This is a genomic window from Streptomyces sp. NPDC096046, from assembly GCF_040303285.1.
Taxonomy (GTDB): domain Bacteria; phylum Actinomycetota; class Actinomycetes; order Streptomycetales; family Streptomycetaceae; genus Streptomyces.
The window spans coordinates 1-54,749 of sequence record NZ_JBEOSZ010000013.1 but is presented as its reverse complement, the minus strand read 5'-3'; the positions used below and the strand labels follow the sequence as shown (position 1 = coordinate 54,749).

57 protein-coding genes, 1 tRNA gene, 3 pseudogenes and 1 riboswitch (1 of these 62 running past the window's edge) are annotated in these 54,749 nt (G+C 70.0%); of the genes and pseudogenes, 33 read left to right on the top strand and 28 right to left on the bottom strand.

Features of this window, described 5'->3' with window-relative positions:
- Positions 1-640 carry the 5' portion of a helix-turn-helix transcriptional regulator gene (locus ABTX62_RS14255; RefSeq protein WP_352116432.1) on the bottom strand. It extends 329 nt beyond the left edge of the window, so 640 of the gene's 969 nt are visible here — the first part of the coding sequence; it begins with the start codon at positions 638-640; its stop codon lies off the left edge, out of view.
- 100 nt (positions 641-740) lie between these two features.
- Here ABTX62_RS14255 and ABTX62_RS14250 point away from each other — a divergent pair, with 100 nt between their 5' ends.
- Positions 741-1,157 (top strand): DUF3224 domain-containing protein, encoded by a 417-nt coding sequence (locus ABTX62_RS14250; protein WP_352116431.1) that lies wholly within the window; start codon positions 741-743, stop codon positions 1,155-1,157.
- 94 nt (positions 1,158-1,251) lie between these two features.
- Positions 1,252-1,325, top strand: a tRNA-Thr gene (locus ABTX62_RS14245).
- A 129-nt stretch (positions 1,326-1,454) separates the two neighbouring features.
- Here ABTX62_RS14245 and ABTX62_RS14240 read toward each other — a convergent pair.
- Positions 1,455-1,781, bottom strand: a complete 327-nt coding sequence (locus ABTX62_RS14240) for a hypothetical protein (protein WP_352116430.1) — start codon at positions 1,779-1,781, stop codon at positions 1,455-1,457.
- Positions 1,782-1,844: 63 nt separating this feature from the next.
- On the opposite strand from ABTX62_RS14240, the gene ABTX62_RS14235 reads away from it, so the two are divergent.
- Entirely contained in the window at positions 1,845-2,234 is a 390-nt protein-coding gene (locus tag ABTX62_RS14235; protein WP_352116429.1) for a VOC family protein, read from the top strand.
- Positions 2,235-2,428: 194 nt separating this feature from the next.
- Here the strand turns inward: ABTX62_RS14235 and ABTX62_RS14230 are convergent, their stop codons facing one another.
- The 4 genes and pseudogenes from ABTX62_RS14230 to ABTX62_RS14215 form a co-directional block, all read right to left on the bottom strand.
- Complete coding sequence (locus ABTX62_RS14230; protein ID WP_352116428.1) at positions 2,429-3,490, bottom strand: site-specific integrase; 1,062 nt, start codon at positions 3,488-3,490, stop codon at positions 2,429-2,431.
- A gap of 1,044 nt (positions 3,491-4,534) precedes the next feature.
- On the bottom strand, positions 4,535-4,876 hold the full coding sequence (locus tag ABTX62_RS14225) for a helix-turn-helix domain-containing protein (protein WP_352116427.1): 342 nt from the start codon (positions 4,874-4,876) through the stop codon (positions 4,535-4,537).
- Entirely contained in the window at positions 4,876-5,997 is a 1,122-nt protein-coding gene (locus tag ABTX62_RS14220) for a tyrosine-type recombinase/integrase (protein WP_352116426.1), read from the bottom strand. The genes ABTX62_RS14225 and ABTX62_RS14220 overlap by 1 nt, the downstream gene beginning before the upstream one ends.
- Positions 5,998-6,163: 166 nt before the next feature.
- Positions 6,164-6,658: pseudogene (locus tag ABTX62_RS14215) on the bottom strand (site-specific integrase); the annotation flags it as partial.
- A 16-nt stretch (positions 6,659-6,674) separates the two neighbouring features.
- On the opposite strand from ABTX62_RS14215, the gene ABTX62_RS14210 reads away from it, so the two are divergent.
- From ABTX62_RS14210 to ABTX62_RS14150, 14 genes are all read left to right on the top strand, one after another.
- Positions 6,675-6,863: a DUF4265 domain-containing protein gene (locus tag ABTX62_RS14210; RefSeq protein WP_502997948.1), complete on the top strand. Its 189-nt coding sequence runs from the start codon at positions 6,675-6,677 to the stop codon at positions 6,861-6,863.
- Positions 6,864-7,051: 188 nt separating this feature from the next.
- Positions 7,052-7,720 (top strand): HAD-IA family hydrolase, encoded by a 669-nt coding sequence (locus tag ABTX62_RS14205; RefSeq protein WP_330320461.1) that lies wholly within the window; start codon positions 7,052-7,054, stop codon positions 7,718-7,720.
- Positions 7,721-7,823: 103 nt separating this feature from the next.
- On the top strand, positions 7,824-9,026 hold the full coding sequence (locus tag ABTX62_RS14200) for a helix-turn-helix domain-containing protein (RefSeq protein WP_161196578.1): 1,203 nt from the start codon (positions 7,824-7,826) through the stop codon (positions 9,024-9,026).
- A gap of 181 nt (positions 9,027-9,207) precedes the next feature.
- Positions 9,208-9,651 (top strand): hypothetical protein, encoded by a 444-nt coding sequence (locus ABTX62_RS14195; RefSeq protein WP_352116424.1) that lies wholly within the window; start codon positions 9,208-9,210, stop codon positions 9,649-9,651.
- On the top strand, positions 9,648-9,857 hold the full coding sequence (locus ABTX62_RS14190) for a hypothetical protein (RefSeq protein WP_352116423.1): 210 nt from the start codon (positions 9,648-9,650) through the stop codon (positions 9,855-9,857). Before ABTX62_RS14195 ends, ABTX62_RS14190 begins: the two co-directional genes overlap by 4 nt.
- 72 nt (positions 9,858-9,929) lie before the next feature.
- Positions 9,930-10,145, top strand: a complete 216-nt coding sequence (locus ABTX62_RS14185) for a hypothetical protein (protein WP_352116422.1) — start codon at positions 9,930-9,932, stop codon at positions 10,143-10,145.
- Positions 10,142-10,378: a DUF7848 domain-containing protein gene (locus ABTX62_RS37895; RefSeq protein ID WP_502997947.1), complete on the top strand. Its 237-nt coding sequence runs from the start codon at positions 10,142-10,144 to the stop codon at positions 10,376-10,378. Before ABTX62_RS14185 ends, ABTX62_RS37895 begins: the two co-directional genes overlap by 4 nt.
- Positions 10,366-10,518: a hypothetical protein gene (locus ABTX62_RS14180; protein WP_352116421.1), complete on the top strand. Its 153-nt coding sequence runs from the start codon at positions 10,366-10,368 to the stop codon at positions 10,516-10,518. The genes ABTX62_RS37895 and ABTX62_RS14180 overlap by 13 nt, the downstream gene beginning before the upstream one ends.
- Before the next feature lie 74 nt (positions 10,519-10,592).
- A complete protein-coding gene (locus ABTX62_RS14175) occupies positions 10,593-11,753 on the top strand; it encodes a radical SAM protein (RefSeq protein ID WP_352116420.1) in 1,161 nt (386 codons plus the stop codon).
- Positions 11,750-11,962, top strand: a complete 213-nt coding sequence (locus ABTX62_RS14170; protein ID WP_352116419.1) for a hypothetical protein — start codon at positions 11,750-11,752, stop codon at positions 11,960-11,962. The genes ABTX62_RS14175 and ABTX62_RS14170 overlap by 4 nt, the downstream gene beginning before the upstream one ends.
- A gap of 120 nt (positions 11,963-12,082) precedes the next feature.
- A complete protein-coding gene (locus ABTX62_RS14165) occupies positions 12,083-12,877 on the top strand; it encodes a phosphotransferase family protein (RefSeq protein ID WP_352116418.1) in 795 nt (264 codons plus the stop codon).
- 671 nt (positions 12,878-13,548) lie between these two features.
- On the top strand, positions 13,549-16,563 hold the full coding sequence (locus ABTX62_RS14160) for a hypothetical protein (RefSeq protein WP_352116417.1): 3,015 nt from the start codon (positions 13,549-13,551) through the stop codon (positions 16,561-16,563).
- 357 nt (positions 16,564-16,920) lie between these two features.
- Positions 16,921-17,127: a GntR family transcriptional regulator gene (locus ABTX62_RS14155; RefSeq protein ID WP_352116416.1), complete on the top strand. Its 207-nt coding sequence runs from the start codon at positions 16,921-16,923 to the stop codon at positions 17,125-17,127.
- Entirely contained in the window at positions 17,124-17,681 is a 558-nt protein-coding gene (locus tag ABTX62_RS14150) for a DUF1648 domain-containing protein (RefSeq protein WP_352116415.1), read from the top strand. Before ABTX62_RS14155 ends, ABTX62_RS14150 begins: the two co-directional genes overlap by 4 nt.
- Before the next feature lie 96 nt (positions 17,682-17,777).
- Here the strand turns inward: ABTX62_RS14150 and ABTX62_RS14145 are convergent, their stop codons facing one another.
- The 3 genes from ABTX62_RS14145 to ABTX62_RS14135 form a co-directional block, all read right to left on the bottom strand.
- The gene (locus ABTX62_RS14145) at positions 17,778-18,701 is read right to left on the bottom strand and encodes an aminoglycoside phosphotransferase family protein (protein ID WP_502997946.1); all 924 of its coding nucleotides are present in this window, start codon (positions 18,699-18,701) and stop codon (positions 17,778-17,780) included.
- A gap of 283 nt (positions 18,702-18,984) precedes the next feature.
- The gene (locus tag ABTX62_RS14140) at positions 18,985-19,968 is read right to left on the bottom strand and encodes a zinc-binding dehydrogenase (protein WP_352116413.1); all 984 of its coding nucleotides are present in this window, start codon (positions 19,966-19,968) and stop codon (positions 18,985-18,987) included.
- Between the two features lie 48 nt (positions 19,969-20,016).
- Positions 20,017-21,177 (bottom strand): NAD(P)-binding protein, encoded by a 1,161-nt coding sequence (locus ABTX62_RS14135; protein WP_352116412.1) that lies wholly within the window; start codon positions 21,175-21,177, stop codon positions 20,017-20,019.
- A 128-nt stretch (positions 21,178-21,305) separates the two neighbouring features.
- Between ABTX62_RS14135 and ABTX62_RS14130 the strand changes: the two are divergent.
- Positions 21,306-21,979 (top strand): annotated as a pseudogene (locus ABTX62_RS14130) (pentapeptide repeat-containing protein).
- A gap of 447 nt (positions 21,980-22,426) precedes the next feature.
- On the opposite strand, the gene ABTX62_RS14125 reads toward ABTX62_RS14130, so the two are convergent.
- Positions 22,427-22,927, bottom strand: coding sequence for a hypothetical protein (locus tag ABTX62_RS14125; RefSeq protein WP_352116411.1), 501 nt, complete (start codon positions 22,925-22,927; stop codon positions 22,427-22,429).
- 7 nt (positions 22,928-22,934) lie between these two features.
- On the opposite strand from ABTX62_RS14125, the gene ABTX62_RS14120 reads away from it, so the two are divergent.
- Positions 22,935-24,380, top strand: a complete 1,446-nt coding sequence (locus ABTX62_RS14120) for a M1 family metallopeptidase (RefSeq protein ID WP_352116520.1) — start codon at positions 22,935-22,937, stop codon at positions 24,378-24,380.
- A gap of 113 nt (positions 24,381-24,493) precedes the next feature.
- On the opposite strand, the gene ABTX62_RS14115 is transcribed toward ABTX62_RS14120, so the two are convergent.
- Entirely contained in the window at positions 24,494-25,069 is a 576-nt protein-coding gene (locus tag ABTX62_RS14115) for a TerD family protein (protein WP_283973494.1), read from the bottom strand.
- 160 nt (positions 25,070-25,229) lie between these two features.
- Here ABTX62_RS14115 and arfB point away from each other — a divergent pair, with 160 nt between their 5' ends.
- Positions 25,230-25,667, top strand: a complete 438-nt coding sequence (gene arfB, locus ABTX62_RS14110; RefSeq protein WP_352116410.1) for an alternative ribosome rescue aminoacyl-tRNA hydrolase ArfB — start codon at positions 25,230-25,232, stop codon at positions 25,665-25,667.
- Positions 25,668-25,695: 28 nt separating this feature from the next.
- Here arfB and ABTX62_RS14105 read toward each other — a convergent pair whose 3' ends face one another.
- Entirely contained in the window at positions 25,696-26,163 is a 468-nt protein-coding gene (locus tag ABTX62_RS14105) for a GNAT family N-acetyltransferase (protein ID WP_352116409.1), read from the bottom strand.
- Positions 26,164-26,265: 102 nt separating this feature from the next.
- On the bottom strand, positions 26,266-26,850 hold the full coding sequence (locus ABTX62_RS14100) for a flavin reductase family protein (RefSeq protein ID WP_352116408.1): 585 nt from the start codon (positions 26,848-26,850) through the stop codon (positions 26,266-26,268).
- Positions 26,851-27,204: 354 nt separating this feature from the next.
- On the opposite strand from ABTX62_RS14100, the gene cdgB reads away from it, so the two are divergent.
- Together cdgB and ABTX62_RS14090 are read left to right on the top strand one after the other, a co-directional pair.
- The gene (cdgB, locus tag ABTX62_RS14095) at positions 27,205-28,863 is read left to right on the top strand and encodes a diguanylate cyclase CdgB (RefSeq protein WP_352116407.1); all 1,659 of its coding nucleotides are present in this window, start codon (positions 27,205-27,207) and stop codon (positions 28,861-28,863) included.
- Between the two features lie 117 nt (positions 28,864-28,980).
- On the top strand, positions 28,981-29,916 hold the full coding sequence (locus ABTX62_RS14090) for a carbohydrate-binding protein (RefSeq protein WP_352116406.1): 936 nt from the start codon (positions 28,981-28,983) through the stop codon (positions 29,914-29,916).
- A gap of 232 nt (positions 29,917-30,148) precedes the next feature.
- Here the strand turns inward: ABTX62_RS14090 and ABTX62_RS14085 are convergent, their stop codons facing one another.
- The 3 genes from ABTX62_RS14085 to ABTX62_RS14075 form a co-directional block, all read right to left on the bottom strand.
- Complete coding sequence (locus ABTX62_RS14085; RefSeq protein WP_352116405.1) at positions 30,149-31,078, bottom strand: 1-phosphofructokinase family hexose kinase; 930 nt, start codon at positions 31,076-31,078, stop codon at positions 30,149-30,151.
- 120 nt (positions 31,079-31,198) lie between these two features.
- On the bottom strand, positions 31,199-32,329 hold the full coding sequence (nagA, locus tag ABTX62_RS14080) for an N-acetylglucosamine-6-phosphate deacetylase (RefSeq protein WP_352116404.1): 1,131 nt from the start codon (positions 32,327-32,329) through the stop codon (positions 31,199-31,201).
- A gap of 80 nt (positions 32,330-32,409) precedes the next feature.
- Positions 32,410-33,351: an ROK family protein gene (locus tag ABTX62_RS14075; RefSeq protein ID WP_352116403.1), complete on the bottom strand. Its 942-nt coding sequence runs from the start codon at positions 33,349-33,351 to the stop codon at positions 32,410-32,412.
- Between the two features lie 156 nt (positions 33,352-33,507).
- Between ABTX62_RS14075 and ABTX62_RS14070 the strand changes: the two genes are divergently transcribed.
- Together ABTX62_RS14070 and ABTX62_RS14065 are read left to right on the top strand one after the other, a co-directional pair.
- Complete coding sequence (locus ABTX62_RS14070; protein WP_352116402.1) at positions 33,508-34,761, top strand: ABC transporter substrate-binding protein; 1,254 nt, start codon at positions 33,508-33,510, stop codon at positions 34,759-34,761.
- A gap of 33 nt (positions 34,762-34,794) precedes the next feature.
- A complete protein-coding gene (locus ABTX62_RS14065; protein WP_352116401.1) occupies positions 34,795-35,040 on the top strand; it encodes a DUF3263 domain-containing protein in 246 nt (81 codons plus the stop codon).
- Between the two features lie 102 nt (positions 35,041-35,142).
- On the opposite strand, the gene otsB is transcribed toward ABTX62_RS14065, so the two are convergent.
- From otsB to ABTX62_RS14050, 3 genes are all read right to left on the bottom strand, one after another.
- Entirely contained in the window at positions 35,143-35,994 is an 852-nt protein-coding gene (gene otsB, locus ABTX62_RS14060; protein WP_352116519.1) for a trehalose-phosphatase, read from the bottom strand.
- Positions 35,995-36,301: 307 nt separating this feature from the next.
- Positions 36,302-37,690 (bottom strand): alpha,alpha-trehalose-phosphate synthase (UDP-forming), encoded by a 1,389-nt coding sequence (locus ABTX62_RS14055; RefSeq protein ID WP_352116400.1) that lies wholly within the window; start codon positions 37,688-37,690, stop codon positions 36,302-36,304.
- Between the two features lie 73 nt (positions 37,691-37,763).
- On the bottom strand, positions 37,764-38,708 hold the full coding sequence (locus tag ABTX62_RS14050; protein ID WP_352116399.1) for a glucosyl-3-phosphoglycerate synthase: 945 nt from the start codon (positions 38,706-38,708) through the stop codon (positions 37,764-37,766).
- A 180-nt stretch (positions 38,709-38,888) separates the two neighbouring features.
- A riboswitch (SAM riboswitch) is annotated at positions 38,889-39,044 on the top strand.
- A 15-nt stretch (positions 39,045-39,059) separates the two neighbouring features.
- Here ABTX62_RS14050 and thrC point away from each other — a divergent pair.
- From thrC to ABTX62_RS14020, 6 genes are all read left to right on the top strand, one after another.
- Positions 39,060-40,346, top strand: a complete 1,287-nt coding sequence (gene thrC, locus ABTX62_RS14045; RefSeq protein WP_352116398.1) for a threonine synthase — start codon at positions 39,060-39,062, stop codon at positions 40,344-40,346.
- A gap of 119 nt (positions 40,347-40,465) precedes the next feature.
- Positions 40,466-40,741 (top strand): MoaD/ThiS family protein, encoded by a 276-nt coding sequence (locus ABTX62_RS14040; RefSeq protein ID WP_003991133.1) that lies wholly within the window; start codon positions 40,466-40,468, stop codon positions 40,739-40,741.
- 447 nt (positions 40,742-41,188) lie between these two features.
- On the top strand, positions 41,189-41,392 hold the full coding sequence (locus ABTX62_RS14035; RefSeq protein ID WP_010035953.1) for a cold-shock protein: 204 nt from the start codon (positions 41,189-41,191) through the stop codon (positions 41,390-41,392).
- 391 nt (positions 41,393-41,783) lie between these two features.
- On the top strand, positions 41,784-43,406 hold the full coding sequence (groL, locus tag ABTX62_RS14030; protein WP_352116397.1) for a chaperonin GroEL: 1,623 nt from the start codon (positions 41,784-41,786) through the stop codon (positions 43,404-43,406).
- A gap of 211 nt (positions 43,407-43,617) precedes the next feature.
- Positions 43,618-44,742, top strand: a complete 1,125-nt coding sequence (locus ABTX62_RS14025) for an NADH:flavin oxidoreductase (protein WP_352116396.1) — start codon at positions 43,618-43,620, stop codon at positions 44,740-44,742.
- Positions 44,743-44,832: 90 nt separating this feature from the next.
- Complete coding sequence (locus ABTX62_RS14020; RefSeq protein WP_352116395.1) at positions 44,833-46,389, top strand: carboxylesterase/lipase family protein; 1,557 nt, start codon at positions 44,833-44,835, stop codon at positions 46,387-46,389.
- Between the two features lie 10 nt (positions 46,390-46,399).
- Here the strand turns inward: ABTX62_RS14020 and ABTX62_RS14015 are convergent, their stop codons facing one another.
- From ABTX62_RS14015 to ABTX62_RS13995, 5 genes are all read right to left on the bottom strand, one after another.
- Positions 46,400-46,969 (bottom strand): hypothetical protein, encoded by a 570-nt coding sequence (locus ABTX62_RS14015; protein WP_352116394.1) that lies wholly within the window; start codon positions 46,967-46,969, stop codon positions 46,400-46,402.
- Between the two features lie 14 nt (positions 46,970-46,983).
- The gene (locus ABTX62_RS14010) at positions 46,984-47,658 is read right to left on the bottom strand and encodes a Uma2 family endonuclease (RefSeq protein WP_352116393.1); all 675 of its coding nucleotides are present in this window, start codon (positions 47,656-47,658) and stop codon (positions 46,984-46,986) included.
- 59 nt (positions 47,659-47,717) lie between these two features.
- Positions 47,718-48,524, bottom strand: coding sequence for a hypothetical protein (locus ABTX62_RS14005; protein WP_352116518.1), 807 nt, complete (start codon positions 48,522-48,524; stop codon positions 47,718-47,720).
- A gap of 250 nt (positions 48,525-48,774) precedes the next feature.
- Positions 48,775-48,987, bottom strand: coding sequence for a DUF397 domain-containing protein (locus ABTX62_RS14000; RefSeq protein ID WP_352116392.1), 213 nt, complete (start codon positions 48,985-48,987; stop codon positions 48,775-48,777).
- Positions 48,971-49,810, bottom strand: a complete 840-nt coding sequence (locus ABTX62_RS13995; protein ID WP_352116391.1) for a helix-turn-helix domain-containing protein — start codon at positions 49,808-49,810, stop codon at positions 48,971-48,973. The genes ABTX62_RS14000 and ABTX62_RS13995 overlap by 17 nt, the downstream gene beginning before the upstream one ends.
- A 114-nt stretch (positions 49,811-49,924) precedes the next feature.
- Here ABTX62_RS13995 and ABTX62_RS13990 point away from each other — a divergent pair.
- Positions 49,925-50,116, top strand: a pseudogene (locus ABTX62_RS13990) (hypothetical protein); the annotation flags it as partial.
- A gap of 105 nt (positions 50,117-50,221) precedes the next feature.
- On the opposite strand, the gene murQ reads toward ABTX62_RS13990, so the two are convergent.
- Both murQ and ABTX62_RS13980 read right to left on the bottom strand, forming a co-directional pair.
- Positions 50,222-51,154, bottom strand: coding sequence for an N-acetylmuramic acid 6-phosphate etherase (gene murQ / locus ABTX62_RS13985; RefSeq protein WP_352116390.1), 933 nt, complete (start codon positions 51,152-51,154; stop codon positions 50,222-50,224).
- A 70-nt stretch (positions 51,155-51,224) separates the two neighbouring features.
- Positions 51,225-52,160, bottom strand: a complete 936-nt coding sequence (locus tag ABTX62_RS13980) for a MurR/RpiR family transcriptional regulator (protein ID WP_352116389.1) — start codon at positions 52,158-52,160, stop codon at positions 51,225-51,227.
- A 55-nt stretch (positions 52,161-52,215) separates the two neighbouring features.
- Between ABTX62_RS13980 and ABTX62_RS13975 the strand changes: the two genes are divergently transcribed.
- Together ABTX62_RS13975 and ABTX62_RS13970 are read left to right on the top strand one after the other, a co-directional pair.
- Positions 52,216-52,599: a DUF8819 family protein gene (locus ABTX62_RS13975; protein WP_352116388.1), complete on the top strand. Its 384-nt coding sequence runs from the start codon at positions 52,216-52,218 to the stop codon at positions 52,597-52,599.
- Positions 52,600-52,606: 7 nt separating this feature from the next.
- The gene (locus tag ABTX62_RS13970) at positions 52,607-52,894 is read left to right on the top strand and encodes a DUF4031 domain-containing protein (protein WP_352116387.1); all 288 of its coding nucleotides are present in this window, start codon (positions 52,607-52,609) and stop codon (positions 52,892-52,894) included.
- Here the strand turns inward: ABTX62_RS13970 and ABTX62_RS13965 are convergent.
- Both ABTX62_RS13965 and ABTX62_RS13960 read right to left on the bottom strand, forming a co-directional pair.
- Positions 52,864-53,946 (bottom strand): GNAT family N-acetyltransferase, encoded by a 1,083-nt coding sequence (locus ABTX62_RS13965; protein ID WP_502997945.1) that lies wholly within the window; start codon positions 53,944-53,946, stop codon positions 52,864-52,866. The two genes, ABTX62_RS13970 and ABTX62_RS13965, sit on opposite strands and share 31 nt — an antisense overlap.
- 13 nt (positions 53,947-53,959) lie before the next feature.
- The gene (locus ABTX62_RS13960) at positions 53,960-54,622 is read right to left on the bottom strand and encodes an HD domain-containing protein (protein WP_352116386.1); all 663 of its coding nucleotides are present in this window, start codon (positions 54,620-54,622) and stop codon (positions 53,960-53,962) included.
- Between the last annotated feature and the right edge of the window lie 127 nt (positions 54,623-54,749).

Sequence of the window (54,749 nt, the reverse complement as noted above, 5' to 3'; positions counted from 1 at the left end):
CCGCGGGCCGCTCGAAGATCTCCCCCGTCTCCTCCACGGCCAGCACACGCGACACCCGGTAGGTCCGTACGGCCTCCTCCGCCAGCGCCACCAGGTACCAGATGCCGCCCTTCAGGACGAGCCCCAGCGGACGCACCTCCCGGCGCACCTCGCCGCGCCGGCGCCGGTAGTGCAGCCGCAGCACCCGCCGCTCCCACACGGCCCCCGCCACGGCCTCCAGGCACGGCACCGGGTCGGCCTCCCGGAACCAGGCGGGCGCGTCCAGGTGGAACCGCTCCTGGACCCGCCGCGCCTGCCCGGACAGCTCGGCCGGCAGGGCCGCCTGCACCTTCAGCTGGGCACTGGCCAGCACCGCTCCCAGTCCCAGCTCCCGCGCGGGCCCGGGCATCCCGGCGAGGAACAGCGAACCGGCCTCGGCGTCGGTCAGCCCGGTCAGCCGCGTCCGGTACCCGTCCATCAGCCGGTAGCCGCCCTCCGGCCCCCGGTCCGCGCGCACCGGCACACCCGCCGCCCCCAGCGCCTCGACGTCCCGGTAGACCGTCCGCACCGACACCTCCAGCTCCGCGGCGAGCTCGGGCGCGGTCATCCGCCCGCGGTTCTGGAGCAGCAGGAGCAGCGAGAGGAGCCGGTCGGCACGCATGGGGGCCATTGTCGCGGCGCCCGCCGCCGTACCTGACAGGAGATGTCAGGTACGGCGTCCAGGCTGGTCACACACGTCCACCCGACCGAAAGGACCACCCATGCCCGGCCTCCGCACCACCACCGGTCACTTCACCTTCGCCGACTGGCAGGAACGCGTGATCGGCCCCGGCGAGGACGCGAACCCCCGACTCGCCCACGCCTCCGTCCGGAACTCCTTCACCGGCGGCATCGAGGCGACCGCGACCCACTGCGAGTACTCGATCGTCTACGTCACCGCGAAGACCGGCTCCTTCGCCGGCATGGAACTCCTCACCGGCCGCGTCGACGGACGCGAGGGGAGCTTCGCGGTCGAGGAACGCGGGTCCTTCGGCGAGGACGGCACCGTGCACTGCGCCTTCGAGGTGGTGCCGGGGTCGGGGAGCGGAGAGCTGACCGGCCTGGAAGGGAAGGGCGCCTTCACCGCACGGCACGGTGAGACGGCGGTGGAGTATCGGTTCGCCTACGAGGTGCGGTAGCCGGCCGGCCGCAACGGAACGCCGTGGCTCGGCGCAACGGGCTCTGTGTACAGTGGAGCCGCCTTCACGCGCGGCAACGCGACGCACGGCGCCCGCCTCCTTAGCTCAGCTGGCCAGAGCAACGCACTTGTAATGCGTAGGTCGTCGGTTCGAATCCGACAGGGGGCTCGGAGAAACCCCAGGTCACATAGCCCGTGACCTGGGGTTTCTGTCGTTCCGGGGATGGTGTGCCGGATGGCCGGGGCGCGGCGGGAGGGGCTGCGTGAGCGGTGCGTGAGCGGAGCCGCTCAGTGACCCCTACTTCTTGGGCTTCCGGCGCTTGGCCTTCACGGCCTCCTCGGGATGGGCTTTCGCCTTCGTCCTCGGCTTGCCGCCCTTGGCCCTGCCGGCGTTCTTGGCCGCAGCCTTCCTGGCCCTCTCCTTCTTCGCGGCCTTGAGCGCCGCCTTCTCGACCTCGGCCTTGCGCTGGAGGGGGACGAGCTTCGCGGTGGCCTCGGCGGCGCTCCTGCCGACGTGGGGCAGGACGCTTAATGGTGACGTCGGGTATTGAAACTGTCTGAATGCCCCAGCAGTCCTGATCGCGTACCGCTGCGCTGGAACGACGGCTAAGATCCACAGCGACATCGCGTGTCGGTCGCCGGCTGGGTGAGGCATGGAGGTGTCGGGAGGTGCCCTCGGAGGCATTCCTTGTCAGTTGAGTTGAACCACACGATCGTCCATGCCCGGGACAACCGGGAGTCTGCCGAGTTTTTCGCGGACCTGCTGGACCTTGAGATCACCGCAGAGTGGGGTCCGTTCATCGCGGTCGACCTGAGTAATGGCGTCACGCTGGACTTCGCCGCGATCCCCGCAGACAAGATCACCCCGCAGCACTACGCCTTCCTGGTCTCCGAGGCGGAGTTTGATGCGGCATACGCGCGGATCACACAGCGCGGCATCGAGCACTACGCCGACCCGCACCGGCAACACCCCGGCGCGATCAACCACAACGACGGCGGACGCGGCGTGTACTTCATGGATCCGGTCGGTCACGCCATGGAGCTCATTACCGTGCCGTATGGCGGCTGGCCGTCGTAAGCACATGCGCCGAGGGCTGCACCCTGCGTCGGGGTGCAGCCCTCGACTTCTGCTTGGCCGAGGATCGCAGTCAGCGTCTTTGCGTTCACCTTCCCGACGCCGGTCGTGATGATGAAGGCCATGGGGGCGGAGAAACACTTGCGCGTGGGCCGAGGTCGGCATCGTCGCCCTGGCTTGTGGGAGTGAAGAACGAACTATTGCCTCCCGGGCACGTAGCGGTGGCTGACTTCGGCGGCGTAGGTGGCCCAGTCGCCAGCGGAGAGGCGTTGCCAGGCGACGGCGACATCGGTGTGAATGCCCAGGGTGCGGGCGAGGATCGCGGCGGGGATCTCGGTGGCGAGCTGGAAGAGCGCTGTGCTGCGGGCCTGATTGGGACGGATCCCGAGCCGCTTCAGCCGCTGTGTCAGCTGTGTGGTGCTGATCGGCCGTCCGGGCTGTCCGCCGGGGAAGAGCCATCGAGACGGTGTCAGGGCGCCGATGGTCGCATGGCCCTTGCGGTTCGCCACGACGGTGCGGGCGAGGTGGGCGACGGGCTCGGGCAACTGGACGGGGGCGTCGCCGAGGTGGAGACGTACTTCCTGGACGCCGATCTCGACGTCCTCGGTGGTCAACCGGTGGATCGCCGACGGCCCTTGGGCGTAAAGGAGGAGAAGCAGTCCGGCGAGGCGGTCTTCGGGATTGAGGGTGTCGTCGTGCAGGAGCCGACGTGCGACGTTCCAGCGGTGTTCGTCGTCGAGTGGCTGGGTGGGGCCGTTCCAGCGGACGGCGGGGACGTGGACAGTGGTGAGCTTGTTGGTGCGGGCCCAGCGGATGAAGTGCCCGGCTGTGTGGCGGTAGGTGGCGGAGTCGTCGGTGAGCCACCGGTCGAGGTCAGCCTGTCGGCAGGTTTCCAGGGTGAGGCCGTGGGCCGTCAGCCAGTTCAGGAAGGCGACGGCCGCGTGGGTGCGTTGACGTGCGGAGGTGAACTGCTGCGGGGTAAGGGGGCGGCCGCTGTTGCGTCGGCGAAGTCGCCGGGTCAGGTGCCAGATCGCGTACCGGTGCAGGACTTTGCGTTGCTCGGGGTCCTGCTGGGATGCGAGGAGGCTGGTGAGGAAGCGTTCGAGGCGGACCATGTATTCGTCCCGCTCGGGCAGGGCACCGACGCCGACGAGGACTTGGCGGAGGTGGGCGAGGGGCGGGCTGTCGGGCAGCTCGTCGAGGGCCTCGTGAGTCAGGGCTCTTCTGCCGGCCGCGAGGTCGGCCAGGACCGGAGACACGGACGGCTTGTTCAGCCACCGCTTGGCGGGAGATCCCGCAGGGCTCCTCCTCGCCGCAGATACTGCAAGTCGCGGTGGGCAAGGAGGGGCAGCTTTGGCAGAGCGGGCCGTCCGACGTGCGGGTGTTCACAACCTTTCGTCGGCCGCAGTTGATGCAGGTCTCCAGGTTCGCCGGGTCGCTGACCAGGCAGTTCGGACACAGTGGCCGACCTTGGTCGTCGCGGGTGGCGGGCTCTCGGCGGGCTCCGCATCCCGAGCACTCCTCGATGCGGGAGTGGGAGATGCACATGCGGCAGACCCGCTGTCCATTCAGAGGCTTGTCGATGCGTACGGCTCTGTGGCAGCCGGGGCAGGACGGCCGGACGATCCCGGCGACGCCGGCGACGTGCAGCAGGTCGATCAGCCGGAGGATCGCGCGGTGGGGTGCGAGGTGGCCGTCCCCGGTCAGCAGGGTGGGGTTGGCTTCCAGGGCCCAGGCGAGTTTCTGCTGGTAGGAGGGACGGGGCGCCGACCGGCGGACCGCGTCGGCGATCACTTCCCGCCCTGCGTGCGGATCCAGTTCGGCGATCAGGGCGCTGATCACCGTGATGGGGTCGCGTCCGTCGGAGTCCGGGCACTTGGCGCATCGGGGTCGCCCGGCCCGGTCCCGCGTAGCGACCCGGCGGGTGTTTCCGCAGGCAGCACACGGCTCGGGCTGTGGTCCGCAGTTTCCGCAGTACCAGTCCTGGCCGCGGCGCTGGAGGGTTCGCAGTTGTCTGCCGCATTCGGCGCAGCACGGCGGCGAGACCGTCTGGGCTCCGGCCTCACGCAGGGCGATGAGCAGGTCACCGGCGGCTCTGGGCGCCGGCGAGCGGCCGTCGGCAAGCACGCTGGGATGCTCGGCCAGATGCGATGCGAGGCGGCGTAACTTCGCGCGGCCGCCCGCGACGCCGGTGACCACGGCGCGGATCCGGTCGGGCTCCAGGCGGTGTTCGACGGCTGCAACCAGGTCCACGATCAGACCGATCGGATCGCAGACGGCCCGCTCGAGGTGTCCGGGTGCCGTCACGGCCGCTCGACACCGCGGATGCGGGCCCGCTTGGGCCGCAGGTCACCGACACCGCTTTCGGCGCCAACAGCCTTCTTCGTCCGGGTGGTTGATCCGGCACCGGCTGCGGCGACGGGTTCGATGAGGTCGTCCATGGTGCAGTCGAGGATGTCGAGCAGGGCCATGAGGATCTTCAGGCTGAGCCGTTCGGGGCGCTCGACGACGAGCCGGTAGACCTGGCTGGACGACAGGGTGATGCCACGTTCGTCCAGCAGCGGGATGAGGTCGGTGGTGGAGAAGAGCCCGCGGTCGGCCATGACCTTGCGCAGGTGCCATTGGTAGTCGAGCTTGGCGGCCATCAGCGGTCCTTGTCTGCGGAGGTCGGGGCGAGCGCGGGAGCAAGTGCCTTGTGGAGCATGGTGTTCATGAAGTCGTCACTGACGTGGGTGTAGATGGCGGTGGAGCTGTCGTTCTTGTGACCGACTTGCTGCTGCAGAAATCTCCGGTCGACCCCGTCCTCCGTGAGGTGGGTGACGTAGGCGTGGCGAGCGGAGTGGACGGTCAGCTCCTTCGGGAGCTTCAGGGCGTCGCGGTAGGCGACGAACCGGGCGTTGATCTCCGTCGGCTTGACCCGGCCGCCCCGCTCGGTCACCCACAACGCGGGGTGGTCCTCGCAGCCGAACCGGGGACGGACGTTCTCCACATAGTCGGCGACCGCCTCCACTGCCCAGTCCATCACCGACAGCACGTTGCGACGCCGGGGCGGCTGGCCCTTCTTCGCCTTGCCGTAGCGGACGTTGAGCGTGCCGTACCGGCCGAACTGCGGAGCCTTCGCATTCCGCCCGAAGTCGACCACATCCAGCTTCGATGTCTCCGTCCGGCGAAGCCCCCACCCGTAGATGACCTTGAAGAGGGTGGCATCGCGGTAGGCGGCGAGGGCTCCCTTGCGCTTGGCCCGGACTGCTCGATCGACCTGGTCGTCGGCGTAGTCGAGGAAGCGTTGGATCTCCTCGCGGGTCAACGGCCTCGCCTCGGGGCGCCCCTCGTAGTCGTTGAGGTGGGCGATGGTGTTCCACTCATGGCAGATGGCCACCGGGTGAGTGCCGAAGGCATCCTCGCAGGCCACCGACCACCCGTAGCGGCCGTCGATCAGGAACTCGCTGAACAGGCGCAGACTGCCCTGATAGCTGCGGATCGTGGACGGTGCAAGGTGCTTCTCGCTGGTCAGCCACAGTGACCACTCGTCCACGTGGCCCGGCGTCCAGCCCCACGGGTATTCGTTGGTGTGCTCCAGAAACCGGCGTACGAGCCGTTCCCGGGCCGTGACCGTGTCCTCACGGAGCCCACGAGCGGCCTGTTGGGCCCGCCAGCCCCGCACCATCGCTTCGACCATCGCGTCCTGCGGACGCAGCTGGGCCACCCCGGAGACCAGTTCCAGGTGAGCTGCCCCCGCCAGGTCGGCGCGTCGCTGTAGACCCACTTTCACCCTCCCCTCCAGAGGGCAAATCCTGCATCAGATGGGATCTGATCGCCAAACTCCCAGCTCAAGCCGCCAAGTTGCAGGAGGATAGAGTCCTCGTCGGCCCCTGCCCTGACCTCGCGACCTGCAATTTCTCGCCCGTCTGATGCAATTCCCAAGGGTTCAGGTAGATGTCCCGTGTGATCCGGGTGTCGCTGTGGCCGAGGGTGTCCGACACGATCTTGATGTCGATGCCGGCAGCGAGCATGAGTGTCGCCGCGCCGTGGCGCAGATCGTGCAGCCGGATCGGCGGGAGGCCGGAAGCGGCGACGAGGCGCTCGAAGAGGTCGGTGACCTTGCCCGGATGGAGCCAGGAGCCGTCTTCCTGGGTGAAGACGTGGCCGGTCTCGATCCAGGCCGTACCCCACTTCTCGCGGTCGCGGCTCTGCCGTTTGCGGTAGCGCTTCAGGACGTCGACGGTGTCGTCGTCGAGGGCGACCACGCGGTAGCCGCTGTCTGTCTTGGGATCAGACGCCTCGATATCCCAGCCGTCCTGCACGAGCTGCGAGGAGACCGTGAGGGAGTGGGTGTCGAGGTTCGTCTCCGACCAGGGCTGCCCGCACGCCTCGCCCCGCCGCAGGCCGCGGAAGGCGATGAGGTGCCACATCGCGTACGGCTCAGCTGCTGCCCGGCAGACGGTGCTGGAGACCTTCCATCGCCTTGGCACGACCGGCGAGGGCATCGAACGCTTCCGCATGGTGGCCCTGGATGTTCCCCCGGAGGCGGACCTGCCGAAGATCCGAAAGCTTCTGGAGCACGGTGCGGCAAAGGAGTGGTGGCACTGGGAGGAAGGGTGTGTCACCTCCGCTTGGGAAAATGCCGTCTGAATCAGCAAGAGTTGGGCCCTCGGTATGGGCAAGCCGATTGTGTCCTCTGGCAGGTTCTGACGGTCCCTCGTGGCTCATGTCGATCGGTTCGCGGTGTCCTTCGTGATCTGCGATCGTCGGGAGAATCCCTTCCGGCCTCAGCGCGGGGTAGCGTTTCCATGAGGTCGACGGAGAGGACGCTCGCAACCATGCCGATGCCCGCCGGTACCCCCGAGCCCACAGCCCCGCGCGGGCTCATCCTGGACTTCGCCGGAGTGCTGACCGCCGATCCCCGGCCGACCCACCGCCTCTGGGCCGAGGAGGAGGGCCTGCACGCGGAGGCGTGGCGCGCCACCCTCAACGACACCGCCGAAGGACGACGCCTGTATGCGGCGCTGGAGATCGGACAGCTCGGCCAGGTCGAGTGGAACGCGCAGACTGCTGCTCTGCTCGGTACGAACGTCGACCCGGTGAACCTGATGGGCCGTGCCTGGTCCAAAGTGCCGGCGGCACCTCGGATGGCAGCCCTTGCCCGCGCGGCCAAGGAAGCGGGCTACCGGCTCGCCCTCCTGTCCAACAGCTTCGGCCTGGACCCCTTCAACCCGTACGAGCACGTCGGCATCTGGGACCTCTTCGACGTACACGTCATCTCCGAAGTGGTCGGCATGGCCAAGCCGGACCCTGCGATCTACCAACTCACCTTGGACCGCCTCAGTCTCCCCGGAACGGCGTGCGTGTTCGTCGACGACCATCCGGTGAACCTTCCGCCCGCCGAAGCCCTCGGGATCACCACCGTCCTCGCGACTGACGAGGACTCCGCAGTCGCCGAGCTGGAGCACTTGCTCGGTGTGACGGCGACCCTCGCCGTGCAGAGCTGATTCCAGCCACACCAACGGGTCCCCTTTCGGAGAAGGGGTGTTGGCCCTCCCTTCGCCATGGGTACGGTCAACTCCTGGCGGACCAGAAGGGGAAGTGGCTCTCATGCAATGGTCGGAGTACACCACCGCCGAGAGACTCAAGGCGCTCCGCAACGGCATGACGCAGGAGCAGTTGGCCGAGGCCGCCGAGGTGTCGGTCGGCGTCGTAAGGAAGCTGGAACGCGGCGGCACCGCCTCTCTTCCTTCACTGCTCTCCATCGCTTCCGCCCTCGGCACCGACATCGCTGTGCTCTTCGGACAGCAGGCGCCTCGTCGCTCCATGGATCGCGACGAGCGAGCGGCCCTGCGGTCCCTGTCCGGAGCCACCCACGACGCCGCCCTCGGTATCCCGGCCGAGGTCGAACCGGGGACGGTCGACGAGCTCCGGGCCGTTGTACAGGACGCCGACGCCGCCTACTGGGCGGGTCGGTACGCCGAACTGGGGGTTCTGCTCGGCGCGCTGCTGCCCGAGGCCCGCGCACGGTACGACGCATCGAACACCGACGAGAAGACGGCAGCCGCCGGCGTTCTGGCCGACGTCTTCCAGACCGCCGCGATGGCCGCGAACGTCTGGGGCTCACGGGACCTTGCATACGCGGCGCTCACCTACGGCCGACAGATCGCCGTACAGGCGGGCGACGACCTTCGTGACGCGCACCTCGCCGCCACCACCGCATGGGTCAACCTCCGCGACGGTCGGACCGCGCAGGGGTTCTCGCTCGCCGCCACCCAGGCGGACCGGATCGAGCCGAAGATGTCGGAACACGACCCGGATCGGCTGGCGGTCTACGGCCAGCTCGTCACCAATGCAGCCGTGGCGGCTTCCCGAGGCGGCTCCTCCGCCGAGACCGCCCGCGAGTACCTTTCTCAGGCTCACGCCGTCGGTGCACGGCTCGGTTCCGAACACGCCCGTGGAGGGCACGCGCAGCCCTACGGTCCCCTCTACGCCGCCACCCAGGCCATGAGCATCGCCGTTGCTCTCGGCGACATCCCTGGAGCGCTGCGCCTCATGGATACCGTCAAGCTCGACGACACCGTCCCTCTCGCCACCCGGGCCCGGTACGGCCTCGATGTGGCCCTGACTCATGTGGAATGCCGCCGCTGGGACCAGGCCGCCGACACCCTCGAAGCCGTGTGCGGCATGGCGCCCGGCTGGGTGCAGCACCAGATGCTGCCCGGCGTGATCATCTCCCGCCTGGCCGGCGTGTCCGTGGGTCGCCTGCGTGGACTGGCCCATGCAGCGGGAGTACCCCTGGGCGTCCGCTGACTGCCACGACCCGTAGCAGCGGGGCGACAGGAGGCGTGACTACCGCCACGTTTCGTGGCACTGGACCGCCCCACCGGGAGTCACGGCCGTTACGTGACGTGGCGGCACCCGTACATACGGTCCGCTCCACAGCCACGGGGCGTGCCTGTTCCGTACGGAGCCCCAGCAGCACGCTTGGGGCGTGCCGAACACTCCGCTCGGCGGCGTCGGACATGTACCGGTAGCCGTCTACTCCTGCGCCACCTCCACTCATGCCGTACGCGAGGTCGAGCGCCGTGCCCGCCACTACGCCGATGCCCGCCATTGGCACGTGGCCGGCGCGTGGACAGACCGCGACCCGAGTGCGCCCCTGGGGTCTCGCCTGGGCTGGCAGGCCATGACGGGCGCTCTGTCGTCCGGCCTCGTGCGCGGTGTCGTCGTGGCGACCATCTCCCACGTGGCGCTCGACGCCGCGCAGTTCGCCGCCCTCGGCGTTCTCGTCAGGGATCGGGGTGGCTTTCTCGTGGAAGCGACTGCCGGGCCACAGCAGCGCACCCCGGGCCAGCCCGAACACCGCCCCACCCTCTTCGAGGGAGCCGCCCGACGGTTCTCGTACGGACACCTCGCGCCAGAGGCGTCGTGGTGAACACGACGCGGGCCGAGGTCGGCGACATCGTCGAGGATGCCGAAGGCCAGCAGGCGATCGTGACCGACATCAGGCAGAACGTGACCTGGGTCCTGCGCCCGAGGCAGGGACCGACGACGGCCCAGTGGGACACAGCCGAACCTGACTCCCTCCGAGTCGTAATGAGCCGCGCCTCCCGCCTTGACGAAGAACACGGCCTCTGGTGACCGAGCGCGCTCTGCTCGTCGAACCGAGTGATCAGTTGGCATGCCCACCCCCTCAACGGAAGGAGGACCCCTGTGTGCACGTCCGGCCTGCGTACTGACCAGAACCCCCTCTTGCTCGGCCTGGCGATGATCGCCGCCCGGGCACTGTGCGCCCTCACGACCGATCTCGCCCTCGCCCACAACGTGCTGCTGGCCCACTTCGCCAAGCCTGCTGGCTTCGGATCCATCGGCGTTGCGCGCCGTACACCGCTCCGCGCGTCGCGCATGACAGAGAAGGCCGGCCGATGAGTCCGCGCGCGGTCGTCCGGCACCAGCAGTGGACGCTGCAGGCCGACCGGGAGCCGGACGCCGAGCCGACCAGTTACGCAATGCAGTGCGCAGTGTGCGGAGATATCTCGCCCACGGGCACCGAATTCACGGCCTCGCAGAACTGGGTGTTTGCGCACGGCGGGCGCAATCCGACGCACCACACGTACCGGGAGGTCATCACTCGCCCGTGGAGGGCGTGGTGGAAACCGTGACCGGCCGCGTCGCCGCCCAGATCGCCAGGCTCGCCCACTACACCGGACCGCTGCTCGTCGTGCTCGTGTCCGCCTCCTGCGGCTTCGTGATCGGCGTGACTGCTTCGACCGTACGGATCGCGCTGACCTGCGATGGATGAAGAGACCGACCAGCCGGGGGAGCACTGGAGTGTCCACCGCGCCCGACCCTGCACACCTAACCCGTGGAGGTCCCATGACTGCAGTGAGCACCCGCCCCCAGGAACCGAGGAGCGGATCGGTTCCGCGGCTCGTGGCCAGCCCGTTCCTCGCCCAGTACCTGCTCGTCCAGCCCGGCCGGGCGGCTGGTGTCCGCATTCCGGAAGTCCGTTACGAGGAGCTACGGGCCGCCAGCACGGAAGGCCGCCCCGCCCCGGCCTGGCTGACCGACGCGGCGAAGGAGGCATGGGGCGCCGAACTGCCCGAGGCGCCGCTCGGTGACGTCGTCCTGGTGCGCGAGCGGTCCCAGTACGGGTATGGCAAGGCGTCGTGGGAGATCAACCTCGGCTGCGACTACGACTGCGAGTTCTGCTACCTCGGCGAGAAGCGGTTCGAGGGCCTGGACTGGGCGGGAAAGCAGACCTTGCTCCGGACGCTGAGGGACGCCGGGGTCCTGTGGTTACAGATCACCGGCGGCGAGGCCCTGATCGACAGGGAGTTCGGCGCGGCCTACGAGTACGCCCACCAGCTCGGGATGATGGTGCAGGTCTCCTCGAACGGCTCCTCGCTGCGCAAGCGACCGATCCGGGACCTCTTCGCCCGCCACCGGCCCTACCGGCTGACCCTGAGCGTCTACGGCGCGACTGCCGAGACGTACGACAAGGTCACGCGGAATCGCGGGGCGTTCGGCCGGTTCATCCAGGGCCTGGACGCCGCCCGCGAGGACCGGCTACCGGTCCGCCTGAACGTGATCGTCTCGGACGACAACGCGCACGAGGCCGACGCGATGGTGCGCCTTGCGGAGTCGTACGGCTTTCCCAACCAGGTCTTCACGAACATGTCTCCGACGATCGACGGCGAGGCGAACCCGCTGGCCACGCAGGCGGAGAGCCACCTCACGGCCCGCAGTGTCTTCACTGGCTGCAACGCGGGCCACACGTTCTTCCACGTCAATCCACACGGCATCGCGTCGATCTGCAAGGTCGGCCGCGACCCGAGCGTGAACCTCATCACCGAGGGCGTCGAAGCCCTCCCCCGACTCGGCGCGATCGCCGAGTCCCTACAGCTCCGCACCGGTGGATGCTCCGGCTGCACGAAGGTCGGCACGTGTCGAACGTGCCGACCGCTGGCCAAGCTCTACCAGGACGCGGGGGACCGACGAGATCTCTACTGCCAGCATGGAGGCTACGGAACATGACCCTTTCCACCGCAACCCTCGCCCCGCCGCGCGAACCGGTGCTGCTCACCATCGGACAGATGCTGGCCACCGGCCCCACCGGAGTCCTGCCGGTGCCACTAACCGCCGCGCCGATCAAGGACGACGAGATCCAGATCATCGCTGACCTGGACGAGGCCGCCGAAGGCGCCGAGTGCAGCTGCTCGGCTGGTGACGACCAGCCCTACTAGATATCCCCCACAGAGGGTGTTCCCAGCGCTGCCCATCGCGCCCTCTGAGTGCCGCCTCGGCCGTATCCTGGCCGAGGCGGCACTCTCTATACCCCAGCACCTGAGGAACCGCGCGTGTCCATGTCCCGCATCCCCTTCGAGCAGCTACCCGCCGACGTCCGGCAGGCCATCGTCGACAAGACAGGCCGCGTGCACGCGGCGCGGACCGTGCGGGGCGGCATGAACTCTGGCATCGCCTCCGTCCTGGAGACCGAGAGCGGCAGTGTCTTCGTGAAGGGCATCCCGGCCGACCACCCGCAGGTCGGCGCGCAACGCCGCGAGGCGGCCATCGCCCCGCACCTGCCGGCATCCTGCCCTCGCCTGCACTGGCACTTGGAACTCGACGGCTGGAGCCTCCTCGGCTACGAGGTCATCGACGGCCGCCACGCCGACTACGCGCCCGGCTCACCCGACCTTCTGCTCGTGGAAGCCGCTCTCACCGACCTGCAGCAGGCCACGGCCCCGACCGACATCGAGATCAAGGATGCCGTGGATCGGTGGGCTGAATACGCCCCACCAGGGACTTTGCATTATTTCGGTGGCGATGCGCTGCTCCACACCGACTTCGCCCCGGACAATGTTCTGATCGCGGGCGGGCGTGCCCGCCTCGTTGACTGGGCGTGGCCGACGCGGGGCGCTGCCTGGATCGACCCGGGGGCGCTGGCCCTGCGGCTCATGGAGGCTGGGCACACGGTGGATGAGGCGGCGGCCTTCGCGGGGCGGTTCCCCTCGTGGCGGGAGGCCGAGCCGGAAGCCCTCGCGGCATTCGGCACAGCCACGGCGGCACTGTGGAATGAAATCGCTGACGAGGCCGAGGCACCGTGGAAGCGGGACATGGCACTGCACGCAAAGGCTCTCGCGCATGCCCTTGGTTGAGGCTTGCTGTGCACCTGCCCGGACGAAAGCTAGAGAGGAGAAACCAGCGTGCCAGAGGTAGGCAAGCGCTAGGGTTCCGGCCATGGACTGGGGAAGTGCACCTGCCTGGGCTGCGCTGGTAGTAGCAACAGCAGCCTTCATCGTGAGCTTCAAAGCGATGCGGAATGGAGCTCGAAGCGCGAAGGCTGCGGAGAATTCCGCTGCAGCCTCACTGAGATCTGCTGCCGCGTCTGAGGCAACGCTCGCTGATCGGCGGGCGGAGGCTGACCGCGAGAACCGCGAGCGGGAGGAAGCAGCGAAACCTCGGTCGGATGTGCATATCGAATATGTCAGCGGCGACACCTGGGCCCTCCGGAATACCGGCACCACCGTTGCTGACGGTGTGACGGTGACAGAGCGAGGTTGGCCGCAGGCAACGACTCGTCCCGAGAGCTGGAGCCTGGCGGCCGGGGAAGCGAAGACGTTCCTCATGGCGGGGGACATGTCTACACCGGTACCGCCTCAGCTCTGGCTCACGTGGGCGGGCCAGGATGAACCGGTAGCGAGGGCGGTACAACCTCGAACACCACGGGTACGGAAATCAAAGTAAGGGAAAATTTTAGGAGAGTTGCATGACGGATTGGCACCCTCTACCGCTTGGGTCATCGCTTAACGATGCACCGTCGGCTCCTATGCCCGCGCCAGTAATCGGAAAGCTTGAGCTACTCCCCTTTAACGATCTTTCGTGGGAAGACTTCGAGCGTATTCAATGGCGAGTGATGCGCGACGTGGAGGGCCTCCGCCACGCGCAGTTGTACGGAGAGCGTGGCCAGGCACAGTATGGGCTCGATGTCGTGGCTCTGGCACCAGATGGTAGCGGAACCGCGCTCCAAAGCAAGAAGTATAAGCAGTTTGGCCCTGCACAGATAAAGGCAGCCGTCAAAAAGTTCCGCACGACAAGGCGCCCCTTCTCTGTCGACCGTCTCATCATCGGTGTAGCCCGCCCAGTTCGAACTACCAAAGCGATCGAAGAGTTTGCGGCTCAGCGTAAACTTATCCAGCCTATCGAGTTGGATTTGTGGGATTCGCAGGAGCTATCGTACCTCCTCAGAGGGCGTCCGGAAATCGTTATTGAATTTTTCGGTATGCCCACCGCCGAAGCATTCTGTCTTCCCTTTAAGGTGGACGTAACCGTTGTTCCTCGTGCAGAGGTAGTGGCCGTCCGAGAAGCAATCGCTCGGACGCCCGAAGTTACCACTGGTGCTCAAAGGGACTTCGATGATGCAGCAGAATCATCCGATTCTGCGCGAGCGCTCTCGCTGGTCGAGGCGGGGCAAGCGAAACTACATGACGCCGGATTTTGGCCACATGCACGGCAATACAACAAAGAGCGCGTTCGATTGTTGGCGAAGGTAGGGCGCACTAACGAAGCCGCGCGGCATGTACTGGATGAGTTTTGGGCCGCTCTAGACCAGGGATTGTCGGGAACCGCGCAGATCGCCAGATCTCAACTCGATGAGCTGTCACGACTTGATAAGGAAAACGATCATGTCAATCTCTATCGACGCGTCATCGACAAAGCGCTAGATCTCTACAATAATCCCACCGCACATGTTCCGGACATCAAGTCTATTCTAATTGGAGATCCTCTCGACCGGATTCGCCTCGCGCTACTCGCTGGCGAGACAGCTTTGGCAAACGACTACCAGGATTGGCTTACGCAAGCCGCTCCGGAATTTGTCGCACTCTCAGGAAACGATGCAATTGATCGAGTTTTTCGTACACGACTCAGACTGCTCCTGGCGGACGCTACTGGAGTCTGGGCAGAGCTACTTTCCGACGCCCGCAGGCTAAATCTCGGCCATGGTCTTTTGGGGCTGGTAACGGCACGTTACGCTCGACATCTCGCCTTGCAACAGAAATTTGAGGAGGCTGACCTGGCGTGGGATGAGGCTTCGGGCTCCGCGTCGCTGGCACAGCAATGGAGCGAAGCATCGACTTGGATCTTCAGCCGTCGAGCCTTTCGAGGCCGCTGGAACCCATTCACTGGTGACGGCTTGCTTCCGCTGCAGACGGCAATCCGCGGGATGGGAACTTCTTCACCCTTTCTTCCTGTGGCCGCTGGAGCACATGAGGACGCGCTGACTGCGTTGAGTGAGCAGAAACTGCGGGCTGGAGCAATTTCGGCCCAGCGTGCGCTTCGTGATGCTGTGTCAATCAGTGACTGGGTCGGAGAGGAGCGCGCCCGCCGGGTTCTCGCCGCAATTCTCGTGAAATCCGATGAGCCTGTGCTCGCTGCTCGTCACCTAATTCGAGCTGGTGCTGCGAAAGCTATCGAGGAGCTTGGTAAGTCTCTTCCTCGCGATTTTATCGACATTATCGCTGAACTGGACGCACCCAACTACTGGTCTGTCGGAACAAGCTATCGCCTGCTCGCTACCCAGTCAGACATTATTCCAGACAGCCTTATCGATATGGTGTCACAGCACCTCGTCGGAGAGCTAGTAGCGGACCGCAAGCCGGACCTTCCAGCATTTACTGCGTCGAGATATAATAATGCAGTGAAAGCTCTGGCCGGCATTTCCGAGCGTCTCGATGCGAGTCGCGCCAGTGCTATGTTGAGTCATTTTGAGAAGCAGTCGCCCGTGGAAAAAAATCATTATCGATATCATGACGAGGATGAAGCTGTCGCGGTCGCCAAGGTTGCGCTCACCCACATTCCTCTCTCGGCGCGTGCCATCTCGCACCTGGTAGCCTTGCTCGGCCGCTCTCAAGCTGCGCGTAACAGCATCACTCTTGGTGCGATCGACAAGAATCAACCCCTCGCTCACGACGCACTCACTAGCCTCGCGGCAGCAGGTAATCAATGGGCGAGCGAGATGCTGTCATTTGAGGGGTCTAAGTATTTGGATGCAAATGTCACTCAGCAAGCTCTGACCAGACTCACAACCCCACTCAAACACGCGACTGGCGTTTACTCTACTGGGACGAATGCCATTGGCGACTCGCTTCTAATTCGCCATCACGCTCCCGATTCCATCAATGCAGCCGTCGGCGAGCTCCTGTCACGGGCTGACGACCCTCATATCGGATCGGCGGACAGAGGTGACTACCTTATTGCCGCGTCTAATCTGATCCCTCACCTGGAGGATTCTAGGCGGGAAGAATATTTCGAGGTTGCGGTGCGAATGGCCACCTCGCCCAAATCCTCGGATCACGATAAAATCGACGATCAATTTAGACATAAACTTGGCGGTTTTCGGATTGATGGAACGCCGCGTGACAGTCGTGGTCAGGCGGTTGTGCTGGCCGCCACTCTGGCGAGAGATGCGGAGCAGCGTGACCGCGTGAGAAACCTGGTGTATTCGCGGTTGGGTGAGGAGTCCGACTTCTGGCCGACCCGAGCTCTGCAGCAGCTCGGTGACACCGTAAAAGGTGATCTTGCCTTTCTCGCCAGTCAAGGCTGGGCGATCCGTAGCCTTGTGGCAATCTTGTGGGTTGAGCATGGGGAACCACCACATTTGGGCCTGCGGCTGGCAGCAGATCCCGACGTGCGCGTCCGTCGTGCGTTTGCCGGCGCTCTGAGTCGAAAGGGCGACTCGTCTCACGCCGCCGTTTTTGAGGAATTGGCAGCGGACCCGGCCTACAGCGTGAGGTCGGCTCTCGGTATTTCGTTCAGCGAGTCGCGTTCCGCAGAGGCCAAGTAAGCGAAGCGGTCGCAGGGCCCGCGAAGCTCTGAGTAGTCGACGAGGCGCTGGTGATGGCAACTCGGTATCGACCCCAGCGCGTGGGGGCGTGAGCGATGCGTGAGCGGACGGTCCGGCAGAGGGAGGCTCGATCTGGATCGGTTGTCAGGGTGAGTTTCCCTGACCAGGCAAGTCAGGACGGCGTAGCAGCGTCCGGACTCGCACGGCAGAAGATCGCCAGCCCTAGTAATGCGTAGGTCGTCGGTTCGAATCCGACAGGGGGCTCCGAGAAACCCCAGGTCAGATACCAGCTGACCTGGGGTTTTCTGTTACTCGAGGGCTCGCCCCGGCACGGGAACCTCTCCCAGGCGCGTGGGAGTGAACGTCAACACGGTGGTACGCGGTCTACGAGCGCTGCGCGACGAGGGAGTGCTGGAGTTCCGACGGGGCCGAGGCCTGAACGTGGCCCACGGGGTGGAGCAGCGCTCAGCACTACTGGATCGGGTACGCGATGTCGTGGCCGACGCGGCGGGCCTCGGATGCGGCGAGGACGACCTCGTCGACATGGTCAGGGGGATTTCGTGACCGACCGAGCAGGGCTGAGGAGCAGTGCGGCGTGGAGTGCCGCCGGGTGGGCCGTAGGAGTCCTGGTGCTGCTGGTGGCGCTGCCCCTGGCTGCCGGCAGCCGGCTGTCGGACCGGCTGGCGACGCACTGGGATGCCGGCTCCGGCAAGCCCGACAGTTCCATGCCGCTCTGGGCCGCGACCTTCTTCCCGGCGCTGATCTGGGGGGTGATGACGGCGCTCGTGGCGTTGGCTCTGTGGCGGGCACGCGGCAGTGCGAAGGGTGCGACGCCCGGTTTGGGTCGGCGCGGCCCTGGGGTACGGAGGTGTGACACTCCTCGGCGGGCAGGCGTCTGTCGTGCGGGCGAACCTGGACCACGCGGACTGGCACGAGGCGGACTCGGTGAGGTCGCGGCGAACCAGAACCTCAGCGCCGAATGCCGGCTCGTGGGCGGTCCCGTCACCGCCAACGGCATCAGCCACGACAAGTGGGTGCTGCCGTCGGACGGCAACTACATCTGGGGCGGCCTGCTCAAGGGCAACGAGGTGGGCAACGTGTCCAGGCCCTGCTTCTGACAGACCGGCAGCGTGCCGCGGTACCCGGCGAAGGGGTACCGCGGCGCAGCTGTTCCCGTCCTCACCTCCTGCTCGTTTTCCGCCTCTCCGCGCGTGTCAGAGGCCGCGAGCGCGCAGCCGCCGGGCGATCTCCAGCTGGGCGTCGTCGACGGGGCGGCCGTCCTCGATGTCCCACAGGGTGTTCTGGAGGAGGCGGCCGAGGGTCCAGGCGTGGGCCCGGGGGCGGTCCAGGGCGAGGATGCCGGTCATGGCGTCGAAGCGCCAGACGATGTCGTCGGGGTCGAAGTGGTTGTCGAGGGCGGGCCACAGTTCGAAGCCCGGGTCGCCCGCGAGGGGCTTGGGGTCGATCGCGAGCCAGGGGGCGCGGCCCGAGGCGAGGACGTTCTCGTCGTGGAGATCCCAGTGCAGGAGCCGGTCGCCCGGCTCGTCGGCGACCTCGCGCACGGCGGCCGCGCAGTCGGCGACGAGCCGGCGGGCCTCCGGGTCGGGGATGCGGGTGAGGGCCGAGGGGGTCCGGTCGAGCATGGCCCCGGCGATGTCGCCGAGGCGGCGCACGTCGGGCGGGGCCGGGAAGGACGTGAGGTGGGCCAGGAGCTCGGCGATGGCGACCACGGCCTGATGGGCGTCCGGCACGTGGGACAGCATGCGGGTCTCGTCGAGGCGCTCCAGGAGCAGGGTGCCGGTGGGCTCGTCGTGGTCGAGGAGGCGGACGGCACCATCGCCGTTCCAGGCGCGCAGTGCGACCGGTTCGCCCTTGGTCTCCTCGTCGGGGATCTGGAGTTTGAGCACCGCCGCGGTGCCGTCGGCGCGGACGACCGGCAGGACCAGGGCGGAGACGCCGTGCATGGGCGGTCCGTCGGGTCTCAGGTCCCAGTGGTCGAGGAAGCGCTCCGTCCGCTCGGGGAGTCCGGCGATGAAGGCGCGGCCCGCCTCGCCGTTGAACTTCTCCTGTGACGCCGCCAGTTCCCGGGGAATGTCGATCACTCCCGGCACGGTAGTGGGGCTTGCCGGGTGGGGCATGTGGAGAGTGCGCTGAGGCGTGGGTGGGCTTGCGCCGGTCGTCCTCGGGCATGTCGAGGTCGCGCTGGGGGGCGGGGAGGGCGATGGCCGCGAGGGGCGCTGTCCCCGGTGGTGGCCAGGGCGAAGCGGACGCGCTGGGCCTGGCCGCCGGAGGGTTCGGGTGAAGCGGCGGCCGGGCCCGGGGAGATGACCGCCCGGCCCCGGCAGCGGCGCGGACCGGTGTCCACGGGAGGGCCGGGGCGGTCCGCTGCCGCGGGTTCGTTGCCGTCGGCTGGGCATCAGGTCATGGCTCCAGAACCACCTTGCCGGTCGTGCCGCGGGTCTCCAGCGCCCGGTGCGCGGCCGCTGCCTCACTCAGCGGGTAGCGCTGTACGGCCGGGGTGAGCCGGCTGGCCGCGGCTTCGGCGAGGGCGCGCAGTTCGAGGGTGCGGACGGGGTCGGGCCCGCCGGCCTTGCCGAGCATCACCGGGCCGAGGACTTCCTCGGAGACGCCGTCGACCAGGTAGGGGCCGCCGTCCCGGATGCCCTCGCCGGACCAGCCGAAGACGATGTGCCGGCCGCCGGGTCCGAGGAGTTCGACGGCTGCGCGGGCGACGTCGCCGCCGACGCCGTCGAAGACGATGCTCGCGCTCCGGCCGCCGAGATGGGCGCGGACCTTCGCGGGCCAGTCGGGGTCCGTGTAGTCGACGGCGAGGTCGGCGCCGCCGCCCCGCACACGGGCGGTCTTCTCCGGTCCGCCCGCGAGGCCCACGACGGTCGCGCCGGCGTTCTTGGCGTACTGCACGAGGAGGGTGCCGATGCCCCCGGCGGCGGCCGGGACGACGACCACCGAGTCGGGGCCGAGGTCGGCGAACTGGAGGATCCCCATCGCCGTGCGGCCGGTGCCGATCATGGCGACCGCCCCGGCGAAGTCCAGGCTGCCGGGGATCTCGTGCAGGCGCTCGACCTCGGTGACGGCCAGTTCGGCGTAGCCGCCGGGGACGAAGCCGAGGTGGGCGACGACCTTCTTGCCCAGCCACAGTCCGTCCACGCCCTCGCCCAGGGACTCCACGACACCGGCGACCTCGCGGCCCGGGACGGTGGGCAGCGGGGTCCGCTCATCCGCCGGGCCGCCCCGCATGCCCTCGCGCAGGGCCGCGTCCAGGAGGTGGACGCCCGCCGCGCGCACGGCGACACGGACCTGGCGCGGACCCGGGAGCGGGTCCTCCACTTCCTCGTAGGTGAGGTTCTCGGGCGGGCCGAAGGCGTGCAGACGGATGGCGTGCATGGCGACTCCTCTGGTGGGGCGTTCCGGGTGCGGCACCAGCCTTTGACCTCAAGCTTGCTTGAGGTCAAGCCCAGGCCGGCCCAGGGCCAGGGAGACGGCCGTCAGGGCGCTGTTGAAGGAGACCTCCGACAGCACACCGGGGGCCGCGACCTGGTCACCGGCGAGGTAGACCCCGTCGCCCCGGTCCACGGCCGGGCGGTCCCGCCAGCTGGTGCCGGGCGGATCGACCGCACCCGTACGGCCGTTGGCCACCGCCTCGCGCCGCCAGGTGACGCGCTCGCGCCAGCCCGGGAAGCCCAGGTCGAGCAACTGCTCGGCGCGGGCGGTGCCGTCGGCCTTGGACTCGTGCGGGGCGAGGGGGACCTGACCCTGGATCAACTGCTCACCGGCCGGGGCGAGAGTGCGGTCCTGGGCGGTGAAGCGCTCCAGCCAGCCGGGCGCGTCCAGGTCGGAGACCGCGAAGGCGTCCCCGCGCCGGCTGCGCAGGGCCAGGTCGACGAGGGCGGTACGGCCGCTCGGCCAGCTCAGGGAGTCGTCACCGAGCAGGCGGCGGGCGGCGTCGAGGGAGGTGGCGACGACGACCGGCGTGTCGGTGGGGAGCGTGTCGACCCGGGACAGCGTCTCCATCCGGACGCCCAGGTTCCAGGCGCGGGAGGCCATCCGGTCGATGAGGCTCCCCCAGCCGCCGCGCGGGTAGTGGGCCTCGGGCGGCAGCTTGGTGGCCCGGCGCAGCCGCTCCTGCACGAACGCGGCCGACAGCGACCCGGGATCGTGGTGGAACAGGGCGACCGCCGCGTAGTGGGCGGCGGCCCGGGCTCCCTCCTCGCCCGCGATACCGGTCGCCCAGGACAGGAAGTCGGCGTCCACGGGAGCCTGCCGGACCGTACGGCGCAGCAGCTTCAGCATCGGGAAGGGCGGGGTGCGGCGCAGCACGCCCTGGTGCCGCAGCCTCAGCCGGGCCGCCTCCAGGGGCGGGAGCGGAGCGAGCGGGCCGATCAGGTCGCGCTGCTTGAGCCAGGCCCAGTGCGGGCCGCCGTTGTAGAGGGCGTGCGGGCCCTCGTTGGCGCGGTAGGGGCCCTCGGCGGTGCGCGCCCGGCCACCGAGGGTGTGGTGGGCCTCGTGGACGGTGACCTTGGCGCCCGCCTCGGCTGCGGTGATGGCCGCGGTCAGGCCGGCGAAGCCGCCGCCGATGACGGTGATGCGGTGCATGGCTGGGGATCTCCCTCGTGTCGGGGTCGCCTTCTGGGAGTACGACAGATCGAGGGCCCCGGAATGTGACATCACCGGTGTCCGCGCAGGTCAGGGGCGTTGTCAGTGGTGGGGTGCAGCATGGGGGCATGGCGAGGAGAGCGGCGGGCGGTACGGGTGTGAAGGGCGCGCGGCGACCGGAGGTGCGGCTGCCGGTCCTGGAGCCGTACGAGGGCGGCGGGCTGGAGCCCGACGGGGACTACGACGGGCTGGACTTCCGCGAGGCCGATCTCTCCGGGCAGGACGGAAGGGGCGCCCGCTTCATGGACTGCGCCCTGACGGGCTGCGCGCTGGGCGAGACCCGGCTGCGGCACGCCCGATTCCTGGACTCGGCCCTGACCGGCGTCAGGGGCGTGGGCACCGACCTCGCCGAGGCGACCCTGCGCGATGTGGAGCTGACCGACGCCCGGCTCGGCGGACCGCAGCTGCACGGGGCGGTGCTGGAGCGGGTGCTGGTGCGCGGCGGCAAGATCGACTACTTGAACCTGCGCACGGCCCGGCTCAGAGACGTCGTCTTCGAGGGCTGCGTCCTGGTCGAGCCGGACTTCGGCGGAGTCTGGAGCGTGTGGAGTTCGTGGACTGCGCGCTGAAGGGCGCCGACTTCCACGCGGCGACCCTGACGGACGTCGATCTGCGGGGGGCCGCGTCCCTGGAGATCAGCCGCGGGCTGGACCGGCTGTCGGGGGCGGTGATCAGCACGGCGCAGCTACTGGATCTGGCACCGGTGCTGGCCGCGCAGTGGGGGATCCGAGTGGAGGGCTGAGCCGGGCGGCGGCTGCGGGTGGCGGCGCCGGGTGGTGGTGGCTGCGGGCGGTGGCGGACGGACATCTGCTGCGGGTGGCGGCAACCGGCAGTGGCTGCGGACAGCGGCGACGGGTGGCGGCTGCGGGGGGCGGCGCCGGACGGATGTGGCGAACCGCGACAACCGGCGGTGGCTGCGGACAGCGGCGACGGGTGGCGGCTGCGGGGGGCGGCGCCGGACGGATGTGGCGAACCGCGGCAACCGGCGGTGGCTGGGGTTGGTGGCTGCGGGTGGCGGCAACCGGCAGCGGCGGCGGACAGCGGCGCCGGACGAGGGCTCCAGGCGGCGGTTGCGGACGGCGGCAACGGACAGCGGCGACGGACGGCGGTCACGGGAGGCGATAGACGGCTACGGGAAGCGGTAGGCGGTCACGGGAAGCGGTAGGCGGCTACGGGAAGCGGTAGGCGGTTACGGCCGGCGGGGGAAGCGGGCCTGGAGGGTCCAGATCGCCGGGTTCTCCGCGAGGTCGTCGTGCAGGTCGGTGAGGTCGGCGATCAGGTCGTGCAGGAAGTCCCGGGCCTCGCGGCGCAGTTCCGAGTGGGAGACGGTGAGCGCGGGCTCCTCCGCGCGCATCCAGTCGGCCTCGATGTCCACCCACCCGAAACGCCGCTCGAACAGCATCCGGTCCGTCGACTCGGTGAAGTCCAGCTCCGCCCGCTGCGGCCGGGACGCCCTCGAACCCGCCGGGTCCCGGTCGATCCGCTCCACGATGTCGCACAGCGCCCACGCGAAGTCGAGCACCGGCACCCATCCCCAAGCCGTGGACACCTCGTGATCCGTCTTGGTGTCCGCCAGATAGACGTCCCCGCAGAACAGGTCGTGCCGCAGCGCCCGGACGTCCGCGCGGCGGTAGTCGGTCTGCGGCGGGTCCGGGAAGCGGTTGGAGAGGGCGTAGCCGATGTCGAGCACGGAGGTGATGGTGTCACGTGATCGTAGGATCGCGAGCGTGGCCCGATCTGTACGTCTTGTCCCCCCGCTGCCCGCGCCCGCCCTGCTCGCCTGCGCTCTCGTGCTCACCGCGTGCGGCGGCGGGGTGCACGGCACTCCGGGCGGCTCGGGCGTCCGCGACCCGTACTTCCCGAAGGCCGGCAACGGCGGCTACGACGTCGCCCACTACGGCCTGCGCCTCGCCTACGACCCCGAGGCCCACCACCTCACCGGCACGGCCACCCTCACCGCCCGCGCCACCCAGGACCTCTCCGCCTTCAACCTGGACCTGCTCGGCATGGAGGTCGAGCAGGTCACCGTCGGCCAGGGGATCGCCCGCTGGAACCGCGCCGGGCAGGAGCTCACCGTCCGGCCGCACGACGACATCGACCGGGACGAGACGTTCCGCGTGACCGTCCGCTACTCCGGAGCGCCCGAGACCGTCACCGACCCGGACGGCTCCCGGGAGGGCTGGCTGCGCACCACGGACGGGGTGCTCGCACTCGGCGAGCCGACGGGGTCGATGGCGTGGTTCCCCGGCAACCACCACCCCTCCGACAAGGCGGCGTACGACCTCGAGGTGACCGTGCCGAAGGGCCTGCGGGCCGTGTCCAACGGACAGTTGCGAGGCGAGACGACCGCGCGGGGGCGTACGACGTTCGTGTGGCACTCGGGTGAGCCGATGGCGAGCTATCTCGCCACGCTCGCGATCGGCCGCTTCGAGATCAGCCGCTCCAGGGCCGGGGAGCTGCCCGTGTACACGGCCGTCGACCCGGCCGAGGCGGCGGCGAGCCGACCCGTGCTCCGGCGGATTCCGGAGGTGCTGCGGTGGGCGGAGCGGCGGTTCGGGCCGTACCCCTTCTCCTCCACCGGCGCGATCGTCGACCGCGCACCCGATGTCGGCTACGCCCTGGAGACGCAGAGCCGCCCGGTGTTCCCCGGCGCTCCCGACATGACGCTCCTCGTCCATGAACTCGCCCACCAGTGGTACGGCGACTCCGTCACGCCCGAGAGCTGGCGGGACATGTGGCTCAACGAGGGGTTCGCGACGTACGCGGAGTGGCTGTGGGAGGAGGACCACGGCGGGGACAGCGCCCGGGAGACGTTCGACGCGCTGTACTCGGGTGCGTACTTCGACACGGAGGAGGCCGGGGAGGAGGTCTGGGAGTTTCCCCCGGCGGATCCGCCGAGCGCCGCGCGGATCTCCGACCCGCCGGTGTACTGGCGGGGGGCGATGGTGCTGCAGAAGGTGCGGGAGGCCGTGGGGGACGCGAGGTTCTTCGGGATTCTCCGGGGCTGGGCGGCGACGTACCGGCACGGGAACGCCGACACCGCCGACTTCACCGCCTATGTCGAGAAGAGGGCGCCCGGGGAGGACTTGGCGGGGGTCTGGGACGCGTGGCTGTACGGGGAGGGGAAGCCGGAGCGGCCCTGAGGTCTCACGCCGGAGCCCCCGGTCCGATACCCGCGACGCTGTTGGTGCCAACAGCGTCGTCCGATACCCGCGGCCGGGGGCTCCTCACGTCACACGTGGACGGAGGGCGTCCGTCAGACGTTCACGCCGAAGTCCTGGGCGATGCCGACCAGGCCCGAGGCGTAGCCCTGGCCGACCGCGCGGAACTTCCACTCCGCGCCGTTGCGGTACAGCTCGCCGAAGACCATGGCCGTCTCGGTGGCCGCGTCCTCCGACAGGTCGTAGCGGGCGATCTCGGTGCCGCCGGCCTGGTTGACGATGCGGATGTAGGCGTTGCGCACCTGGCCGAAGTTCTGCGAGCGGTTCTCCGCGTCGTAGATCGACACCGGGAAGACGATCTTCTCGATGTCGGCGGGGAGGCCTGCGAGGTTGACGTTGATCGCCTCGTCGTCGCCGGCGCCTTCACCCGTGCGGTTGTCACCGGTGTGGACGATCGTGCTGTCCGGCGTCTCCTTGTTGTTGAAGAAGACGAAGTGGGCGTCCGAGTAGACCTTGCCCTGCGTGTTGACCGCGATCGCCGAGGCGTCGAGGTCGAAGTCCGTGCCGGTGGTGGTGCGGACGTCCCAGCCGAGGCCCACGGTGACGGCGGTCAGGCCCGGAGCCTCCTTGGTGAGCGAGACGTTGCCACCCTTGGACAGGCTTACAGCCATTGTTGGGAGTCCCTTCCCTCGTTTATGTGCGGCAAAGACACTGCGGCATCGAAGCTACAGCTACCTCCATGAACGTGGAGAGGGGTACGCGAGGTTCCAGCTCCTTTACTTTCTTTACCGGCGATTATTCGAGTGACGTGGACGGGTCAGGAGCGGGAACATGGAGGGCATGTCCGGTCCTCACGTCATCCGCGGCTCCGTCTCCCTGCCCGAGGCCGAGCTCATGTGGCGTTTCTCGCGGTCCTCGGGGCCGGGCGGGCAGCACGTCAACACCAGCGACTCCAAGGTGGAGCTGAGCTTCGACCTGGCGAAGACCGAGGCGCTGCCCGCGGTGTGGAAGCAGCGGGCCCTGGAGCGGCTGGCCGGGCGCCTGGTCGACGGGGTCGTCACCGTGCGGTCCTCCGAGCACCGCTCCCAGTGGCGCAACCGCGAGGCCGCCGCCGTACGCCTCACCGCGCTCCTGGCCGAGGCGACCGCACCCCCGCCCCGGCCCCGCAAGCCCACCCGGATCCCCCGGGGCATCAACGAACGCCGGCTGCGGGAGAAGAAGCAGCGCTCGGAGACGAAGCGAGGGCGCTCCGCGCGGGACTGGGGCTAGGACTCCCGATCGCCACCGGCGACGGCCATCAGGCCGGCTCGAGTACGCCCACGGTCTCGCCTTCGCTGGTCTCGCCGTTCGGGCGGAAGCCCAGTCCCAGGTAGAACCGTTCCGGGCCGTCGGGCCCCGGGTGCCAGGTGACGTAGAACTCTGTGCCGCCGAGCCGGCGCAGTTCGGCCGCCACGGCCTCGACGGCGAAGCGGCCGTACCCCTTGCCCCGCTCCTCAGCCGCGATGTTGAGCCGCCACAGGCCCGAGCGGCGGACGCCGCCGTTCTCGTACCAGTCGATGCCGAGGAAGGCCATCAGGAAGCCGACCGGGCGGTCGCCGTCGAGGATCAGGCGGGGCCAGGCGATGCCGGGATGGACGTAGGCCTCGGCGAGGGACTTCACGACCGGGGCGACCACGTGCTCCTGGTCGGGGCGGACCCGGATGCCGAGGGCGGCGTCGAGATTCGCGGGGGTGATCCCTGCGAGGCGCGGGCCGGTCGTGGTCATGCGCGCACCCTGGGCGGGCCGCACGCGCCCGGGCCAGTCGGTTTCCTTGGGGTGCGCGTGCGCCGGGACGCCGAGGGCGTGCTCGTCCCCCTGCGGCAACCCCTAGCCCAACTGCCGGTACCGGCCCCGGAAGTACGCCAGAGGGCCGCCTTCCGCGCTCGGGACCCGGGCGGTCAGGACGTGGCCGACGACCAGGGTGTGGTCGCCCGCCCGGACGCGCTGCTCGGTGCGGCACTCCAGGACGGCCAGGGCGCCGCCGACCAGCGGGGCGTGGGTGTACTCGCCGCGTGTGTACGGGATGTCCGCGAACAGCAGACGGTCGCTGAGGCGGCCCTTCATCGCGAAACGGCCCGCGATGTGCCGCTGGCTCTCGGAGAGGACCGAGACCGCCCACAGCTCCTGCTCCTCCAGCAGCTCGTCCATGCGGGAGCCCTCACGCAGGCTCACCAGCACCAGGGGCGGATCCAGCGACACCGACATGAAGGCCGTGGCCGTCATGCCCACGTCCTCGACATCCGGCGCCGAGGGGTCGTCCGGGTCGAGCGAGGGCTCCTGCGCGGTCACCAGGACCACGCCCGAGGCCAGCCGGGACATGGCGGCGCGGAACTCGTCGTTGCTCACCCCCTCAGCATGCCCGGAGAGGGGCGACGGAATGATCGGGGACGTGGCGGCGGGAGTTTTCGGCACGGGGAAACGCTAATCTCCGCCGTGCGAGCCCCGCATCGGACTCCCGCCCGATCAGGGTCTTAGGACTCGCGACGGACATCGGCGGTCTGGCGACGGGCACGACGGGCGCGACGGGCGCGACGGGAATACGGGTGCACAACCCGACAAAGTCTGCGTTCGGTGGCCGCATGTGAAGAACGCAGAAACTCCACTCAATTGTTCAGCTTTGCCTGTGACTTGAGTCACAGGGGGCAGGAATTGTTGACCCTGTGTACCGAGTGAGCAGCGCGCTGTGATTCAGTGGCGGGGAAGCTGCCAGGGCGATACGCCGACGAGACCCTTGAATCGCTGCGAGTACTCGGGGGGAGGGCGAGCATGGAGACCGAGTCGGAGCCCTACGTCCGTCTTGCGTCCCTGCGACAACTGCACCAGGTCATGGCCGACATGAACACGGCCCGCAGCCTGGCGGACACACTGCAGACCGTCGCGGAGGGCGTCGTGGCGGCCCTCGGGTACGAGCTGGCGTGCGTGAACCTCGTACGGCCGGACGGCGACCTCGTCGTCGCCGCCTTCGCCGGGAACCCCGCCGCCGAGGCCCTCATCACCGGCCGGGTCGGCTCGCGCGACTCCTGGGAACGCCGCCTCGGCATGGGTGAGCACTGGGGCGACCTGGTGTTCATACCGCACACCGAGGGCTGGGTCCTCGACGACGACGACGTCCCGCAGTGGTACACCGACGGCCCCGCTCCCCGCTTCGAGGACGAGTGGCACCCGGCCGACCGGCTCTTCGCCCCCATGTACGCGCCCGGCCCGCAGGGCAGCGGGAACAGCGGCGAGCTGGTCGGCGTGCTCTCCGTGGACCGGCCGCGCAACGGCCGCCGCCCCGGCGCCTGGGGCCGCGAGGCACTCCAGATGTACGCCTTCCAGGCCGCCATCGCGATCAGCAACGCCCGGCTGCGTGCCAACATGCAGCGCGCGCTGGTCCGCCTGGAGCGCGAGCAGCAGGCGCTGCGGGCGAGCGAGGAAAGCTTCCGGCAGGCCTTCGAGTACGCACCGTCCGGCATGGCCATCGCCGAGATGGGCGGCGACCAGCACGGCCGGATCCTGCGCACCAACGACGCCCTGTGCCGGCTGCTGGGCCGCCCGGCCTCCGCGATGCGCCGCTACTCGTTCTCCGACCTGGTCCACCCCGAGGACATAGGCACCCTGCTGCGCACCTCGGCGGAGGGCGGACGCGCGGAGCTCCGCCTCGGCCGCCGGGACGGCACCTACGTCTGGGTCAGCCTGCGCAACAGCGTGGTCGCGGACGCCGCCGACGGGCCGCGCTTCCTCCTCACCCACGTCGAGGACATCGAGGAGCGCAAACGCCGCGAGCTCCAGCTCGCCCACCGCGCCTCGCACGACTCCCTCACCGGCCTGCCGAACTCCGCGGAGCTGCGCTCCCGCCTGTCCGCCCGGCTCTGTCAGCGCGCGACGGCCCCGCACTCGGTCGTGGAGTCCGTCGACGCGGCCTACGGCCATTCCACGTTCGACGTGGTCGGGCCCGGCTTCGACTTCCGGCAGGGCGCCGAGACGTTCGACGCCTACGACCACCATGTGCACACCGTCGCCCCGGACGGGGACCACGACGACGGCACCAAGGGCCTCGCCGTGCTCTTCTGCGACCTCGACGGCTTCAAGTCGATCAACGACCGGTTCGGGCACAACGCGGGTGACGCGGTGCTCGTCGAGGTCGCCCGGCGGCTGAGCAACGGCGTCCGCGACGGTGACACGGTCGCCCGGCTCGGGGGTGACGAATTCGTCATCCTCGCCGACGGGCTCGGCCGCGCCGACGCCCAGGACCTCGCGGTCCGGCTGCGCAACGAGATCATCCAGCCCATCCGTGCCGAGGGGCGGGCCGTCCGGGTGGGCGCCAGCTTCGGCATCGGATGGGCACACTGTGGAATGACGGCGGACGAAGTGTTGAAATCCGCTGACGAGCGGATGTACGTCGAGAAACGATCTCGTCCCAAACAACACAGACGCGCCGGGTGAAGCCCTGGTCAGTGAGTTGATGCGGTCTGAGTCACCCTTTTGGGTCTCTGGGAGCGGGTAGGCTCGCTTACTCACCCGTGTACCGCATGCACCGCACCTGACTGAGGAGACCAAGGGATGACGCCCGGCAACAACGGCGCGAGCACGCCCGAGGACGACGACCCGTTCGGCTATCTCTACGCCGACGGGCAGGCCAACGGAGCCCAGCCGCCGTCCGGGGGCTACGGCTACCCGAACTCCGTCAACCGAGTGCGGGCGGTCGGCACGCGCCCCTATGGCCAGCAGCAGTCGCAGGCCGCTCAGACCGCGCCCTACGGTCAGGTCCCGCAGCAGGGTGGCTACAACCGGCCGAACGCGCACTACGCGGCGCCGGAGACGCTGCCGGGTGGCGCGCAGACCGCACAGCACCAGACGCCGGCCGGCGGCGGTGGCGGCCGGGGCGGCCGCGGCCCCAACACCAAGGGTCTGCTGATCGGCGCGATCGCGGTGGTCGGCGCGGTCGTCATCGGCATCGGCGTGGCCATGCTGGGCGGCGACAAGGACAAGGACGACGCGTCCGACAAGGTGGGCACGAGCCCGACCCAGTCCGAGGACCCGAAGCCGAGCCCTTCGCCCAGCAAGGCCGGAGCGGCCGAGCAGGATCTCCCGAAGACCGACGCGAAGGCCCTGAGGCTCAGCCCCGGCATGACGACGGCGTCGGACTTCAAGGGCGCGAAGGCCGACGGCGGGGTCTACGTGACGGGCTTCAACCAGGTCGGCGCCAAGGTGACCTGGACGGTCGACGGTATCGAGAAGAAGGGCAGCTACCGGCTGTATGCCCGCTACAGCGTCCCCGGTGTCGACGCCAATGTGACGCTGCTGGTGAACGGCAAGCCGAACACCCTGCCCATGGGCCTGAAGAACTTCATCAAGTCACCGAAGGGCGACTGGGAGAAGGGCTGGCAGACCTCCTGGGCTCCGGTGACCCTGACCAAGGGCACCAACACGATCGAGCTCGCCTGCAACGAGGGCAATCAGTGTGACGCAGTGCTCGACCAACTCTGGGTGCAGTAGGGCGCGGACAGCGGAACGGTCCGCCGGTACACCGGCGGACCGTTCCTTTGAGGCTCGGGCTGTGCCGCACTAACCTCCGTAGACCGCGATCCCGGTGACGGTGCCACGGGTGTCGTCCGAGTAGGTGCGCGGCTTCACAGTGACCAGCTTCGTGCCGACTCCGCAGCCGGTGCCGGGGGTGATTTCTTGGCCAAACTGCCTGGTGGGCGTGCTCGGAGAGGGTGTACGGCTCTCAGGCCGCTGACACCGCGCCGGTCACCGTCACCCGCCCCAGCAACTCCTCATACACCCCCCGGTCGAACTCCCCGGCGACCGGTGCCGTCACCGTCGCCGCTGCCAGGGCCGTGGCCCTGGTGAGGCGGGTTGGCCAGGGGAGGTGTTCGGTCAGGGCGGACAGCAAGCCGGCTACCACCGCGTCGCCGGCGCCCGTCGGGTTGCCGCGTACCGGGGTGGGCGGGACGGCTCGCCAGCGGCCCTCGGGGGTGACCGCGAGCAGGCCCTCGGCGCCGAGGGAGGCGACCACCGCGCGGGCGCCCCGGCGGCGGGCGTCCTGGGTGGCGCGCAGGGGCTCGTGCGAGCCCGTGAGCTCCGCCAGTTCGTCGGTGTTCGGCTTGATCATGTCGGGGCGGGCCGCGACGCCCCGGCGCAGGGCTTCGCCGCTCGTGTCCAGGAGGACCGGGACCCCGGCCGCCCTGGCCGTCCGGACCAGGCCCGCGTACGCGCCCACCGGGACGCCCGGCGGCAGGCTGCCGCACAGGGCCACCGCCGACGCCGAGGGGAGCAGGTCCGCGTAGGCCTCCTGGAAGGACGACCACTCGGTGGGTGTGACCAGGGGGCCCGGCTCGTTGAGTTGCGTCGTGTCGCCGGTGCGCTCGTCGACCACGGCGATGGTGCGGCGGGTCGCGCCGGAGATCGGGACGAACGCGTCCATCACCCCCGGCACCGCCGCGAGCCTCTCTCGCACGACCCGGCCCGTCGCCCCGCCGGTGAACCCCGTCACCGCCACCTCGTGTCCGAGGGCCGCGAGCACCCGGGCCACGTTGACGCCCTTGCCGCCGGGGCCTTCGGTCACCTCGGAGACACGGTGGGAGGCGTGCGGCCTGAGCGACCCCACGCGGTAGGTGATGTCGAGAGCGGTGTTCAGCGTGACCGTGAGGATCACCTGGGCCGACCTCCCCCGATGTGCTTGCCGACGTGAATGCGCGGATAGTCCGATCATGCCAAAGAGACGGCGGTCGGCCCAGTCCTGGAGTCGGCCGCCGTCTCTCGACTGCGGGACGGATCAGCCCAGTTGGGGACCGACCACCCATTCACCCCGGCGCATGACGCCCTTCAGCTCGTGATCGGCGTCCAGGAGCAGCAGGTCGGCGAACTTTCCGGGCTCCAGTGAGCCGATCGTGTCGTCCATGCCGAGCAGGCGGGCCGGGTTGGCGGACAGGGCCGTCACCGCGTCCTCGACCGACAGTCCGTCGACGGTGACCGCCCGCTGGAACGCCCGGTCCAGGGTGAGCGTGGAGCCGGCGATCGTGCCGTCCTCCACGAGACGGGCCACGCCGTCCGCGACCTCCACCTCCAGCGGCCCCAGCCAGTAGCGCCCGTCGCCGAAACCGGCCGCGTCCATCGCGTCGGTGATGAACGCGACCCGGTGGGCGCCCGCGTGGCGGAACGCCATCCGGAGCGCGGCGGGGTGCAGGTGGGTGCCGTCGTTGATCAGCTCGACCGTGATCCTGTCGTCCTCCAGGAGCGCGGTGACCGGGCCGGGGGAGCGGTGGCCGAGCGGGGGCATCGCGTTGAAGAGGTGGGTGGCGACCGTGGCGCCCGCGTCGATGGCCTCCACCGTCTGCTCGTAGCTGGCGTCCGTGTGGCCGATCGCCGCGATCACGCCGTGGTCGGCGAGGAGGCGTACGGAGTCGAGGCCGCCGGGCAGCTCGGTGGCCAGGGTGACCATTTTGGCCCGGCCCCGGGCCGCGTCGATCAGCTTGCGGACCTCCGCGGGGTCCGGGTCGCGCAGCAGGGCCTCGGAGTGGGCGCCCTTGCGGCAGGGGGAGATGAACGGACCCTCGAAGTGGACGCCGGCGATCTCGCCCTGCTCGGCCAGTTCGCTCAGCAGGCCCGCGCGCCGGGTGAGGAAGTCCATGTCGCCGGTGACGGTGGAGGCGACCAGGGTCGTCGTGCCGTGCAGGCGGTGAGTGTGGATGCCCTTGAGGATGTCCTCGGCCGAGCCGGAGGTGAAGGAGGCTCCGCCGCCGCCGTGGTTGTGGAGGTCGACGAAACCGGGGATGACGTAGTGGCCGGTCACGTCGATGACCTGGGCGTTTTCCGGGGTGACCCGGGTGATGCGGGTGCCGTCGATGGCTACCTGGCCGTTTTCAACGGTTCCGGTGGGGAGCACCACGGTCGCGCCGGTGAGCACGGTGGGGGTCCCCGGTGTAGCGGGGTGCGGGTGCGTCGTGGCTGGTCGCGCAGTTCCCCGCGCCCCTTGCGGCGATGCCATCAGGGCGTTACCTCCATGCGGTCGGTGTGGTCGAGGAGATCCCAGGCCAGGAGCCCGGCGCCGAGACATCCGGCCGTATCCCCCAGCGCCGCCGCGACGAGTGTCGGCTGTTTCTGGAAGGTGACGCGGCCGCGGATCGCTTCCCTGAGCGGCGTGAACAGGGTTTCCCCCGCCTCCGCCAGTCCGCCGCCGATGATCAGAGTGCGGGGGTCCAGCAGCGTCAGAGCCGTGACCAGGCCGTCGGCCAGGGCGTCGACCGCCTGCTGCCAGACCGCCGCCGCCTTCGGGTCGCCGGAGACCACCGCCTTCGCGCAGTGCGCCGCGTCCGCGTGCGGATCGCCCGAGGCGGCGGCCCAGGCCTCGCTGACGGCGGCCGCCGAGGCGAAGCGCTCCAGGCAGCCGTGCTGCCCGCACGGGCAGGGCGCCCCGCCGGGGCGTACGACGATGTGGCCGATCTCGCCCGCGAAGCCGTGCGCGCCCGCCTCGACGCGGCCGTCGACGCCGATGGCGCCCGCGATGCCGGTGCCCAGGGCCACGAACAGGAACCGGTCCGTGCCCCGGCCCGCGCCGAGACGGCCCTCGGCGAGGCCGCCGGTGCGCACGTCGTGGCCGAGGGCGACCGGGGCGCCCAGCCGCTGCGCCAGCAGGTCGCGCAGGGGGACGTCGCGCCAGCCGAGGTTGGCCGCGTAGAGCGCGACGCCGCGCGCCTCGTCGACGATGCCGGGGACGGCCACACCGGCGGCGCACGCGGGCGTGCCGAACCGCTCGGCGCCGTACGCGCGCAGCTCGGCGGCGAAGTCGAGGATGCCCGCGACGACGGCGTCCGGGCCCTGGGCGCGCCCGGTGGCCCGGCGGGCCCGGTGCAGGACCTCGCCCCCGGGCCCGGCCAGCGCGGCCTTCATTCCGGTGCCGCCCACGTCCAGGGCGATGACATGTCTCACGGGGAACAGTGTGACCCGGAGACCCGCAAGAGGTCTAGTCCACTCGCGTGGTGTAGACCTTGTTCCGGATATCGAAATGTTTTCGACGGCGGAGACACGCCCGAGTGTGGCGGGTGACGCCGGGGTTGGGGAAGAACAGCAGTGCAGCGGCGGCGGATGGCAGGAACGATCGCGGTGGTGTCCGCACTGGGCATGACGGCGGTCCTCGGCGGCTGCGGAGTCACGGACGGCTCGGGCGACGTGACCCTGAAGCTGGTCGCCGCCGACTACGGCGACAGCGCGGCCAACAGCTCGAAGAAGTACTGGGACAAGCTCGCCGAGGAGTACGAGGCCGACCATCCCGACGTCACCGTCGACGTCAGCGTCTACTCCTGGAACGACGTCGACCGCAAGGTCAGGGAGATGGTCGCCGCCGGTGACCCGCCGGACATGGCGCAGATCGGCGCGTACGCCGACTACGCCGCCCAGGACCAGCTCTACAAGGCCGACGACCTGCTCTCCATACGGACGCAGGCCGACTTCGTCGGGCAGCTGGCCTCCGCGGGCCAGGTGAAGGGCGTGCAGTACGGCCTGCCGTTCGCCGCCTCCACGCGCGTCCTCTTCTACAACAAGACCCTCTTCGCCAAGGCCGGCATCACCCCACCCGAGTCCTGGGACGACCTGGCCGAGGACGCCGAGGCGCTGAAGGCCAAGGGTGTGAAGTACCCGTACGCGCTGCCCCTCGGCCCGGAGGAGGCGCAGGCCGAGACCATGCAGTGGATGCTCAGCGGCGGGGGCGGCTACACCGACGGCGCCGACAGCTACGGCATCGACTCCCCGGAGAACATCGACACCTTCTCCTGGCTGAAGGAGGACCTGGTCGGCAAGGACCTGACCGGGCCGGTCGCCCCGGGTGAGCTGAACCGGGCCGCGGCGTTCGCCGCCTTCGCCAAGGGCGAGGTCGGCATGCTCAACGGCCACCCCTCGCTGATGAAGATCGCCGCCAAGAACGGCGTCGAGTACGGGATGGTGCCCACGCCGGGGAAGGAGGGCCCCAGCAGGTCCACCCTCGGTGTCACCGACTGGATGACGGCGTTCCGCAAGAACGGCAACCGCGACCAGGTGGGCGGGTTCCTCGACTTCGTCTACAGCGAGAAGAACGTGCTGGCCTTCTCCCGCGAGTACGACCTGCTGCCGGTCACCACCTCCGCGTCCGGCACCATGGCCTCCTCCGGCGAGGACCGGCACCTCAGGCCGTTCCTGGAGGAACTGCTGGCCTCCGAGCTCTACCCGGTCGGCAAGACGTCCTGGGCCGCCGTCAGTTCCCGGGTCAAGCAGCAGATCGGCAAGGCCGTCGCGCCCGGCGCGAGTCCCTCGGGCATCCTGGGCCACCTCCAGGCGTCGGCGGTCCGGGCGGAGAGCGCGGAGTAGGCGCTGTCGGTGGCGGGCGCTACCGTGCCGGTCATGGACGAGGAGTACGACGGGACGCGGCTCGGGCGCAGGGAGCAGGACATCCTCGCGCTGGAACGCCGCGGCTTCTCCGGGCCCGGCGCGAAGGAGCGGGCCATACGCGAGGAGCTGGGCCTGGCCCCCGTGCGCTACTACCAGGTCCTCAACGCCCTGCTGGACGACCCCCGGGCCCTGTCCCACGACCCGGTGACGGTGAACCGGCTGCGGCGGATACGGGAGACGCGCCGGTCGGAACGCTGAGGGTCGGAACGCTGAGGGTCGGCGGGCTTGCGCCCCGTCGCGGGGTGCGGCTGCGTTGTGGTCGTTCGCGCAGTTCCCCGCGCCCCTGGGGTGCGTGCCCGTTCAGTCGGTCCGGTTCGCCAGCGCGGCCAGCAGGTCTACGACGCCCTCCGGGCCGTTCACCACCAAGTCCGCCCGCTCTCTGAGCTCGGTCACCTCGTCGCTGCCGCTGCACACCAGCAGGCCCGGGGTGCCGTCCGCGCGCAGGGTGTCGACGGCGGCGTAGGCGGGCAGGTCGCCCAGGTCGTCCCCGCCGTAGAGGACGGACCCGGCGCCGATCTCGCGGGCGAACCCGGTGAGCGCGACGCCCTTGTCGATGCCGGGCGGGCGCAGTTCGAGGACCATGCGGCCGGGCTCCACGATCAGGCCGTGCCGGGTCGCCAGGGCGGTGAGCGGTACGCGCAGGGCCTCGAAGGCTGCCTGCGGGTCGGGGGCCCGGCGGGTGTGCACGGCCACGGCCCGGCCCTTGTCCTCCACCCAGGTCCCGGTCCCTTCGAGGAGCACGGGCAGCTCGGCGCGGACGGCGTGGACGCCGGGGTGCGGGTCGGGGGCGGTGACCTTGCCGCTGCGGGCGTCCCACCGCTCGGCGCCGTAGTGGCCGAGGACGACGAGGCGCTCCAGCCCCGGTGTGCCCGCGAAGCCGCCGTTGCGCACCGCGACCGCGGCCGGCCGACCGGTGATCACCGCCACGGCGGCCACCTTCGGCGCGAGCGCGGCCAGCGCGGGCAGCGCCCCCGGGTGGGCCCGGGCCCGTTCCGGGTCGGCCACGATCGGCGCGAGCGTCCCGTCGAAGTCGAGCGCGATCAGCGCCTTGTCCGGGCGCGCGAGGAGGGCGGCGAGCCCCTCCTGCCCGGCCCGCGTGACGGGCGTGGGCAAGGGCTCGGCACCGCGCGTGTCCGACCCGCCAGGCCGGATGGAAGCGTCCGGCCCCTTCGGCCGGTTGGGGGCGTCCGGTTCGTCCGGCGGGGTGGAGGCGTCCAGTCCGTTCGGCTGGTTGGGGGCGTCCGGTCCGTCCGGCGGGGTGGAAGCGTCCGGCCCGTTCGGCTGGTTGGGAGCGTCCCGTCCGTCCGGCGGGGCGGGAGCGTCCCGTCCGTCCGGCGAGGTGGGGGCGTCCGGTCCGTCCGGCCGGGTGGGAGCGTCCGCCCCATCCGGCCGGGTGGGAACATCCGGCCCACTCGGCCGGGGCGTGGCGCCTCCGCTCGTCTGGCTGCTCATCCGGCCCTCAGCCCCTCAACGCTGCGAGCTGGTCCACGAACCACTGCGCCGGCGGCAGCGCCGTCGCCGCCGCGGCCAGGCGCTTGCAGCGCTCGGCGCGTTCCTCCGGGCGCATCGACAGGGCCTCGTGCAGGGCCTCCGCCGTGCCCGTGACGTCGTAGGGATTCACCGTGATCGCGTCCTCGCCCAGCTCCTCGTGCGCCCCGGCCTCCCGCGACAGCACCAGCGCGCAGCCCGCGTCGGAGAGGAGCGGGACCTCCTTGGCGACGAGGTTCATGCCGTCGCGGATGGGGTTGACGAGAGCCACGTCGGCCAGCCGGTAGGCGGCCAGCGAGCGGGCGAAGTCGTCCTTGACGTGCAGCACGACCGGCTTCCAGCCCGGCGTGCCGTACTCGGCGTTGATCTCGTCCGCGACCCGCCGCACCTCGGCCGTGTAGTCCCGGTAGACGGCGAGGTCCTGTCGCGAGGGGTACGCGAAGGCGACGTGCACCACCTGCTCGCGCCACTCGGCGTGGGCCTCCAGCAGCCGGCGGTACGCCAGCAGGCCGCGCACGATGTTCTTGGACAGCTCGGTGCGGTCGACGCGGACGATGGTGCGGCGGCCCTCGCCGATCTCCTGCCGCAGCGCGGTCATCCGCTCCTCGACGTCCGGCTGGTGGGCCCGCTCGCGCAGGAAGTCCGCGTCGGCCCCCAGTCCGTGCACCCCCACCCGCGTGCCGCCGAGCCCGCCGGCGAACTTCTCGGCGCACGCGGTGAACGCCTCCGCCCAGCGTTCGGTGAGGAAGCCCAGCCGGTCCGCGCCGAGCATGCCGCGCAGCACCTGCCCGGCCACGTCGTCCGGCAGCATCCGGAAGTACTCCGGCGGCGCCCACGGCGTGTGCGAGAAATGGCCGATCCTCAGGTCCGGGCGCAGTTCGCGGAGCATGCCCGGCACCAGCGTCAGGTGGTAGTCCTGCACCACGACCGCCGCGCCCCGCGCCGCCTCCTCGGCCAGCGCCTCGGCGAACGCCCGGTTGTACGTCTCGTAGGACGCCCACTGGCGCCGGAACTCCGCGTCGAAGACCGGCTCCAGGGGCGTCTGGTACAGCATGTGGTGGACGAACCACAGGACCGAGTTGGCGATGCCGTTGTACGCGTCGGCGTGCACATCGGCCGGGATGTCCAGCATCCGCACGCCGTCCGCGCCGACGCCGCGCCGCACCGCCTCCCGGTCGCCGTCGGACAGCGCCGAGCACACCCACAGCGCGTCCGCGTCCGAACCGATCGCGGAGAGCCCGGAGACCAGGCCGCCGCCACCCCGTCTGGCGTCCAGCGAACCGTCCTCGCCCACCGTGTACGAGACCGGACCGCGGTTGGAGGCCACCAGAACCTGCGCAGCACCGTACGTTGAAGCCATAGACCTCAACCTAGCCCGGCCCGGAAACGCTCAAACGTACGGATCTGCCGCGCGCGGCCGAAAACGGGCCCGGTCAGGCCGCTCTCCGCGCCTGGTATTCGGCGATCTCCACCATCGGCGGACGTTCCTCGGTGTCCACGCGGTACGTCCGGGGCTCGAAGCCGTCCTCGCCGCGCTCGAACTGCGTGAGGGACGGCCGGATCATGTGCCCGCGGGCCAGCCGCAGCTGGGCCGTGCGGTAGATCGCGGCGGCCATCCGGCCCAGCGCCTGCCCGTCCTGGTGCCGGTGCTTGCGCATCCCGACGTCCACCTGGGCGAGGGCGTCCAGGCCCGCCAGGTGCAGGGCGTCGACGAGCATGCCCAGCTCCACGCCGTAGCCGACGGGGAACGGCAGCCGCTCCAGCAGGGAGCGGCGGGCCGCGTACTCGCCGCCGAGCGGCTGCACGAAGCCGGCCAGCCGCGGCCAGTGCATGTTGAGCAGCGGGCGCGCCATCAGTTCGGTGACCCGGCCGCCCTGCCCGGCCGCACCGGCCAGCGGACGGTCGTACATGGCCTTCACCAGGTCCACGTCCGGCTCGGTGAGCAGCGGGCCCACGATCCCGGAGACGAAGTCGGACGAGAAGTCCCTGAGGTCCGCGTCGACGAAGCAGACGATGTCCCCGCGGGTGACGAGCAGGGAGCGCCACAGCACCTCGCCCTTGCCGGGCGCGGCGGGCAGGCGCGGGAGTATCCCGTCGCGGTGCACCACCCGCGCGCCCGCGGCCGCGGCCACCTCGGACGTGCGGTCGGTCGACCCCGAGTCGACGACGACCAGCTCGTCGACGAGCGGGACCTGCCGCATCAGGTCGTGGCGGATGACGGCGACGATGTCACCGACCGTCGCCTCCTCGTTGAGCGCGGGCAGCACGACGCTGACCGTCCGGCCCGTGCGCTGCTTGGCGGCCAGGATCCGGTGGAGCGGGCGATCGTTCGCGGACCAGGAACGGGTGCTCAGCCACCGCTCGACTTCTTCCAGCACCGTGGCGGCTCCTCTGCGTACTTCAGGCGGGACGGACTGCCCGCCGCGCTAGCGGCTGACGGGTACAGTCATCTCGCGGTTCGGACGACTATCTCAACTGTCCTGGTCGTCGGTTACAGTCTTGAACAACGCGGATGACCATCGCATGTCCGGGGTCACCCGCCGCCTACAACCACATACAGCTCATCCAGAGGGGCAGAGGGATACGGCCCGATGAAGCCCCGGCAACCCTCCAGTCGGTTCTCGTAGGTCACTGGCGACCACATCGCGAGGCTCCCGGCTAGGGAAGGTGCCAAATCCGTCTCACGGCGAAACGCGTCGTGAGGAAGATGAGGAAGGGCCTCGCCTCACATGGCTGTGCAGACTGTCGCAAGCACCACTGACTCCACCGTAGACCTCGGTCCCGCCGCGGCGCTCAGCTGCCGCGAGTGCGGTCACCGCGTCCCCCTCGGCCCGGTCTTCGCGTGCGAGGAGTGTTTCGGTCCGCTGGAGATCGCCTACGACTTCTCGTCCTACGACGCCGAGGAGCTCCGCAAGCGCATCGAAGCGGGCCCCGCGAACATCTGGCGTTACGCCCCGCTGCTGCCGGTCCCGGCCGACGTGGCGGACAAGCCGAACATCAACCCGGGCTGGACCAAGCTCGTCAAGGCCGACAACCTCGCGCGCGAGCTGGGCGTCGACGCCGGCAAGCTGTTCGTCAAGGACGACTCGGGCAACCCGACGCACTCCTTCAAGGACCGCGTCGTCGCCCAGGCCATCGAGGCCGCCCGCGCCTTCGGCTTCACCACGCTCTCCTGCTCCTCCACCGGCAACCTCGCCGGTGCGGTGGGTGCCGCGGCGGCCCGCGCCGGTTTCCGCTCCTGCGTGTTCATCCCGCACGACCTGGAGCAGGGCAAGGTCGTCATGGCCGCGGTCTACGGCGGCGAGCTCGTCGGCATCCAGGGCAACTACGACGACGTGAACCGCTTCTGCTCCGAGCTGATCGGCGACCCGGCCGGGGAGGGCTGGGGCTTCGTCAACGTCAACCTCCGGCCGTACTACGCGGAGGGTTCCAAGACCCTGGCGTACGAGATCTGCGAGCAGCTCGGCTGGCGGCTGCCGGACCAGATCGTGGTGCCGATTGCCTCCGGCTCGCAGCTCACGAAGATCGACAAGGGTCTCCAGGAGCTGATCAAGCTCGGTCTGGTCGAGGACAAGCCGTACAAGATCTTCGGCGCGCAGGCGCTCGGCTGCTCGCCCGTGTCCACGGCGTTCAAGGCCGGGCACGACGTGGTGCGCCCGCAGAAGCCGGACACGATCGCCAAGTCGCTGGCGATCGGCAATCCCGCGGACGGGCCGTATGTGCTGGACATCGCGCGGCGGACGGGCGGTGCGGTGGAGGACGTGAACGACGAGCAGGTCGTCGAGGCGATCAAGATCCTGGCTCGGACCGAGGGGATCTTCGCGGAGACCGCCGGTGGGGTGACGGTGGGTGTGACGAAGAAGCTGCTGGAGAACGGGCTGCTCGACCCCACCAGGACCACTGTCGTGCTCAACACCGGCGATGGACTCAAGACGCTGGACGCGGTGGCGGGCACGGGTCTGACGGCGACCATTCGCCCCAACCTCGAGTCGTTCCGTGAGGCCGGGCTCGTCTGAGCGTCGTTGTTCGCTGCGGGCCGTGGGGGCTGGTCGCGCCCACGCGGCGGAGCCGCATATCGACACAGCCCCGCGCCCCTAAGGGCAGGTGCGTCACCCGATCCGGAGGTTTGAAAGTCATGAGCGTCACCGTTCGCATCCCCACCATCCTGCGCACCTACACCGGCGGTCAGGCCGAGGTCGCCGCCGAGGGGGCGAATCTCGGCGAGGTCATCGCCGATCTGGAGAAGAACCACACCGGGATCGCCGCCCGGGTGCTGGACGACCAGGGCAAGCTGCGCCGGTTCGTCAATGTGTACGTCAATGACGACGACGTGCGGTTCGAACAGGGGCTGGAGACGGCGACGCCCGACGGCGCCGGGGTGTCGATCATTCCCGCCGTCGCCGGCGGCTGAAACCGGTCGGCCGACCCGTTTATTACCTTCGGTAACCGCCGTCACTGTGAGTTCATCGAATTGCCCCCTCCGTGAGAGAAGCGGAGGGGGCAATTCTGTGTGATTGAGCGCGGTACAGTTGGGGAACGCGATCCAGATCCTCTGATCGGAACCCTGAATTCCTGCCGCGAGCCCGACAAGATGTAGCCAAAGTGTGCGCATCTTTTGCGGCTTTTGTTCCTTTTGTGGAGCCCGACTTGCCCTGAATTCGGGCGAATTCTCCCTACATTCCGGACCGTGTGCGTCCAGAATTCTCGTCCGATTGACCTGTTGCAGACGGCAGTTGGACAGATACATTCAGCCGCGGTCGACGCGTTCCGGCGCACGCCCCCAACCGTGGGGGGTGAGGTCTGACCCGGATCCGCGAAGTGTGGATCTGTGCAAGGGCCAGTAATAGGGGAGTTAGGCATGGCTCAGGGCACCGTCAAGTGGTTCAACGCGGAGAAGGGGTACGGCTTCATCGCGGTCGACGGTGGTGCGGATGTTTTCGTCCACTACAGCGCGATTCAGATGGACGGCTACCGCACCCTTGAAGAGGGCCAGCGGGTCGAGTTCGAGATCTCGCAGGGCCAGAAGGGACCGCAGGCCGACATGGTTCGCGTCTCTGCCTGAACGCGCACCACGACCAACGCTCAAGCGACCGGTCTTCTCAGAAGGGCCCGTACCCCCCGGGGGTGCGGGCCCTTCGGCCTGTTCGAAGGGGTGCCGGACGGTGTTCGAGGGCGGCCGGCGCCCTTGCCCGGCCCGGGGGGCGCTCGCGCCCGCCCGTCACCCGACCGCCACCCCCCGAGGAGCACTCACTACGCGAGCGCGCCTTGCACTCTCGGGGGTCGAGTGCTAATCATTGCGTTAGCACTCTGAAGGTGAGAGTGACAACGTAAGGACCGGGTCGGTGAGGCCCACGGACCGGATGGGGCAAGGAACCAACCGGTCGGGGGCCGTCCGTCGCGGGCGCGGGCGCGGTCCGAAGTAATCACCCCCAGTCCTGGAGGGACCACTTCACATGGCCAAGATCATCGCGTTCGACGAGGAGGCGCGGCGCGGCCTCGAGCGCGGCATGAACCAGCTCGCGGACGCCGTGAAGGTGACGCTCGGCCCCAAGGGCCGCAACGTCGTCCTCGAGAAGAAGTGGGGCGCGCCCACGATCACCAACGATGGTGTGTCCATCGCCAAGGAGATCGAGCTCGAGGACCCGTACGAGAAGATCGGCGCCGAGCTGGTCAAGGAAGTCGCCAAGAAGACGGACGACGTCGCCGGTGACGGTACGACCACCGCGACCGTGCTCGCCCAGGCCCTGGTCAAGGAGGGCCTGCGCAACGTAGCCGCCGGCGCCAACCCGATGGCCCTCAAGCGCGGTATCGAGAAGGCCGTCGAGGCCGTCTCCGCCGCCCTGCTGGAGCAGGCCAAGGACGTCGAGACCAAGGAGCAGATCGCCTCCACGGCCTCCATCTCCGCCGCCGACACCCAGATCGGCGAGCTCATCGCCGAGGCCATGGACAAGGTCGGCAAGGAAGGCGTCATCACCGTCGAGGAGTCCCAGACCTTCGGTCTGGAGCTGGAGCTCACCGAGGGTATGCGCTTCGACAAGGGCTACATCTCGGCGTACTTCGCCACCGACATGGAGCGTATGGAGGCCGTCCTCGACGACCCGTACATCCTGATCGCGAACTCCAAGATCTCCAACGTCAAGGACCTGCTCCCGCTCCTGGAGAAGGTCATGCAGTCGGGCAAGCCGCTGCTGATCATCGCCGAGGACGTCGAGGGCGAGGCCCTGTCGACCCTGGTCGTCAACAAGATCCGCGGCACCTTCAAGTCCGTCGCCGTCAAGGCCCCGGGCTTCGGCGACCGCCGCAAGGCGATGCTGCAGGACATCGGCATCCTCACCGGTGGCGAGGTGATCTCCGAGGAGGTCGGCCTCAAGCTGGAGAACGCCACGATCGACCTCCTGGGCAAGGCCCGCAAGGTCGTCATCACCAAGGACGAGACCACCATCGTCGACGGTGCCGGCTCGGCCGACCAGGTCCAGGGCCGGGTCAACCAGATCCGCGCCGAGATCGAGAACAGCGACTCGGACTACGACCGCGAGAAGCTGCAGGAGCGCCTGGCGAAGCTCGCCGGCGGTGTCGCGGTCATCAAGGCCGGTGCCGCCACCGAGGTGGAGCTCAAGGAGCGCAAGCACCGCATCGAGGACGCCGTGCGCAACGCCAAGGCGGCCGTCGAGGAGGGCATCGTCGCCGGTGGTGGCGTCGCCCTGCTCCAGGCCTCCTCGGTCTTCGAGAAGCTGGACCTGGAGGGCGACGAGCTGACCGGCGCCAACGCCGTGAAGCTGGCCCTGGAGGCCCCGCTCAAGCAGATCGCCGTCAACGGTGGTCTCGAGGGTGGCGTCATCGTCGAGAAGGTGCGCAACCTGCCGGTCGGCCACGGCCTGAACGCCGCGACCGGTGACTACGTCGACATGATCGCCGAAGGCATCATCGACCCGGCGAAGGTGACGCGCTCCGCTCTGCAGAACGCCGCCTCCATCGCCGCGCTGTTCCTCACCACCGAGGCCGTCATCGCCGACAAGCCGGAGAAGGCCGCCGCGCCCGCCGGCGGCGGCATGCCGGGCGGTGACATGGACTTCTGATCGACCTGAGGGTTGATCGGCGTCCTTACCGAGGGCGGCACCTCCTGTTCGACGGGAGGTGCCGCCCTCGGGCGTGTCCGGTGCGCCCGGACGACGGGGCGTGACCGGCATCACAGTCGGTGCGGGATGGTGGGGGCGGGCCGCGGGGTTGAAACGTAAGTCCTATGCGTATGCACATACCCTTCGGTATCCAAAAGGGAGCCCCCCCCACATGACTGTCGCCGCCTCCGCTTCCCGCGCCGCCGCAATGCTGTCCCGGCCCGTATCGCTGGGCGGCCTGACCGTTCCGAACCGGATCGTGATGGCCCCGATGACCCGCATGTTCTCCCCGGGCGGTGTGCCCGGCGAGGACGTCGTCTCGTACTACGCGCGCCGCGCCGCCGCCGGAGTCGGCCTGATCGTCACCGAGGGCACCTACGTCGGCCACGAGTCGGCCGGGCAGAGCGACCGCGTGCCCCGGTTCCACGGCGAAGAGCAGCTCGCCGGCTGGGCGAAGGTCGCCGAGGCGGTGCACGCCGCCGGCGGCACGATCGTGCCGCAGCTGTGGCACATCGGCATGGTCCGCAACCAGGGCGAGCCGCCGTTCGCCGACGCTCCGGCCGTCGGCCCCTCCGGCCTGCGCATCGGCGCGACGGAGCCCACCGGCAAGGCCATGACGCAGACCGACATCGACGCCGTCATCGGAGCGTTCGCCGAGGCCGCGGCCGCCGCCGAGCGCATCGGCTTCGACGGCGTCGAGATCCACGGCGCCCACGGCTACCTGCTCGACCAGTTCCTCTGGGAAGGCACCAACCGCCGCACCGACGCCTACGGCGGCGACCGGGTCGCCCGTGCCAAGCTCTCGGAGGAGATCGTCGCGGCCGTCCGCGCGAGCGTCTCCGCGGACTTCCCCGTCATCTTCCGCTACTCGCAGTGGAAGCAGGAGGCCTACGACGCCCGCCTCGCCGAGACGCCCGAGGAGCTGGAGGCCATCCTGACGCCGCTGGCCGCCGCCGGTGTCGACGCCTTCCACGCCTCCACCCGCCGCTACTGGGTCCCCGAGTTCGACGACTCCGACCTCAACCTGGCCGGCTGGACCAAGAAGCTCACCGGCAAGCCCGCCATCACCGTCGGCTCGGTCGGCCTGAACGGCGACTTCATCAAGGCCTTCCAGGGCCAGAGCGCCGAAGTGGGCGACCTCGACAACCTCCTCGACCGCTTCGAGCGCGACGAGTTCGACCTGGTCGCCGTCGGCCGCGCCCTGCTCCAGGACCCCGAGTGGGCCCGCAAGGTCCTCGACGGCCGCTTCGAGGACCTCGCCCCGTACGACCCGGCGTCGCTCAAGACCCTCAGCTGATACCCGTCACCAGGGTCTCTGGATCTGCTTGCGTCAGCCAAGGACACTGGCCGGAACGCCTGTTCACCGGCATTGAGCGAGGAGATCCAGATGACGACGACCGAGTCCCGCCCGTCGGCGGGCGGCCCTTCGGAGGAGCCCGCACCGGTGGTCCGTACGACCGCCGGTGCGGTGCGCGGACGGAGGGAGGAGGGACTCGCGGTCTTCCGCGGCATCCCCTTCGCCGCGCCCCCGGTGGGCGAGGACCGCTTCATGGCCCCGCGCCCCGCCGACGCCTGGAACGGCATACGGGACGCGTACGCCTTCGGTCCGCCGCCCCCGCAGGATCTCGGCAGCCTGGGCGGCCCGGGCCTGATCGAGGTGCCCGACGGCGACGAGTGGCTCACCGTCAACGTCTGGACGCCGGATCCCGACCCGGCGGCCCGCCGCCCGGTCATGGTGTGGATCTACGGCGGTGCCTACAAGCTCGGCCACTCCGGCAGCCCCGGCTACGACGCCCGGCACCTCGCCGCGGACGGTGACGTGGTGGTCGTTTCCCTCAACTACCGCCTGGGCATGGAGGGTTTCGCGTCCATCGAGGGCGCGCCCGCCAACCGAGGGCTGCTCGACCAGGTGGCCGCGCTGGAGTGGGTGCGGGACAACATCGCGTCCTTCGGCGGCGACCCCGGCCGGGTCACGGTCTTCGGGGAGTCCGCGGGAGCCGGTTCGATCGCCTCGCTGCTCTCCATGCCGCGCGCGGCCGGTCTGTTCCGGCGGGCGATCGCGCAGAGCGTGCCGGGGACGTTCTTCTCCGACGCGCTGGCCCGGGACATCGGTGCCGACCTCGCCGCCGAGCTGGGCCTGCGCCCCACGGTCGCCGACCTCACGACGGTCGATCCGCGCCGGCTGACGTCGGCCGGGGAGACGCTGAGCGCCAAGATGCTCCAGCGCGTCGACCGCTGGGGTCAGGCCGCGCCCACGGTCACCCCCTTCTCCCCGGTGGTCGACGGCGAGATCCTGCCGACGACCCCGTGGCAGGCACTGGCGTCCGGTGCGGCGAGGGACATCGACCTCCTCGTGGGCCACAACCGCGACGAGTACCGCCTCTTCATCGCCATGGCGGGCCAACTCGGCCGCATCACCGACGAGAGGGCGGCCTCGGCCCTCCGCCTCTTCGCTCCCGGACCCGATGGCGAGCAGGCCTACCGCACGGCCTTCCCCGACGCCTCCCCGAGCGAGCTCTACGAACGCGTCCAGACGGACTGGCTGTTCACCATGCCGTCCCTGCACCTGGCCGAGGCCCAGCGCGCGGGCGGCGGCAGCGCGCACGTCTACGAACTCACCTGGCCGGCCCCGGGCAACGGCGGCGCGCTCGGCGCCTGCCACGGCCTGGACATCCCGCTGCTGTTCGGCACGTACGGGGCGGACCTGGGGCTGCTGCTGTTCGCGGGCGCGGAGCCGTCCGCCGAGGCCGAGGCGCTGTCGTCCCGCTTCCGCTCGTCCTGGACGGCCTTCGCGAGGACGGGCGACCCGGGCTGGCCGGCCTACGACGACGAGCGGCGACTGGTGCAGGTGCTGGACGCGGAGTCTGTCGTCACGGCGTACCCGGAGGAGCGGTCGCGGCGGCTGTGGGAGGGGTACGAGTTCCGCCCGCTGCCGCTGCTGTGATCCCGGTTGGTCAGAGGTTGCCCATGGGCTCGATGTCCATCTTCACCGGCGTCCCCCACACCCGCAGCACCTCGTAGTCGGTGAACTCGTGCACCAGCCGGTACGCCATGGCGGCCCGGGGAGCCTTGCGCTGGGCGGTGATGAACAGCTCGGCCTCGCGCCGGTCGCGGCGCGGGGTGCCGCACAGCTGCCAGGTCTGGCCGTTCCACAGCTCCGCCAGCCAGCGCTGCTGGGGCTGGGGACGGTCGCCGCGTACGCCGTAGCGGGACTGGACGGGTTCGGTGGGCTGGTACTGGGGGGCGGGGCCGTTGAACTCGTTCCGGCGGGCCGCCCTGCGCCGGGTCTCGCACAGCAGGCACCGGTCCGGGGCGCTCTCGTCGACCGGGCCGGTGGGGTGCTCCGGGCAGCGGGTGGTGGGCGCCGCGGTCGCGACGCTGTCCTCCAGCAGGTCCAGGGCGCGCTTGAGGTCGGCCTTGACCTCGTGCAGTTTGGCGTCCGGTGTGTCGGAGCCGAGGGCTTCCCCGTGCTCACCGAGAAGACGGAGGGCACGGCCTAGGGCGGTGAGCTGGGCGTGGTTCATGGTGCCCATTGTCCTCAGTCGGCGTAGTCCTTGAGCTTGTCGGTGTCCAGGGTGATGTTCACGGGGGCGGGCAGCTCGACGGTGGCCCCCCAAGGGTGCGGGGAGATCCGCTGGTAGCGGCCGTCTTCCGGTTCGCTGAAGACCGTGAGGGTGTGGTTGTCACGGTCGATGAGGAGGTAGACGGGGATCGAGGCTTCGGCGTAGCCGATGGGCTTGTCGATGCGGTCGCGCTGGTTGGTGTCGCGGTCGCGGGAGGTGATCTCCACGGCCATGAGGGAACCGTCGGGGTCGGACCACTCGCCGTCGCCCTGGAAGTGGTCCACCGGCACGAGCGTTCCGTCCGTGCGAGCGCGGCCCTTGCGGTAGGCCTCGGCCTTGACGCCTGACTCGGGTACCAGATCCAGGTCAGGACGGTGCTGCATGCACTGGCGCAACAGCCACATGAAGATGGAGCGATGGTTGCCGTCCGGCATCGCCTTGACCTCTAGTTTTCCGTTGATGTACTCGAGCCGCACGGTCTCCGGGGCGCGGCGCTCCAGCTCTTCGAAGTCCTCGACGCTGAGCGAATCCTTCGTGCGGACGTGACCGTCGACGTACTCGAGTCGCACGCCCTTCGGGGCCACGTCGGCCAGCTCCTCGAAGTCCTCGAAGGGCAGCAGCGGACGGTCAGCGGTACTACCAGGGGTCATGGTGGTGCCTCCTCCCTTCCATCGTGCCCTCAGGGAATGACGCCGCACCGTAGGAGCCGTCATGTGTGTGCCCTCTCTTGTCGTCGTCGGGACATCGCAGCGCGGATCTGGGCCGCGTGGTCGTGGACCGTGGGGGCGGGCAGAGGTGCGGGGGGTTGCGCGGGGGCGCGTTCGCCCCGGCAGGCGCTGCAACGCCCCCCTGGCAGGGTTTCCGGACGCCCCGGGGCGCCGCAGTTCGCGCACTCCAGGACCCGGAGGGGTGCACGCGGGGCGGGTGGAGGCGGAAGTTTGCTGGTCAGACGCTTGCGGACCAGAGCGGCGGGGTGGTGGACGGGCGTCGGCAGACCGGCTGTGAGCGCGCGTAGTACGTCGTCCTCCGAGGCGCCGCGCACGAACCAGTCCGTCACGAGGGGGGCGAGCGTCGCGCAGTCGGTCTGGGAGAGGGACAGCACGGGCGCCGTGCGGCCGAGGGCGGCCAGGAGGATGTGAGCTCTTGAGCGGGTGGGGCGTGCTGCCTGCGGTGGTGCGTCGCCGCGGGTGAAGGCGGCCCACCAGTCGTCGTCCCGGGCGGTACGGGACCACCACGATCGGGTGATCCAGCGGGAGCTGCCGTCGTCGGCCGTGATGCACTCCCGGCCCCGACGCAGGTGGCCGGCCCGCTGGATGCGGTTGAGGGCCGTACCGAGGGCGCATTGTCCGTAGGGCAGTTGCTTGGCCAGCGTCTTTACGGAGATGTCCGCGCCGTCGGGGAGCCGGTCCAGGTAGGCGGCGATGGCGGCTTCGCGGGGTGGGAGGTGTGCGAAGTCGTGCTTTGTGCGCGGGGGTTGGCCGGGGGTCGTGCGTTTGCCGTAGCCCGGGTTCGCCATGGGGTGCGCGGATGGGTCGGCGGCACTAAAGTTGGCGTCAGCCATGGGATCGACTGCTTTCGATCTCGTTGGTTAAGCCCCCGCAGGTGTTGGCGCACCGGGCGGGGGCTGTTGCTTGTCGAGGAACGGTAGAGGCATATGACTGTCCGTGGCAAACCGGATGCGTCGCGTCAACTCGCCGGGTGGGAGGGTGGGTTGAGGCCCTCCACCCGTTCCTTGAAAAGAGGGCTCGAAGCCCGGGTCCCGAAGCTCAGGCCGTCTCGTCCTTGAGGTTTTCGACGAACGCGGCCCAGGCGGTGGCCCGGAACACGAGCTTCGGGCCGTGGGGGGTCTTGGAGTCGCGGACGGGGATGACATCAGGGAGTGCCTGGGTGACTTCCAGGCAGTTGTCGCCGCTCCCGCCGCTGTAGCTGGACTTGTACCAAGTACCTGTGCGCAGGTCGGAGTCAGGAGTGTTCCTCATGCCTGTAATCCTGGGCCATTGCTTCGAGCAGGGCTAGAGACTTCTCCGGCGATAGTGCGGCGGCCGCGAGGAACTCGTAGTAGAACCGGTACTCCGCGACGGTGGCGGGATCGTCATCCAGTCGCCCGGTGCCGACGCCTTCCAGGTACGCCAACGGAGGCGCGTCGTCGAAGTCCATCAGCTTGACGCACCCCTGCATGGCCGGGTGCGCCCCCGCGTCGAACGGCAGCACCTGCATGATGGCTCGGCTTCGGCGGGCCAAGCCGATGATGCGCTGTAGTACCTCTGCCATGACCTGCGCTCCACCCGTCACCCGACGCAACGCGAACTCGTCAATCACAGCCCACAACAACGGCTTTGTTGGATCGTCGAGGATGTGGGTCCGCTCCATGCGGGCGGCCACCCTCTTCTCGATCTCCTCATCGGGGGCGGTCGGCTGGTATGCCCGGCACACCGCCCGGGCGTAGGCGGCGGTTTGCAGCAGGCCGGGAATCAGCATCGACGCGTACTCCCTGATGGCCGTAGCCCGGGCCTCCGCCTCCGCCGCCTCAGCGAAGTGCTCCGGATACTTCGACTTCGCCGCAGCCCCACAGTTGCGCAGGAAGAAGTCGCCCGTCCTCAACTCCTCGTCCAGTAAACGGGCGTACTCCGCCTGCAACCTCCGCGTCCCCGCCTCCAACTGCCCGATGAACGACCCGCTCACGAACAGCCGCTGCCCCAGTTCCTCCTGGCTCAGGCCGGCCTTCTCGCGGGCGTGGCGGAGTTCGGCGCCCAGGAGGGCCCGAGGGGAGGAGGACGGGTCGAGGTCCCTGGAACCGGGCATGGGCAACTCCCTGTCGTACAGATGGGGTTGTTGGACCGCCGTATATGGCCAGGTTAGAGACGCGTCGGACACGCTGTGTGGTGAATCACAAACTCAGCGTGGAGGTAAGAGGAAGTGCGCTCGACCGAAGAGATCGTGGAGTCGCTGCGGGACGCCCTCGCCGGAGTCGGGGTGGTGCTGCCGTCGCTGGGCGTCGATCCGGTGACCGGCGCGAGCGACGAGCCGTTCGCCCTGGTCGATCTGGGGCGGTGCAACGTCCGGACGGCCGAGCACCTGACCGACGTGCTCCGCTCGCTTCCCGTGGGGGAGACGCTGCGGGCTCGTGTGAGGCGGGTCAACCGGGAGCCGAAGTCGCGGTGAAGTGGTGGCCAACGGTTGGGCGAGGTGCTGCACACGCGGGGGCGTGACGGCTCAGCCGGTCGCCGCCAGGGCCGCCCGCAGGTGGCCGTCCGACTCCGCCAGGAGGCGTGCGGCCGTCGGGCCGTCCACACCGGCCAGGATGGTCAGGATCGCGTTCTTGACCTCGCCGTCCGTGGCGGTGAGGGCCTCCTCGATCTCCTTGTCCTCGGCGCCCGTGGCGAGGGCGACGATGCGGTGGGAGCGGGCGCGGAGCTTGTCGTTCGACGCGCGGACGTCGACCATCAGGTTCCCGTAGGTCTTGCCCAGCCGGATCATCGTGATCGTCGACAGCATGTTGAGGACGAGCTTCTGCGCCGTGCCGGCCTTCAGGCGGGTGGAGCCGGTGAGCAGTTCGGGGCCCACGACGATCTCGATGCCGTGGTCGGCGGCGGCCGCGAGCGGGCTGCCGGTGTTGCAGGCGAGGCCGATGGTGAGGGAGCGACGGGCGCGGGCGTGCTCGACCGCGCCGATGGCGTACGGCGTGCGGCCGGAGGCGGAGATGCCGACCACCGTGTCGTCGGGTGTCAGGGCGAGGGCCTTGAGGTCCGCCTCGGCCAGTTCCCGGGAGTCCTCCGCGCCCTCCACCGAGGTGACCACGGCGTCCCGGCCGCCCGCGATCAGGCCGACGACCCGGGAGGGGTCGGTGTTGAAGGTGGGCGGGCACTCGGAGGCGTCCAGGACGCCCATCCGGCCCGCGGTGCCCGCGCCCGCGTAGACCAGGCGGCCGCCCCGGGCCATCCGCTCGGCGACGGCGTCGATCGCGGTGGCGATCTGCGGCAGCCGGGCCGCGACCGCCCCGGCCACGGTGGCGTCCTCGCCGTTCATCAGCCGCGCGATGTCGAGGGTGGGCAGCCGGTCGATGTCCGCGAGTTCCGGCCGGAAGGCCTCGGTGGTCAGGGACTCCAGCGCGGTCCTGAGGTGACGGGGGTCGGAGGTGGAGGTCATGAACGGCTCTTTCCGTGTCTTTCCGGTGCTGCTGCCGGTGCCGGTGCTGGTGCTGGGCGGGGCGGCCGGCTCAGGAACGGTGCCGGTGGGCCAGCGCCTCGTACGACGCCGACAGCGCGGGAGCCGCCGTCTCGTACGTCCGCTGCGCCACCCCCACGAACAGGCAGTCCACCACGAGGAGCTGTCCGGTCCGGGACGACATGGCCGCGGGGCGCAGCTCGCTCTCGCGGGCGGTGGAGGTGGTCAGGACGTGGTCGGCGTACTGCGTGACGGGGCCGGTCGGGCGGCCGGTGATCGCCACGGTCGTGGCGCCGCGCTCGAAGGCGACCCGCAGCGGTTCGATGACGTCGCCGGTCGACCCGGAGTGTGTGACGGCGATCGCGACATCGCCCGCGCGCAGTTGCACGGCGTTGGTGACGGCGAGGTGCGGGTCGCTGTGGGCGTGCGCCATCAGCCCTATGCGCAGCAGCTTCTGGGTGAGGTCCTGGGCGACCAGGCCGGACGCGCCGACGCCGTACACATCGGTGCGCCGGGCCGTGGCCAGCGCGGTGACGGCCGCGGCCAGCTGGACGGTGTCGAGCCCGGCGGCCGTGTCGGCGAGGGTCTGCTGCTCGTCGTAGGCGAGCTTGGCGACCACGTCGGCGATCGGGTCGTCCACCGCGATGTCCGTCGTGATGGCCGGAGCGCGGCCCGACTGCTGCTGCGCGGCGAGACCGGCGAGGGCCAGGCGCAGATCCCGGTAACCCGGATAGCCCAGCAGGCGGGCGGTGCGTACGACGGTCGCCTCGCTGGTGCCGGTGAGTTCGGCGAGGCCGGTGACCGTGAGGGCCGCGCAGCCGGCCGGGTCGCCCGCGACGGCCTCGGCGACGCGCTGCATGGAGCGGGTCATCGACGGTCCCAGCGTGCGGACCTTGGCCGCGAGGGCGGCCGGGGCGGGCGGGGTGCCGCCGGTCCCGGGGGGTCCGCCGCGCTCGCTCGCGAAAATTTCCTTCACGTCTCGGGTCACCCGTGAAAGGTATTTTCGGCTCGGCGCCGGGGTCAAGAGTGCGCACAATGGGGGCATGGACCCCATCAGCCCTCTTGAGCAGGCACTGCACGCCGCGCGCGCCCTCGTGCTGGCCGACCTCGTCGCGGGACGCGTCGCCGAGGCGGACGTCGTCTCCCTGGTCGAGGACTCCATCACGCAGCGGCGCTGGTGGGTCGAGCAGTGGCCCGAGGGCGCCGGGTACGTGGCCGGACTGGTCGCGCAGGACGTCCAGGACGCCCTGCTGGAGCGGTACGGCCGCTGGCCGCTGTGCCCGGTGTGCGGCACCGGCGAGCCGCACGCGCTGGACGTGGAACCGGAGTTGGGGCCCGACCCGCACTGGGTGTGCGGCGAGGCGGGCGTGAAGGTCGCCGCGGTGGGAGCGCTGGGCGAGGCCATCGGCGGCCAGGCGTCCTCATGAGGTTCCGGTGACGATCTACATCGACCCGCCGACCTGGCCGGGCCACGGCCGCATGTGGTCCCACCTCGTCAGCGACGTCTCCTACGACGAACTGCACACCTTCGCCGCCCGCCTCGGCGTCCCCCGCCGGGCCTTCGAGCGCGACCACTACGACATCCCCGCCCAGCGGTACGCCGACGCGGTGGAGGCCGGGGCCGTGGAGGTCAGCAGCCGCGAGGTGGTGCGGCTGCTGCACGGGGCGGGCCTGCGGCGGCGCAAGGGGCGCTATCCCTCATCGGGTTCGCGCAGCTCGTAGGTCAGGTGCTCGGGGTCCTCGGCGGGCACCTGGGTGAATCCGGCCCGGGCGAGCACGTTCTGCGACGGCAGATTGTCCCGCTCGACGTTCGCCACCACGGTCCGCGTCTCCCGCCGGCCCAGCGCCCAGGCCGACAGCGCGCGCAGCGCCTCGGTGGCGTAGCCGTGGCCGCGGGCCCCTTCGACCAGGTCGTAGCCGACCTCGACCCGTCCCGCCGCGTCCGGGACGCCGTGGAACCCCATGGCGCCGATCGCGCGGCCGTCCTCGCGCCGGACCAGCGCGTACATGCCCCACTCCGGCCGGTGGACCCCGTCCTCGTACTGCTTGTAGACCAGCCCGGCGCCGATCCGGGTGCCCTCGACCGGGCCGCCCTCGATCCACGCGAAGCCGCCGTCGCCGACCGTGGACAGATCGGTGGCCGCCGCCGGTGTGACGCCCTGGAGGGTGAGCCGCTCGGTGCCGATCACCAGGTTGTTGCTCCAGCGCCAGTGGGTGACCGGCGCCCGGCCGGGCAGCTCACCGCGGCCCGTCGCCCACAGCAGGGTCGACCACGGGGTGGGCCCGGGCTGGACGTGCGGGAAGATCCGGGTGAGCACGAAGTCGCACAGCTCGGGCGCCGGTTCGTACGACAGGCCCAGCCCTTCGGAGATGTCGTGCGTGTGCAGCAGCACCTCGGTCACGCCCATCGCGGCGAACCCCTCACGGTTCGCGCTGCGGAACGGGTACGGATGGAAGGCCCGCACCTCGCGCGGGGCGGTGCGGATCGCGGCGGCGAACAGGGCGCCCATCGTGCTGATCACCCGCAGGGCGCCCGTGTTGCCGGCCCCCTCCTCCAGTGACAGCTCGAACGGCGTGTACGCGTCCTGCTCCCGCCCGGCCAGCTGTCCCGCGTAAGCGATGAGGTCCTCGGCGATGTGCACCGCCGTCTCCCGGCAGTCCCACTCCAGCCGCCCGGCCCGTACGCCTTCCCAGGCCCGGTCGGTGACCGCGCCCAGCAGGCCCACGCACTCGGCGACGGCCTGCTCCACCTGTTCCGCTCCCGTTGTCCACATGATGGTGGGCAGGCTACGAGGGGCCGGAGGCCGGAAGCGACAGCATTTCCAGCTCGGCGGTCAGGTTGTGGCGGGCCGTCGCCTCCCACTCACTCGCACCGTACGGCGTCCTGAACAGGCGCGGGAGATCCAGGAGTTGGCGCAGAACCGCGGCGCGGCCGGTGCGGAAGGCGTCGTTCGGGACGAAGTGGTACTCCTCGCGGACGGCCGTCGTGTACGCGGCGTACGCCGACGGGGGCGAGGCGAGGATCGCGAGGTCGGCGTCGCACAGGACCTGGCCGTCGGGGTCGTCGTCGGCCGGGTCGTGGGTGACGGTGAGCCGGACCAGGCGGGCCACCTCGGCGGTCCTCGCGTCGGGAAGCCCGGCTTCCGCGAGGGCGCGTTCGGCGAGGCGGGCCGAGCGCTCCTCGTTCTCGGAGCGGTCGGGCAGGTAGACGGCGTCGTGGAACCAGGCGGCCAGCCGGACCGCGTCCGGGTCGCGCGCGTACCGCTCCAGCAGGTCGACGCGGTCGAGGACCGCCGTGAGGTGCTCGGCCGTGTGGTAGCGCCGCTGGGGCTCCTGCCAGCGGGTGAGCAGGTTGTCGGCGTACGGCGCCGGGTCCGGGCCGCCGCCCGGGCCCCGGGCCGCCTCCAGGGTGCGGGTGAAACGGGTGCGCAGGGAATCGAGGTCGGCCATGGGGGCATTCTCCCGCCGAGCGGGGCCGGGCACCTAGTGCCGCGGCAGGCAACGTTTGCCCGTCAAGGAGCGGCGTCCGGTGCGTGCTCTCGGCGTGCCGGGTGCAAGCCCTCGTACTGGGTGTACT

What these genes read in the sequence shown, in the direction of transcription:
- ABTX62_RS14025 (WP_352116396.1), top strand. Translation starts at nt 43,618, where the DNA reads ATGACTGTCGCCGCCTCCGCTTCCCGCGCCGCCGCAATGCTGTCCCGG.
- ABTX62_RS14145 (WP_502997946.1), bottom strand. Translation starts at nt 18,701, where the DNA reads ATGCCCCACCCGGCAAGCCCCACTACCGTGCCGGGAGTGATCGACATT.
- ABTX62_RS14105 (WP_352116409.1), bottom strand. Translation starts at nt 26,163, where the DNA reads ATGACCACGACCGGCCCGCGCCTCGCAGGGATCACCCCCGCGAATCTC.
- ABTX62_RS14135 (WP_352116412.1), bottom strand. Translation starts at nt 21,177, where the DNA reads ATGCACCGCATCACCGTCATCGGCGGCGGCTTCGCCGGCCTGACCGCG.
- ABTX62_RS14200 (WP_161196578.1), top strand. Translation starts at nt 7,824, where the DNA reads ATGCAATGGTCGGAGTACACCACCGCCGAGAGACTCAAGGCGCTCCGC.
- ABTX62_RS14120 (WP_352116520.1), top strand. Translation starts at nt 22,935, where the DNA reads ATGGTGTCACGTGATCGTAGGATCGCGAGCGTGGCCCGATCTGTACGT.
- ABTX62_RS14035 (WP_010035953.1), top strand. Translation starts at nt 41,189, where the DNA reads ATGGCTCAGGGCACCGTCAAGTGGTTCAACGCGGAGAAGGGGTACGGC.
- ABTX62_RS14170 (WP_352116419.1), top strand. Translation starts at nt 11,750, where the DNA reads ATGACCCTTTCCACCGCAACCCTCGCCCCGCCGCGCGAACCGGTGCTG.
- ABTX62_RS14250 (WP_352116431.1), top strand. Translation starts at nt 741, where the DNA reads ATGCCCGGCCTCCGCACCACCACCGGTCACTTCACCTTCGCCGACTGG.
- ABTX62_RS14040 (WP_003991133.1), top strand. Translation starts at nt 40,466, where the DNA reads ATGAGCGTCACCGTTCGCATCCCCACCATCCTGCGCACCTACACCGGC.
- arfB (WP_352116410.1), top strand. Translation starts at nt 25,230, where the DNA reads ATGGAGGGCATGTCCGGTCCTCACGTCATCCGCGGCTCCGTCTCCCTG.
- ABTX62_RS14140 (WP_352116413.1), bottom strand. Translation starts at nt 19,968, where the DNA reads ATGCACGCCATCCGTCTGCACGCCTTCGGCCCGCCCGAGAACCTCACC.
- ABTX62_RS14000 (WP_352116392.1), bottom strand. Translation starts at nt 48,987, where the DNA reads ATGAGGAACACTCCTGACTCCGACCTGCGCACAGGTACTTGGTACAAG.
- ABTX62_RS14070 (WP_352116402.1), top strand. Translation starts at nt 33,508, where the DNA reads ATGGCAGGAACGATCGCGGTGGTGTCCGCACTGGGCATGACGGCGGTC.
- murQ (WP_352116390.1), bottom strand. Translation starts at nt 51,154, where the DNA reads ATGACCTCCACCTCCGACCCCCGTCACCTCAGGACCGCGCTGGAGTCC.
- ABTX62_RS14205 (WP_330320461.1), top strand. Translation starts at nt 7,052, where the DNA reads ATGCCGATGCCCGCCGGTACCCCCGAGCCCACAGCCCCGCGCGGGCTC.
- ABTX62_RS14165 (WP_352116418.1), top strand. Translation starts at nt 12,083, where the DNA reads ATGTCCCGCATCCCCTTCGAGCAGCTACCCGCCGACGTCCGGCAGGCC.
- ABTX62_RS14090 (WP_352116406.1), top strand. Translation starts at nt 28,981, where the DNA reads ATGACGCCCGGCAACAACGGCGCGAGCACGCCCGAGGACGACGACCCG.
- ABTX62_RS14240 (WP_352116430.1), bottom strand. Translation starts at nt 1,781, where the DNA reads ATGTCGCTGTGGATCTTAGCCGTCGTTCCAGCGCAGCGGTACGCGATC.
- ABTX62_RS14175 (WP_352116420.1), top strand. Translation starts at nt 10,593, where the DNA reads ATGACTGCAGTGAGCACCCGCCCCCAGGAACCGAGGAGCGGATCGGTT.
- ABTX62_RS14065 (WP_352116401.1), top strand. Translation starts at nt 34,795, where the DNA reads ATGGACGAGGAGTACGACGGGACGCGGCTCGGGCGCAGGGAGCAGGAC.
- ABTX62_RS14225 (WP_352116427.1), bottom strand. Translation starts at nt 4,876, where the DNA reads ATGGCCGCCAAGCTCGACTACCAATGGCACCTGCGCAAGGTCATGGCC.
- ABTX62_RS14055 (WP_352116400.1), bottom strand. Translation starts at nt 37,690, where the DNA reads ATGGCTTCAACGTACGGTGCTGCGCAGGTTCTGGTGGCCTCCAACCGC.
- ABTX62_RS14005 (WP_352116518.1), bottom strand. Translation starts at nt 48,524, where the DNA reads ATGGCGAACCCGGGCTACGGCAAACGCACGACCCCCGGCCAACCCCCG.
- ABTX62_RS37895 (WP_502997947.1), top strand. Translation starts at nt 10,142, where the DNA reads ATGAGTCCGCGCGCGGTCGTCCGGCACCAGCAGTGGACGCTGCAGGCC.
- ABTX62_RS13960 (WP_352116386.1), bottom strand. Translation starts at nt 54,622, where the DNA reads ATGGCCGACCTCGATTCCCTGCGCACCCGTTTCACCCGCACCCTGGAG.
- ABTX62_RS14020 (WP_352116395.1), top strand. Translation starts at nt 44,833, where the DNA reads ATGACGACGACCGAGTCCCGCCCGTCGGCGGGCGGCCCTTCGGAGGAG.
- ABTX62_RS13965 (WP_502997945.1), bottom strand. Translation starts at nt 53,946, where the DNA reads ATGTGGACAACGGGAGCGGAACAGGTGGAGCAGGCCGTCGCCGAGTGC.
- ABTX62_RS14115 (WP_283973494.1), bottom strand. Translation starts at nt 25,069, where the DNA reads ATGGCTGTAAGCCTGTCCAAGGGTGGCAACGTCTCGCTCACCAAGGAG.
- ABTX62_RS13975 (WP_352116388.1), top strand. Translation starts at nt 52,216, where the DNA reads ATGGACCCCATCAGCCCTCTTGAGCAGGCACTGCACGCCGCGCGCGCC.
- ABTX62_RS14160 (WP_352116417.1), top strand. Translation starts at nt 13,549, where the DNA reads ATGCCCGCGCCAGTAATCGGAAAGCTTGAGCTACTCCCCTTTAACGAT.
- ABTX62_RS13995 (WP_352116391.1), bottom strand. Translation starts at nt 49,810, where the DNA reads ATGCCCGGTTCCAGGGACCTCGACCCGTCCTCCTCCCCTCGGGCCCTC.
- groL (WP_352116397.1), top strand. Translation starts at nt 41,784, where the DNA reads ATGGCCAAGATCATCGCGTTCGACGAGGAGGCGCGGCGCGGCCTCGAG.
- ABTX62_RS14015 (WP_352116394.1), bottom strand. Translation starts at nt 46,969, where the DNA reads ATGAACCACGCCCAGCTCACCGCCCTAGGCCGTGCCCTCCGTCTTCTC.
- ABTX62_RS14010 (WP_352116393.1), bottom strand. Translation starts at nt 47,658, where the DNA reads ATGACCCCTGGTAGTACCGCTGACCGTCCGCTGCTGCCCTTCGAGGAC.
- cdgB (WP_352116407.1), top strand. Translation starts at nt 27,205, where the DNA reads ATGGAGACCGAGTCGGAGCCCTACGTCCGTCTTGCGTCCCTGCGACAA.
- thrC (WP_352116398.1), top strand. Translation starts at nt 39,060, where the DNA reads ATGGCTGTGCAGACTGTCGCAAGCACCACTGACTCCACCGTAGACCTC.